This is a genomic window from Nocardia sp. CA-128927, from assembly GCF_050955855.1.
In the GTDB taxonomy this organism is placed as follows: Bacteria; Actinomycetota; Actinomycetes; order Mycobacteriales; family Mycobacteriaceae; genus Nocardia.
The window spans coordinates 9765079-9820797 of record NZ_CP192087.1 but is presented as its reverse complement, the minus strand read 5'-3'; the positions used below and the strand labels follow the sequence as shown (position 1 = coordinate 9820797).

The window sequence follows — 55719 nt, the reverse complement described above, 5'->3', positions numbered from 1 at the left end:
CCGAGCTGGCCGCCGCGCGGCAGTGCCTTGCGGATGCGCCACAGGTAGTGGTGGCGCTTCTCCTCCTCGGACGGCACCCCGAACGCGTGGTGGTCCACGCCCTGCGGGTCGACCGAGCCGATGACGTGCCGGACGATGCCGCCCTTGCCTGCCGTGTCCATGCCCTGCAACACCAGCAGTACGCTGCGCGAATCACCGGACCGGCCATTGGCATAGAGCCGTTCCTGCAATGCCGACAGCACCTCGGTGCGCTCGGCGAGTAGCTCCTGGCCGGCCGCCTTGTCACCCTTGAAGCCGGGCGTGCCGGAGGTGTCCAGATCAGCGATCCGCAATCCATCGGCTTTCAGGGCCTCGGTGGCCGGAACGGACCAGCTCTTCTTCGCCATCTCTCACAACTACCACAGCGGGGAGCCCGCTCAGCGGATGTGCGCGAGACCGATCAGCTGGGCCGCGAAGTCGTCGTCGGAGACCGGGGTGAGGATGAGGTCCTGGGACGTCGTCAACAGGTAGCGCCCGTCGCCGGTGAAATCGAGCCAGGTGCGGTGCCGGGTGGGCGGCGACATCGGGTTGTCGGGTTCCACGGTGACGGTCAGGAAACCGCGGCCGTCGACCGGCTTGCGCAGCGTCTGACGGAACCGGGCGGCGCCGCGATGTCCATTGGTGGCGAACGGCTCGGCATGGTCCGGGCCCAGCACTGCGTCCTGCGGTTCCCGCATGGTGCCGAGCTTGCCCGGCTGGGCCGGGCCGATGATCTGCACCAGGCGCTCGCCGACCTGACGGGCGTGGCACATCAGCACGGTCACCTTGTCCGGCGTGGCGACCAGGATGCCCGCGTGTTTGTGTACCACCGCGGCGAAGGCGAGGATGCGTTCGGTGTCGCCGCCGGTGCCGTTGCGCGGGAGCGTGCCGCGTTCACCGGAGACGGTGATGGTGGTCGCGTCGGAGCGGCCGCAGAGCATCAGCGCGGCGGCCAGGTCGGGGTCGGCCTGGCGGGCGAAGCGTTGCGGCAAACGCAGTGCGGCGTACTCGGATTCGGTGCGCACGGTGGCCGCGGGCACCATGTTGACCGGGTACGGCCTGCGGTCGAGGCTGGTTTCGTTTTCCCAGACGTGCGAGAACTCGTCCGGGGTGAGCACCCATTTCACTGTGCGGCGCCCCCGTCGCCCGCGGGCCGTGGTCCGTCGGGGGGTGGGATGAAGCGGGGTACGTGATTGCCGGAGGCGGGCATGGTCGGGGCGTAGACGTAGGTCATCGTGTCCCGGACGTCGGCCTCGACATCGGCCGCGGCACTGTCGTGCGCCATCCGCCGCTTGCCGCCGTAGACCGCCTCGGCCGCCGGGTCGTCCAGCGGCCGGTACGGTAGCGGCGGCGGGATGGCGCCCCGAATCGTTTGCGCGGCATCGCTGTTCAGTTCCAGCAGGCGTGCGACCGCGCGGCATACCTCGTGCGCTGCGGTACCGGCGAGGATGAACTCCCGGGTGGCCCGCAATGCGGCGTCGGCGGCGCGGCCCGACCAGCGGGCGAACTCCCGGTTGGCGGCGTCGGAGAAGGCTTGGAAGGCTTCGGCGAGCGCGTCCGCGTTGGCCTGCCACGCCGCCGACGCCTGACCTAGCGCGGCCGGGTCGAGCGCCTCGTGGACGAGGTCCCAGATCTCCTGATGGCTGTACGAGCCGAAGCGTTCCCGATCCGGTGCGTAGGCGGGATCGGTTGCGCCGGTACGTAATCCGGCCAGTTCCTGGCGGATGGTCTCGGCGGCCGCACGGGCCGCGGAATCTGCCACGTCGCCCCCTCAGCCGTCTCGTTGCTGTGTCATCGAGCCTCTAGGTGCTCGGCGACCAGGTCGAGGGCTGCCTTGTTCGCAGCCTCGGCATCGGCGAACTTCTTGCCCGCCGCCAGATATGCGGCCTTGAACAGCAGCGCGGTCTCCTGGAAGGCCGCGAGGGTGTCCAGGTATTGCCTGCCCTTGTCGTCGAAGCCGCGGGTAAGGCCTTGTCCGCTGGGCAGATTCGGGAATCCCGTCACATCGGTGACGAGGTGCCCGTTGGCCATCGCGTGGTGTAGGTCGTCGACCAGCTTGTCGCAAGCGGCAGCGAGGTTTTCGGCGACATCCGGTGCCAGCTCGAAGGGCTGACCGGTGCCCGCCCCGATGGCCGCCGCGTACAGTTGTCTTGCCGTCCCCTGCCCGGTGTCCGGTACCGCCATCTGGGAAACCCCCTCTGTTGGTCCACTCCGTAGCGCCGTACTGGATGGGCACTCTACCGGTCGGTAACGCCGAGCGGGACCCGCTTGCCCGCGCGCACCCGCTGTGATGTGGGGCACGATTGTTACACTGACCAGTGGCCCGAGGCGGTGTGCGCAGAGAGGCGACCAGTGCCCGAAATCGACGAAGTGCTGCCGAAATATCTGCGGATATCGGGGTACATCCGCGATCGGATCGAGCGCGGTGAGCTCGTGCCGGGTGACGAGGTCCCTTCCGAGCGTGAGCTCGCCGCCCAGTGGAAAGTAGCGCGGCCGACCGCGGCCAAAGCGCTGAATACGTTGCGGCAGCAGGGAATTGTGGAATCGCGGCGCGGGTCGGGAACCTATGTGTCCGAGCGGCCGGTGCTGCGCGAGCAGGCACCGCAATACGGTTCGGCCTACGCGGAGCATGCCTCGGTGACCGTGCTGGAAGCCACCCTCCTCACCGCACCCGACCATGTCGCCGAGGTGCTCGGCCTGCCGCGGGGCAGTGCGGTACTCATGCGAAAGCGGTTGACCGGCAACGGTTCCCGCGCCACCGAGGTGGTGACCTCCTGGTTCGCCGGTGAGCTCGCCGAGCTCGCGCCGCGGCTGCTGCGCGCCGAGCGGCTGCCCGGCGGCACGCTGCGCTACCTCGAATCGGTGACCGACCGCCGGGTGTCCTATCTGCGCGACCAGCTCGCCGCCCGCCTGGCCACCGCTGACGAGCGCCGCCACCTCGCGTTGGCCAGGCCCGCCGCCGTGCTGGTCTATCAACTCACGCTGCACGCCGCCGGCGGGGCCGTGATCCAGCTCGACGAGGTCGTGCACCCGCCGGAAAAGTGGACGTTCCAACACGAGTATTCCAGAAGCTCATAGCCACTTTTTCGGCATTGACACCTACCCGAGACGGGTGGCATAGTCCGCCTATCGGAAGTGGCATAGACCAAAGGGTGGGAGGTGCGATGTTCGATCAATTGACCATCGGTAGCTGGGTGATCGTCGACGAGCACTGCTCGGTTCGACGCGCTCCCCTCCGGGGTGAGGACTACCTGACCTTCGTCTTCGAAAGCGGCGGAAGCGAATTCGAATTCGCGCTGGCGCCAGGGGTGTTTCGGCGCATGATCGACCTGGCCGCCGCCGCCCCGTCCGGACCGGACGAGGCGGAGATCGAGGTCGATATGCTGGGCAAATGAGCACACTCCCGAGCACGTTGGTGACGGTCGCCGAGGATTTGGACTCGGTGACCACGGTCGGCGGTGAGGACGATCCGGCGGCGGCCGGGCTGGCGGCTCGGGAGGTGGAGGCGCTGTGGGCATCGGTGCGCGACTGGTATCGGATGGGGACGACCCCGGCGATTCAGGTGTGTCTGCGGCGCAACGGGAAGATCGTGTTGAACCGGACCATCGGACACGGATGGGGGAACGCGCCGGGGGACGGGGTGGCGGCGGCGAAAGTGCTCGCGACGCCGGACACCCCGTTCTGCGGGTTCTCCACGGCGAAAGGGGTTTCGGCGGCACTGCTGTTCATGCTGATCGAGCAGGGCGCGTTTCGGCTCGACGACCCGGTGTGCCGCTACATTCCGGAGTTCGCGGCCAATGGCAAGGAGCGGATCACCATCGGTCAGGTGTTGTCGCATTCGGCGGGTGTGCCGTTCGTGACACCGCCCTATAAAGGGTTCGAGTTGGTGACCGACGAGGAATTGGCCGTGCGCGGATTGGCCGATCTGGTTCCCAGCTGGCCGCCGGGCCGATTCCGTATTTACCACGCGCTGACGAGTGGGCTGATTCAACGGCTGCTGGTGCAGCGGGCGACCGGCAAACGAATGCGGGAACACCTCGCCGAACAGGTGCTCGAGCCATTGGGGTTCCGCTGGAACAACTTCGGGGTGCGGCCCGAGGATGTGGACAAGGTCGTGGCCGGGGTGAAGACCGGGCCGGGGCCGTCGCGCATCTCGAAGTTCCTGGCGCGCAAGGCACTCGGCGGCGGCATGGGTGGGGTGGTCTCCGATTCGGCGACCCGGACCTTCCTGACCGCCGAACTCCCGTCGGGCAATCTCGTCACCACGGCCTACGAGCTGTCGCGCTTCTACGAAATCCTCACGCGCGGTGGGGAATTAGACGGCGTACGAATCATGCGAGCCAGCACGCTGCGTGAGGCGATGCAACCGGCGAACCGGATACCGGGCCTGGCCGGACGGGTGAGCCGGGCGGGCTTCGAACTGGGCGGGCGCCGGTCGAAGTTCGGGCGCAACACCCAGGCACACTTCGGCCGCAGCGGGCTGACGACCCAGTACGGCTGGGCCGACCCGGCGCGCGGCCTGTCGGGCGCGATCCTGACCAGCGGCAAGGCGACCACAGATACACAGCGACCGTGGCAGCTGGTCGCGCAGATCTCCGACACCGTCGAGCAATTGGATGCTCGGCCGTCGTGGTTGTGAATTACCGACAGCGGAATTGCAAGCCCCACAAATAGGGGCGCGTCACAAAGAGCGTGTCCGCAAAGTCACTGTCATGTATCGAATTCGAGCATTCGGTCGATATGTCGATCGGGGCGCGGTGCGCGCGCTCCGCTCGAGATGGAGATCGAACATGTTGCAGTGGAACACGAGTAGACGCAAGGTGCGGAAGGTAGTCATGCTATCCGCCGTCGCCGGAGCGTTGGCGCTCGCTCCCGCGGCGCTCATCGTGCCGGCCTTCGCCTTCCCTGGTGACGACTCTGCCGCGCCTACCGCGCCCGTTACCGCCGCGCCGGTGACGACTGCTCCGCCCGCTACTACCGCCGCCCCGCCCGCTACTACCGCGCCGCCGGTGACGACCGCGCCGCCGGTGACCACTACTCCGCCGGTGACGACCACCCCGCCGGTCACCACGACCCCGCCGGTGACCACTGAACCGCCGGTGACTACCGAACCGCCGGTGACGACTCCCTCATTCCCCGATGATTCCGATGACGTCTTCGGTCCCGACGGCTTCGACAAGTGGGGCTACAACCGATGGGGTTATGACCGCTGGGGTTATGACAAGTGGGGCTACGACCATTCCGGCTACAACCGCGCCGGTTATGACAAGTGGGGCTACGACCGACAGGGCTACAACGGGGACGGTTACACCTCGCAGGGTTGCGCCCGTTCCGGCGACGACCGCCCGGACGCCGACCATGCGGCCTGCGCACTGCGTAAGGCGCGCCCCGCAACCGGCAGTGCGGGCAGCTGAACACCTACCTGACTAGCTCAGCATCCTGCTGAACACCTCGCACACCGACTCGCCGCTGAAAACGTTTCGCGGCGAGTCGGTGTGCGTCGTCGGTTCACCGGGCACAGAGGGCGGCATCGGCGACGGCATTCATGTCGCCCTGATGCATGATCGTGGTTATCGGGTCGGGGAGCTGGTTCATGCTGATGGTCACCGCGCGACCCGGGGTGGCGGCATTGATGACGACGAAGCCGTTCATCGCACCGCCGTGGCTCCAGACCTCGATACCGCAGGCGTTGATCCGGTGGAACAGACCGAGCCCGAAATCGTCGCCGCGCAACGGGTCTCCGGAGGGAACGACGCGTTGCATGTCGGCCAATTGGGCAGGCGGCAACAGTTCGCCGGACAACAGCGCCATGAAGAACCGATCCAGGTCCGCGCCGGTCGACACCATCGCGCCGTCGGACAGACCCCACCCCGGATCGATGTCGGTGATATCGACCAGGGCCCCGTCGAAATCGTGATAGCCGCGCGGATGCGGGAGCCGAATGACGTTCTCCAACGGGAACAATGGCCAGTAGGTATCGCGCAGACCGAGCGGGAAAATGATCCTGCGCGTCACCTCCAGGCCCACCGGCTGACCCGTCACTCGCTGGATCAACTCGCCCGCCAGCAGGAAGTCGGTATTCGAATAGCCGGTGCTCGTGCCCGGCGCGAATTCGGACGGCTGGTCGAGCCCGAGCCGAATCAATTCCGTTGCCGGACGGGGTGTCTGCAAATCGGCGACGGATGCCAGGCTCAGATACGACAGGTAGTCGGGTATTCCGCTGCTGTGCTGCAACAGATCTCGCACGGTGATCAGGTTTCCGTCGCCACCCGGCCCGTTGACCACACCGGGAAGGTATTGCTCGACCGGGGCATCCAGGTTCACCCGCTGCTCCGCGACCAGCTGCAATACGACCGTCGCCACGAAAGTCTTGGTGTTGCTGGCGATTCGGACCTGCGCGTTGTCCGGGAATGCGCCGCCGGTGGCCAGATCGCCCACGCCACTGTCGAGCTGGGCGTTCAGCCCATCCCCGGCGACCACGAGCTGCGCGCCGGGAACGCCGATTCGCTGCACCAACTCATCGAGGTTCGCTTGTAGCCGCGCGGTGGGGGAGTCCGGTTCGGCGGCCGATATCGCCGCGCCGGGAATCACCGAAACCGCTGCTGTCACAACAAGGACCGCAGTCATCAAGAATTGCCGCACCGGTTCTCCATTTACGTCGCCTGCTCTCCGCGCAGCCCGGTATTCGGTGGAAAGGGCATGCGAGGGTGACACCACGGCGAATGTTGGTGGCACAAGTACGGTCTGGCTGGACACTAGAGGTATCCCCGGCCAGACAAAGATCGTTTCCGATTCGAGCAATCTCATCGTGCGGCAACAGATGAAAATCGCTGCGATACACCGCAACTACCGCGGCAGTCGAGTGCTACTCGGGACGGGTGGCACTGACGTATTGCAGCAGGCGGTGCACGTCCTGCTCGATATCGACCAGGCCCGCCTCCTCGAAGAGATCGGGAAACGTCCTGGTATCGAAGACGCGCAGTCCACTCCACCCGCCGACCACCCGGCTGACATCCCCGAACGGATTGTCCGCCCGGTAACTGGTGGTGATGGCGATCCGCCCGCCCGGCGCGAGCACCCGGAGCATCTCCCGGGTGGCGGCGAGCGGATCGGGGATCAGGTAGAGCGCGCCGAAGCAGCACGCCGCGTCGAACGTGCCGTCCGCGAACGGCAGCACGCGGGCGTCGCCCCGCAGATAGCCGACGCGCGGGCCCGCATTGTCGGCGACCGCGCGGGCCAGCATCGGTTCCGAGTAGTCGAGGCCGATGGCAAAGCCGTCACCGGTCAGTGCGGTGCTCAGGTGGTGAGTGAAATTGCCGGGCCCGCAAGCGATATCGAGCACCTTCTGTGGTCCGCCGAGGCGCAGCGTGCGGACCGCGTCGCGCCGATCGGACTCCGTGGTGCGCCCGCTGGCCAGGTAGAACAGCGCGGGTCGCCAGGCCCGCTCGTACACCGCGGCCAACGCCGGATGGTTCATGGTGCGCCGGGCCAGGTTCATCGGGGGCTCCTCGTCGTTCGAATTCGCGAGCGGGCGGTTTCCGGTGACGCACACCGAAAACCGCCCGCCGCAAGGTCTTTCAGGCCCGCGCGACCTCGATGGTCATCCCCGCCGCGCGCAGCCGCTCGGTGAGCGCGTCGCCCATCGCCGCTCCGGGGGTGAGGATGCCCGCCAGCTCGGGCTGCTTGTCGGTGTCGAAGGCCAGCGACAGCCCGCTCTCGCCGAGCAGCACCGCGGTCGCCTTGTAGCCGGGGTCGCCCTGGCCCGAGAAGGTCGCCACGTACTTCGCGCCCGACGAGGTGCGGGTGAACGTTTTCATGGCGAACCAGCCACTGTCCCGGGTCTTTTCGCTCGGCCCGGTGCCCGGCTTGGGCAGCACCCGGTCGAGCAGCTTGCGCCCGACCGAGACCCGGGACAACACCGCGCCCGTCGCCATGCCCGCGACGATGCCGCCCGCGATGCCCGCGGCCACCAGCGGGGCGGCGGGCGACTTGCCCGCGCTCATCACCTCGCGGTAGCGGAAGTTCTTGCCGTACACCCAGCCGAGCAGGCCGTTGGTCCGGCGCACGATCTTGGTGTTGTGCTGCGCCATCACGAACGTGCTCACCCAGCCGTCGAGGCTCGGGTCGATGGTGTTGGCCCGCGACAACGCCTGATCCGACTGACGCCCGACGTCGGGGTCCATCGACCGGTCCGGGCTGAGCGAATACGGGTGCGACAGCACCGATCCCTTGCTCGGGTCGGCGGCGATCGCCTCCATCATCGCCCGGCCGGAGTCGATGGTGCCGCCGCTGACGCCACCCTTGAGCGAGGCGACCAGCGTGGTCTCCTCCAGCTCGCCGGAGTTGTCCTCGAGCGAACGCTTGTACAGCTGGTACACGCTCAGATCCGACGGAATCGAGTCGTAGCCTGCGGAATTCACGATCTTGGCGCCGGTCTCGACGGCCTGCTCGTGGTACTGGTCGATCGCGTCCCGGATGAACAGCGGCTCACCGGTGAGGTCGGCGTAGTGGGTGCCCGCCTTCGCACAGGCGGCGACCAGCGGCAAGCCGTAGCGCAGGTACGGGCCGACGGTGGTGACCACGACCTTGGTCCGCGCGGCCAGCGCGGCGAGCGCCGCGTCGTCGGTGGAATCGGCCACCACCAGGCCCCAGTTCGCGGCGGCCGGGCCGAGTTCGGTGCGGACCTTGGTGAGCTTGTCCAGCGAGCGCCCGGCGAGCGCGATGCGCGCGGACTCCGGTGCGGCGGTGAGCAGGTACTCCGCGGTGAGCTTGCCTACGAAACCCGTTGCGCCGAAAAGGATGAGGTCGAACTCGCGATTGTCTGCCATGATCTTCCGTTTCTGCGGTTACGCATCGGGGCTTGGTTTGGGGACTTTCTTGGCCCTGGTGCGCGGCTTCTTCGGCGCGACGGGCGGATGCTCGGCCAGCCACGCGTGGTGTGCCTTACCGAGCTCGGTGACCGGCGGCTCGTTGTAGAGCCATTCGCGGGAGATCTGATGCCAGTTCGCGGTGCAGCCGAGCTGACCGAGCATGCCGAAGGTGAGGAAGTCGGCGCGGCGGGAGAACAGATGCTCCGGCGGCAGATTCTGCTGCTTCATCCCGGCGAACTCGCTGGCCCGCGGGTCCACCGCGAGCAGGAACGCGCCGCTGGCCAGCTCCGGGGTGATCGTCAAATCCTCATCGATCAAACACCATTCGGACGCGGCGAGCACGTATTCCAGACACTCCTCGGCGCCGATCTCCTCCGGCGAGTCGATCACGCCGCGCTGGATCATCAACTCGCGCAGGTCTTCGGCCCGGTCCTCGGCGGCCGCGCGCAGGCAGGTCAGCTCGAACTGCACGTGGTCGGGGTCCATCCGGTTGAACAGGCCGAAGTCGAGGAAGGCGACCTTGCCGTCGTTGGCCAGCAGCACATTTCCCGGATGCGGGTCGCCGCAGAACTCGTTGAAGGTGAACAGCGAACCGACGTAGAAGCGGTAGATGATCTCGCCGATCCGATTGCGTTCGGCGTCGGGCAGCTGCCGGATGTCCTCGAAGCCCTGGCCTGCCACGTATTCGCTGACGAGCACCCGGGTGGTGCTGAGCTCCGGCATCGACCGCGGCACCACGATGAACGGATGCCCGGCGTAGAGCTCGGCGATCTGTAGCTGGGTGTTGGCCTCGGCCTGGTAGTCGAGTTCGCTCTCCATATTGAGCCGCAACTCGTCGAGCACGGCGGGGGTCACCCACGGCATCGCCGATTGCAGCACCCGGCGAAACATGGCCAGGTTCTTCAGGTCTGCGCGCACCGCGGCATCGATGCCCGGGTACTGCACCTTGACCGCGACCTGCCTGCCGTCGTGCAGCGTGCCCCGATAGACCTGCCCGATGGAGGCGGCGGCGATCGGCTCGGCCTCGAACTCGGCGAAGATCGCGCTGATCGGCTGGCCGAAATCGTCCTCGATCACCTGGCGCATCGACTCGAACGACACCGACGGCGCGGCGTTGCGCAGCACGGCGAGTCGCTTCTGGAACCGTTCGCGATGGGCCTCCGGCACCAGGTCCATATCCAGCACGGACATCATCTGCCCGAGCTTCATGGCCACGCCCTTCATGGTGCCGAGCACCATGACCACCTGCTCGGTGGTGCGAATCATGGACTCCTCGGCCATTTTCGCGCGGACGGCCTCGGAGCGGCCCCGCATCGACAGCCGCGCGCGTTGCGTGCGGATAACCGAGCCGGCTGCGACGGCACCGAGCTTGGTGCCACGAGCAAGCCGGGAGGTCGGTACTTGCTTCGCCATCGAGGTACCTCCATTGGTGCCAGTGCGCGGGGCGGTGACGCAGCCCACTGGGCGCACCGCTCGGGTTCAGAGTAGCCAACCTCGCGGCAAAGTCGAGCTCCTCGTCACACTTTTGCTAGCACCCCAGCTAGCACCTCGGGAGTCGGGCGATTGATCAGTTCGCCGAGTTCGCGCCGGGTGACGGCAGCACATGCGGCTGCGCGTTGAAGACCTCGGCGGAACCGTTAGCACGCGCCATTCCGTCGATCGCGCTCCACGCCATCATGGTCAGGTAGTCGATGACTTGTTCGCGGGACATGGTCTTGTTGGTGGTCCACCAGTGCGTGGCGAGTTGGATGCCACCGACCAGGACGTAGGACCAGAGCATCGCGCCCTCGGTCTGGATGCCCTTTTCCGTCGCGCGATCGATGATGACGGCGGCCACCACCTCGGCGAAGAGCTTCTCGAATTCGGCGAGCGAGGACTGATCGGCCGAGCCGTTACCCATGATGAAGCGGTAGACCTCGGGGTCCTCGTCGACCGTGCCCACGTACTCAGCCAGTGCCGAACGGACCAGCTGATACTCGTCCGCGTCGAGGCTGATCGCGCCGTAGACCCGGGGCATCAGGGTGGTCTCGATGAACCGCTGCATGGTCGCGTGGACCAGGTCGTTCTTATCGGAGAAGTACCGGTAGAGGACGGTTTTGGAGACGCCGATCTCGGCGGCGATTTCGTCCATCCCGGCATTGGAGCCGCGTGCTCGGACAGCGGCAAGAGTGCCGTCGACGAGTTCCTCGCGGCGGTCTATCTTGTGCTGGCGCCAACGGCGTTTGCGGCCATCCTGTCGGCCGGTGCGCACCGCCGCCGGTCGGTCGGCGAGTTCGCCGACGTCGACAAGGTCATCGGTGGACAGCGTGGGCTCCCTTGCTAGTCGGTATCTCCTCGGGCCTCCAGCTTATGTCCCGGTCGCTGGCGATATGCGCGTTTGGGTCGGGATGCGACAGGTTCCACATCTTCCGTTGAAGCGCTTGCGAGCGCGAAGGCGCGAGGCCGCCCTGCGGCGGGCCGAGGCCTCGGCACAGCAGAATGGAGACATGGAGAAAGCTCCCGGCAACATCGCGGTCCTGGAAACGTCCCCGGCGCCCGCGGCGGCCGCGCCCTTCGGCTTCGCCGCCGTGCTCGACGAGGAAAGCAAACGCCGCGACCTCTGGCGGATGAAGGCGCTGGCCACGGGGCTGCTCGCGGTGGCGACGGCGATCTACCTGTTCTGTCGCTGGCTGGAATCGCGAGGCAGCGGTGGTGGCTGGGTGGATTACGTGCGCGCGGCGTCCGAGGCGGGCATGGTCGGCGCACTGGCCGACTGGTTCGCCGTCACCGCGCTGTTCCGGCATCCGCTCGGCCTGCCCATCCCGCACACCGCGATCATCCGCAAGAAGAAGGATCAGCTCGGCGAGAGTCTCGGCACCTTCGTCGGCACCAACTTCCTTGCCCCCGAGGTGGTTTCGGCGAAGGTGACGTCGGCGCAGATCTCCTGGCGGGTCGGCCGGTGGATGGCCGATCCGGGGCATGCCGCCCGGGTGGCCGAGGAGAGTTCGACGCTGCTGCGCGCGGTGGTCGGCGTGCTGCGCGACGAGGACGTCGAGCAGATCATCGACCAGACGATCGTGAAACGGATCGCCGAACCGCTCTGGGGTCCGCCGATCGGCCGGGTGCTCGCCGAATTGCTCGCGGACAACCGGCAGCTGGTGCTGTTGGACCTGCTCGCCGAGCGGGCGCATCAATGGGCGCTCGGTTCGCAGGAGACGATCGATCGAATCGTCTTGCGTGATGCACCGCAATGGGCCCCGAAGTTCGTCAACATTTTGCTTTCCGAACGGATCTACCGAGAACTCGTCGAGTTCACCTGGAAGGTGCGTTCCAATCCCGAGCACGAGGTCCGGCTCGCGGCGAATCGCTTTCTCGAGGAATTCGCCGAGGATCTGCAGCACGACGACGCGATGATCAAGAAGGCCGAGCGGATCAAGGCGCAGATCATGGGTCGCGACGAAATCACCGGGATGGCCGAGGCGACCTGGCGGGCGGCCAAGCGATTGATCTTGGAATCGGCCGACGATCCGAACAGCACGTTGCGGCGTAAGGTCGGCGAGAACGTGCAGCAACTCGGTGAGCGGTTGCGCGACGACGCCGATATGCGCGCGAAGGTGGACGGCTGGATCGACCGGGGGGCAAGGTATCTCGTGGGGAACTACGCCGGGGAGATCAGCACCCTGGTCACCGATACGGTTGCCAGGTGGGATGCGGACGAGGCAAGCAAGAAGATCGAATTGCAGGTCGGGCGTGATCTGCAATTCATCCGCATCAACGGAACGGTCGTCGGTTCGCTTGCGGGCCTGGTGATTTACACAATTTCGCAGCTGATGTTCGGTGGCTGAGACATAGCGCGCCGGATGTTTGCCGAGAGAGTGCTAGCAGACTGCTTGCAATAGTTAGCACCCTGTCCTAGAATTGAACTCGTACAACCGCCAGAAGGTGAGTGATGGCAGACCAGCCCGAGGTTTCCGCCGAGTACACCGATAGTTCGGCCGAGCAATCGACCGGCGTCGGAGAAAAAGCGGCCCGCGTGGTAAACGCGGCGCACGACATCGGAGGCTTCATCAGGGCACAGCGAGAGGCCGCGCAAGTCTCGCTGCGTCAGCTCGCCACCCTTGCGGGAGTGAGCAATCCGTACCTCAGCCAGATCGAGCGCGGATTGCGCAATCCATCCGCCGAGGTACTCGCGCAGATCGCCAAGGCACTGCGGGTGTCGTCGGAGGTGTTGTACGTCCGGGCCGGTTATCTCGAACAGCGGCCACACAGCCCGGTCCGGGATGCCCTGCTTGCCGATACGTCAGTCAGTGAACGGCAGAAGCAGGTGCTGCTCGAAATCTATGAATCGTTTCGCCGGGAAAACGGAGGGAACGAGCCCGGGGGGGATGGGGACAGCGTCGTTCCGCGCACACCAACTGAAACTCCGCCACGCCAGGAGAACGAAATACCATGACCGAGAAGACCAACCCGACCGTGACCAAGCCGATCCTCGCGACCGTCGGTGCGGGCGACGCCATCTACGCCGCCGTCACCGATGTCGTCACCCAGGTGCGTGAGCGCGCCGCCGCGACCGACGTCTCCGCCCGAGTCGAAGAGGCCCGCGAGCGCTTCGCCAACGTGCCCGCCGACGTGCAGGCCCAGTTCGAGACGCTGCGCGAGCGGCTGGCCGGACTGCCCTCGGAACTGCCGGAGGACCTCGCCGAGCTGCGCGAGAAGTTCACCCCCGAGGAACTGCGCACGCTGGCCGACAAGTACTACCACCAGGTGCTCGACATCTACGCCGATCTCGCCGTGCGCGGCGAGGAGACCGTGGAGCGGCTGCGCGCCAACCACCTGGTCGAGGAGCAGATCGAGCGCGTCGAGACGCTGTACAAGGACGCCGCCACCCGCGCCGAGGACGTGCTGGGTCGGGTCAACGGCCTGCTCGGCCGCCCGGCCAAGGTCGAGGACGAGGCCGCCGCGCCGGTCGTCGATGCCGAGGTCGTCACGGTGACCACCGAGACCACCCCCGCCCCTGAGGCGAACGGCGCGCCCGTCGAGGCTGCCGAGCCGGTCGCCAAGAAGGCTCCGGCCAAGAAGGCGCCCGCCAAGAAGGCTGCTCCTAAGAAGGCATGAGCGAGCGCAGAGAGCGAATCATGTGCCAGCGCGCCTAGCGAATGCCGGAGCCGAGCGGCAGCGAGGCGTAGGCATGAGCTGACCGATTTGCCGCCGGTCCTGAGCGCTGATTCATAAGGGCCGCACGGCTATTGGAGTTCTACCAGGCAACGCCCCCGCGCACTCTGGTGTGCGGGGGCGTTGCTCGTATGATGGGACAGGTGAATATGGTGCACGGATTGACCGGGATGATCCTGCTCGTGCTGTGGCTGGCGGCACTCGGCGCGACGATCTTTGCGCTGATTCATGCCGTGCGGCAGCGTTCGGACGCGTTCACCGCGGTGGACAAGCTGACCAAGCAGATCTGGCTGGCGATCCTCGGGGTCGCGGTGGTGCTGCTGTTGCTCTCGCCCGCGGGTCTTGGGCTGCTCTCCTTCATCGCGATCATCGCGACCGGTATCTATCTGGCCGATGTGCGGCCGAAGGTGGACGAGATTCAGCGCGGTCCGCGCTGGTAGGGATGCTGCGGCCGGGTGCGGTCGCGGTCCGGTTGTAGGGATCGGACGACGAATACTCGATAACTTTTCGAGTGCTAGCACTAGCTAGCGGCGCGTATCGGAGTTACTGTATCGAGCAGTAACACAAAGGAGTGTCCGATGCGTGCCATGCTGCCGACTGCGTTGGTGAACTTCCCGAGTCAGGTTCGGGGGTCGCTCGACGCACACCGCGCGAACCTGCGGTCCCGCACCTATGCGACCGCCGCGTTCAACCCGCCCGCCAGCGCGCCCGAGGTGATCCCGGTGACCACCAAGGACGGCGCCCGGCTCCGCGTGCACGCCTACGGACCCGCCGACCGGCCGGTGATCGTGCTGGTGCACGGCTGGAGCTGCTGCATCGAATACTGGAACGCCCAGATCAACGCCTTCGCCGGCGAGTACCGCGTGGTCGCCTACGACCAGCGCGGCCACGGCGAGAGCGAGCCGGGCGACAGCCCGCTGACCATGGATCTGCTCGCCGACGACCTGGCCGCCGTGCTCGACGCGGCGCTGCGGCCGCGCCAGCGGGCCGTGCTCGTCGGGCACAGCCTCGGCGGCATGACCTTGCAGGCCTGGGCCGGGCGCTACCCCGACCGGGTCGCGCAGCAGGCCCTCGCGGTGCTGCTGACCAATACCGCGCCCGATCGACTGGTCTTCGAGACCACCGTGGTGCCGCTGATGAATCGGCCGATGCGGCTGTTGAAGCTGAAGGTGCCGTTGCCGTTCCTGTTCGGCCGCCTCGGGCTCGGTGCGCCGCTCGTCTTCCCGCCCATCGCGCCGATGCGTTGGCTGTTCGCGCGGTCGATCATGACCACCAAGGCCAAGGGCGACCTGCTCGACTTCAGCATGGCCATCGTGCGGTCCTGTCCGGCGATGGTGCGGGCTCGGTTCGGTCGCCTGCTCGCCGACATGAATGTCGGCGAGTCCGCGCGCAACCTGGTGGTGCCCACCACCGTGATAGCCGGATCGTACGACGACATGACCCCCGTGGTGCACTCCGAGCGCATCGCCGAGATGCTCAGGGAAACAGGCAGTCTGGCACGCTTCACGAAGCTGCCGACCGGCCACCTCGGCAACACCGAGGCCTACGAGCAGTTCAACGAGGAACTAGGCCACGTCCTCGAATCGGTACGCCTACGCGCCGAAATCGCAGGCTGATTCGCCGACGGGTCAGGTGAACACGACCGTGCGGCGGCCGTGTACGAGTACTCGGCCTTCCAGGTGCCAGCGCAGGCCGCGGGCCAGGACGACGCGTTCGATGTCGCGGCCCTGACGGACCATGTCGCGGACGTCGTCGGCGTGATCGATGCGGCTCACGTCCTGTTCGATGATCGGGCCCGCATCCAGTTCCGCCGTCACGTAGTGGCAGGTGGCGCCGATCAGTTTCACGCCGCGGGCGAAGGCCTGGTGGTACGGGCGGGCGCCGACGAAGGACGGCAGGAAGCTGTGGTGGATGTTGATCGCCCGGCCGGCCCAGTGCGCGCACAGCTCCGGCGGCAGTACCTGCATGAAGCGGGCGAACACCACCGCATCGGGGTTGTGCGAGTCCACCAGCGAGCGGACCTCCGCGAAGGCGGGGCCGCGCTCGGCCGGGTCCCTCGGGAACTGCACGTGATGGAACTTCACCCCGTGCGCCTCGGTCATCTCGGCCAGATCGGGGTGATTGCCGATCACCGCCTCGATGGTCGCGGGCAGCTCGCCGCTGGCCGCGCGGCCGAGTAGATCGTGCAGGCAGTGCCCGTCCTTGCTGACCAGCAGCACCGCGCGGCGGCGGGCGCCGGAATCGAGCAGCTGCCATTCCGTCTCCGGGCCCAATTCGGCGGCGACTCCGGCGAATCGGTCGCGTAGTTCCGCGAGCCCGAACGGGACCGTCGCGGCCTTGATCGCCTGGCGGGTGAAGAACCAGCCGTTGTCCGCGTCGGAGTGGTAACCCGCCTCCACGATCGATCCGCCGAAGTCGGCGATGAACGAGGTGATCCGGGCGATGATGCCCGGACGGTCGGGACAGCCGAGCGTCAGTACGAAGCGTCGGTCGTCCGGGGCGGGTAGAGCGGAACTCATGTGCGTCATCTTTCCAGGTCGACCTGCATGACGGATCAACAGGTTTCCCGGAGCCCACAGGCAGGCGGCGTGGCGGAGTTACGTGTGGGCGCCGAGGTCGCAGGATGAAGTGGTGGATGGTCTGAAGTTTGTTCGGCAGGTAGATGGACTCACGTATGAGTTCGTCCCGGACGGATCGGCGCACGGTTACCCGTCTTTCAAACGCGTCGATCGCGACCTGTGGTGTCGGCGGTTGCCGGACTTCGGCTGGTGCGTGGTCACCGAGTCCGGAGCTGTATCGAGTCGGCCGTTCGATGACGCGGGTCATGGTGACCGGCCGCCGGAGGGGACGTGGGTGAGCCGTAAGGCCGACCAGTCGTACGTCTACGACCTGGTACGTGCTCAGAGTTCGTAAAACGGCTCTGGATAACGGAATTCGCCGGTGATCCGGGAGTCGTAGGCGCTGAGCTGGCGGACTTGGAAATGCGATACCCAGGACGGGTCGTCGGGGACGATGCCGAGGCGGGCGGCGGGGACGAAGCCGAACTGCGGGTAGTAGTCCAGGTGTCCGAGCAGGCAGACGAGGGGTTCGTCGAGTGCGTCGGCGGCGCCGAGGGCCGCGTGCATGAGCGCCGAACCGACGCCGGTGCGCTGGTGTTCGGCGAGCACACCGATCGGGCCGAGCGCGAGCACCGGGAACGGGCCGATGGCCGCTCTGGTGAGGCACACGTGGCCGATCACCGTTTGATACTCCACCGCCACCATCGAGAGGGTGGGAATCCAGCCGGGGTCGCTGCGCAGGCGGGTGACCAGATCGGCCTCGGGCGGATCGGCGCCGTCGTCCTCGGGTGGTTCGCCGGTGAGCTCGGTGAGATCGCTGTCCGGCTGGTGCGGACCGAACGCACTCCGATGCACGGCCGCGATCGCGGCGATGTCGTCGGCGCGTTCGCGACGGATCAGCACGGTGTCCTCTCCTCCCGAACCAAGTAGGGCCTCATCCGCACACGTTAATCAGTCGCCCGCTGCGTCACTACCGGCGATCTGCCACCAGGTACGAGTGTGCGGGAAGTGTTGCCAGGCGCGCAACGGAATTCGCCACAGGTATGCCAGACTCTCAGCTCATGGCAAGTTCCGCGTCACCGACCAGGGCCGAAGTGGCCGCCATGATCGATCACACACTGCTGGCGCCGGGGGCGACCCCCGACGACGTCGCCGCGTTGATCTACGAAGCCCGCGAACTGGGGGTGCTGGCGATCTGCGTCTCGCCGTCGATGCTGCCCGTGCGCGCGCAGGGACTCGTGGTGGCGACGGTCGCCGGATTCCCGTCCGGCAAACACCATTCGCTCGTCAAGGGCGCCGAAGCGCGGCTCGCGGTCGATCAGGGCGCGGCCGAGGTGGACATGGTGATCGACGTCGGCGCGGCGCTGGCCGGCGACTACAACGCGGTGCTCGCCGATATCGTGACGGTGCGCGAGGCGATGGGCGATCGGGCGGTGCTCAAGGTGATCATCGAGGCGGCCGCGCTGCCGGACGAGGCGATCGTCGAGGTCTGCCGGGTCGCCGAACGCGCGGGGGCCAATTTCGTGAAGACCTCCACCGGATTTCACCCCGCGGGCGGTGCCAGCGTGCACGCGGTCGAGCTGATGGCCGCGACCGTCGGCGGACGGCTCGGCGTCAAGGCGAGCGGTGGTATCCGCACCGCCGAGGCCGCGGCGGAGCTGATCGCGGCGGGCGCGACTCGGCTCGGGCTGTCGAAGTCACGTGAAGTGCTCGACGGGTTTCCTGCCTGACCGGTTGGGCCGCAAGGACTCTCGGATCGTTGCCGAACCACCCTGGCCGCCTGGCGAATTCGCCGCGCGGCCGAGGGCGGGTCAGGAGCAGGTGGCGCTGGCGTTGCTGTCGGCGGCGGGCAGCTCGGAGCGGGTGCCCGCGAGCTTGACGGCAATGCCGTCGTCGGTGACCTTCACCTCGGTCGGCTGCATGTTGTACGGGTAGCCCTGCAGGCTCTTGGTGAACACCTCGACGATGCCCTGCACCAGATCGGTGGGCAGGCCCATGCCGAGCAGTTGTGCCGACATCGTCTCCACCTCGATGACGCCGCCCTTGATCACCGGCTTCACCTGCAGCTGGGCCAGGCCGCCGAGCACGTCCAGGGTCAGCATGTTCGAGCCAGCGGACGATTTCACGCCGCTGACCAGGCCGCCGAGCGTCTGCCGGATGCCGTCGTTGTTCCAGGTGACGTCGGCCGACGAGCTGCCGATCACCCCGCCGCCGCGGCCGTTGTCGGTGACCTCGACGTCGTGGAACTCGGCGTGCACCACCATGCCGACCGCGGGGCCGAACTTGGTGTCGTCGCTGTCCACCTTCACCGTCGGCACCTTGCCGTCGATCCAGGTGATCAGCATCGGTTTGGCGCCGAAGCTCACATCGATCTTCGAACCCATTTCCTTCTCGAATTGCGTACTGATGCAGCGGGACACGGTGTGCCTGGCGTACGCCTCGCCGCCGACCAGAGCCGTGGCGAGCAATATCGCTACCACGATCAGGGCGATCAGCAGGGCCCGCCGGTTGATCGTCATGGTGGACGGTGGCTTCGTACTCATGCGGCTGATTCTTCCCGATGTTTCTGTGCCGTCTCTGAGGGGGCATTGAGGGGTTCGAATGTGACATGTGACACAAGAATCGAGCGTAGCCTGATGCACATGGCTGGCGATGCGGCGGGCCGCGCACTCGGCTCCGCGGACCACGGATGGCGGGTGCTGCGCCGATTGGCCGGTCGCCACGCGGGTTTCTTCACCACCCGTCAGGTATTGCGCACCCGATGTGAGGCCCGGGTCCGCATCGGGCTCGGCGACGGCTCGGTGACCAGGGCCGGGGTCGGACTGTTGCGATTGACCGAGTGGCCCGCCGGTCCGCTCGACGAATACGCCATGTGGGCCGCCTGGTTCGACGGTGCCGCGGCGGTCTCCCATCACAGTGCGGCGGAACTACACGGAATCGGGCGACTACGTCCCCGATTCCTGCACCTATCGGTGGGTTCGGGTCGACCGCCGGTGACCCCGCGACTAGTGGTCCTACGCCGCTCACTGATCGGCACCGAGATCGAGTCGGCGGGTCCGTTCCTCGTGACGACTCCGCTACGCACCGTCCTCGATCTAGCCGAGGCGGACATCGGCCAGTCCGCCTTGGATGAGGTAGTCGCCGACGCGATCGCCATCAACCGCTGTACGAGTGACGAAATCCGTTCCGCCGCTGCCAGTCTGACGCCGCGCGCGGCATCCAGGGCTTATCGCGCACTGACCGGAGCATAGCGAGCGAATGTAGCAGCGCCGCACTGAAAATCATCGGCGGTAGTTCAATTCACCTGGGGTGTATCGAGATTCGGGGCGACGGTGCCCCATGGAACCGACAGCACGCAGTCGCGCATACGACGACGGTAGGTGCGGAGCGGGAAACCTTCTTGCCGTAGGGATTCGGCTGCGGCACGCCAACGGATGCGGGGACCGAAGGGAGCCAGGGGAGCGGCGCGGGCCCACGCGCGATCGGCGGCGGTGAGCAAGGCATGGATCGGCTCACCCGGAATGTTGCGGTGGATCAAGGCTTTCGGTAGTCGCTCGGCGATATCGGAGGGCTGGTCGACGGTGAACGGGTCCCAGGCGAGGGTGAGCGATTGCGGGCCGGAGCGGTCGAGCAGGACCCAGGCGCAGCGGCGGCCGAGTTCGTCGCAGGTGCCGTCGATCAGCACACCGTCCGGCGCGAGACCGGACAGGATGGTGGACCAGGCTTCCGGCACCGCCGATTCCGGGTACTGGCGCAGGACGTTGAAGGCCCGCACCAAAACCGGTCGCAGACCGGCCAATTCGAACCCGCCGCGGGCGAAGGTGACCCCGTCGCGGCCGGGCACGACCCGTTCCGGATCGATCTCCAGGCCGACGACGCGTACGTCCGGGCGCACGGTGCGCAGCCGTGCCGCCAATTCCAGCGTCGTCCACGGGCTCGCGCCGTAACCGAGGTCCACCATCAGCGGATCGGCCGCCGCCCGCAGCCGCGCGGTCACCAGGTCGTCGTGCATCAGCCAGCGGTCACTGCGCCGTAGCCGATTGACGCCGGTGGTACCGCGGGTGATGGTGCCGACCGGTTTGGTCAGCTGGTTGGGTGGTGTTCGTCCAGCCACTGCACCGTGAATTCCGCTTCGGCACGGAACAGATCGATCAGGTTCACCAGGATCAGCTGCTCCAGCCGGGGACCGACCATCGGGATGAACACCTTCGCCTCCGAGGAGAAGCGCATGGTGCACCCGGTCTCGGTGGGGAACAGGCGGATGGTGCCGCCGAGGCTGCCCGGCCCGGCCGGGATCGCGGCCGAGTACTTGCCGGTGACTTCCTCGGCGCCGAACGGCCCGTAGCTCTCCTTGCGGGTGATGATCATGTCCTTGCGCATCACGGCCTGCGCGATCTCGGGGAGCATGTCGCGCGGCAGCACGTGGTGCAGCTCGACGTCGATGCCGCCGTCGCCGGCTTCTAAGTTCGCTACTTCGTTCCCCGGCGAGTACTTCCGCATCTCGGCCATCCGCGCGTCCCAGTAGTCGCGGTTGGACAGCGCCGCGTACAGCTCTTTGGTGGTATGCAGCGGGTAGCGCGCGGAGTAATCAAGTCGACGGGCCATGGATCGAGAGATTACTGGGTCGGATTGCCGCGGCCGCGCTTGGCGGTGCGGTCCACCACGCGAACAGGCCGGAAGTGTGCTGCCGCAACAACTTCCCGCCCGGCGGGAAATGCTTTGCGGGTCAGTGCGTGTCGAGCCAGGTGTTGGTGAACTCTTCCTCGTTCTTCAGCACCTCGGTCAGGTGCTCGGCGATCGCGGACTCGATCTTGCCGCCGAACAGCGGGATCTTCACCTCGATGGTGCCGTTGGCGGCGGCGGACGAACCCGCGCCGTCGTCGTTCAGCGTGATGGTGCCGCGCACCTCGGCGGGCGCGCCGTCGACGGTCGCCTGGAAGGTGGCCGAATCGCCGTTCCAGGTCTCGACGCGGGGGATGATCAGGTCGCCGGGGCGCACCGCGGTGATCGCGGCGGGCAGCAGCTCGGCGGCGATGGCCTGCACCAGCTGAACCCGGATCTGGTCGCCGTCGACGCTCACCGAGTCGAGCCGGGCGTTCGGCCCGCCGACCTCGGCAACGCGGTCTTTCCAGTACTGGTCGTTCGCGAACGCCGCGCGCACGGCGGCAGCGGGATGCGAGTAGCGGGCCGTGTACGCCAGCGGTGTAGCCATGGTCGGACACGCTACCGTCTGCCTGTGCGAACTTCACGTGTGGTGCCGTCGGATGTGCTGGCCGCCACCGGTGCCCGGATCCTTGAATCGGTGCCGCTGGCCGAGCTGACCACGTTGCGGGTCGGCGGTCCCGCCACGGTCGCCGAATGCGACACCACCGAAACGCTGGTCGCGACCGTGCGCGCGCTGGACGCGGCGGGTATCCGGGTGCTGCTCATCGCGGGCGGTTCCAACCTGCTGATCAGCGACGACGGTTTCGACGGCGTGGTGGTTCGGGTGGCGACCGAGGGCGTCGAGCTGAGCGCGGACGGTGTGCTGGCCGAGGCGGGCGCGAACTGGGACGCGGTCGTCGCGGCGACGGTCGCGGCGGGGCTGGGTGGGCTCGAATGCCTGTCCGGAATCCCGGGATCGGCCGGGGCGACGCCGGTGCAGAACGTCGGCGCGTACGGCGCGGAGGTGGCGAACCTGTTGCGTCGGGTGCAGTTGCTCGATCGTCGCAGCGGCGCGATCCGCTGGGTCGAGCCCGGCGAGCTCGGTTTCGGTTATCGCACCAGCGTGCTCAAGCATCGCGACGACGCACTTGTGCTCGCCGTCGACTTCGCGCTCGACCCGAGTGGTGCGAGCGCGCCGCTGCGTTTCGGCGAACTCGCGACCATGCTCGGTGCCGACAACGGCGAGTCCCGCCCGGCCGCCGAGGTCCGCGACGCCGTGCTGCGCCTGCGCGCGGGCAAGGGCATGGTCCTCGATCCCGCCGACCACGACACCTGGAGCGCAGGGTCCTTCTTCACCAACCCGGTGGTGCCCGAAGACCGGGTTTCCGCGGTCCGCGCCGCGATCTCGGCTCATGTGGGTGATGTCACGGTACCGACATATCCGGCGCCGGACGGGGTCAAGTTCTCCGCGGGCTGGCTCATCGAGCGGGCCGGGTTCGCCAAGGGTTTCCCGGGTCCGGACGCACCGGCCCGGCTGTCCACGAAACACACGCTTGCGCTCACGAATCGCGGCGGCGCGACCGCCGCCGACTTGGTGGATCTGGCCAGGACGGTGCGCGATGGTGTGGCCGAGCGATTCGGCATCGAGCTGGAGCCGGAACCCGTCACGGTTGATGTCACGCTGTAGCCGGTGAAACGGACACCACACCGTTCGCTAGCCGACCGAACGAGTTTGCCCGCGTAAATTCGATGAAGTGAGCAACCGTCCAGGGATCCGCAGACCGGTCGCCGCCGTGTCGGCCGTGCTGCTCGTCGTGGTCGCCTTGGTGGCCGGATGCAGCACCGGCAGCGGCGGCAACAACAACCCACCCCGCGACCCGGGCCCCGTCGCCAAGGTCAGCTTGGCCCCGGAGAACGATGCGAAGAAGGTCAACCCGACCGCGGCCGCCTCGGTCACCGTCGCCGACGGCACCATCGATCAGGTCGCGCTGACCAACGCCAACGGCAAGCAGGTGGCGGGCGAATTCGCCCCGGACAAGCGCAGTTACAAGATCACCGAGCCGCTCGGTTACGACGCCACCTACACCTGGTCGGGCACCGCGATCGGCACCGATCGCAAGCCCGTCCCGATCGACGGCAAGTTCAGCACGCTCGCGCCCAAGAACACCGTCCCGGCGACCATCAACATCGCCGACAACCAGGAGGTCGGCATCGCCGCACCGATCATCCTGCAGTTCAAGGCTTCTGTGCAGAACAAGGCCGAGGTGGAGAAGGCGCTGACCATCACGACCGACCCGCCCACCGAGGGCGCGTGGGCGTGGTTCCCCGACGACAACGGCTCCCGATTGCATTGGCGCCCCAAGGATTACTGGGTGCCCGGCACCACCGTGCACGTCTCGGCCAAGCTCTATGGGCTCGATCTCGGCGGCGGCAACTACGGATATTCCGATCTGACAACGGATTTCCGCATCGGCCGCAGCCAGATCGTGAAGGCCAACGCGCCGAGCCACCGCATGCAGGTCGTCCGGGATGGTAAGACCGTCTTCGATTTCGCCGTCAGTTACGGCGAGGGCAACGAGCCGCGCAACGTGACCCGCTCCGGGCTGCACGTGGTCACCGAGAAGTACGAAGACTTCATGATGACGAATCCGCCGTTCTACACCAACGTTCGCGAGCGCTGGGCCGTACGCATCTCCAACAACGGCGAATTCATCCACGCCAACCCGGAATCGCTGTCCGCCCAAGGGTCTTCGAACGTCACCAACGGCTGCATCAACCTGTCGCCAGGCGACGCCCAGGCGTACTTCCCGACCGCCCTCTACGGCGACCCGGTAGAAGTCACCGGCACCTCGATCCAGATGTCCGCCGCCGACGGCGACCTCTACGACTGGACCATCGACTGGTCCACCTGGAAGACGATGTCCGCCGAGGACGGATCCACCTCGGTCATCTCCGCCACCCCGGTCGCCCCCGGCCCGCCCCGCTGATCTCGTAAGCACCGAGACGCCCACCACAGACCAAGCGACAGATAGGTCGACTTCGCACACCTGGTTCGTCCTTCACATACCCCTCACCACGCCACGAGATATGTGAAGGACGAAGCAAGTATGCGAAGCGGCCTCGACAACGCCCTACCAGCTGACAACGCCGGAGCGTGTGCCACGAACAACGAGGAGGTCAGTGTAGGTAGCTGAGCTTGGAGTTGATGCTGTGCCAGAGATGAAGGTTTGGCCCTTCGGAGTCGCCGCTCGGGCGGAGGCTTCAAACCGCCACATGCTGCGTTGGCTGAAGACCGTCGTGGTGAGCGATGTGGAAAAGGCGTCGTGAGAGGCGTCAGGTGGGGACCAGGAAGATGAGTGAACCCGAACCGCTGTTGACGTGTCGTTACGTTCGAAGTGACGTCGAAACCGTGGCCATGTTCCGGGCTGCGGGAGCTGGGCCTGACAGGTTGTCCCGATTGATGGTCAGGTGGCGTCCGGCATTGAGGCGGCATGAGCCTGGTCTGCGGCTTTGGCATGGAACGTGGGAAGGCGTGCCCTGAAACCGTTTTCGTCGAGTAGATCGGCGGCGAGAGGGAAACCCCCGTCGCGGGGTGCGCCGGCGGACCGGCTCGTAGTAGTGGTGAAGCTTCTGTAATGGGTGTGGAGCGAAGGGGCCGGGTCGTCTGTGGCTGTTGTTTGTCCTGTCAACCGGGCCGTGTGGTCCGGGAGGAGCTGTGGTGAGCGAGCTGAAGTCGTCAGCGAAGTCGTTCGAGATTTTCAAGTGGGAAGTTCAGGAGGCATACGAGAAGGTCAAAGCGAACAAGGGTGCGCCGGGAGTGGACGCGGTGAGCTTGGCGGAGTTCGAAACCGATCTGAAGAACAATCTGTATCGGATCTGGAATCGGATGTCGTCGGGCAGCTACTTTCCGCCTCCGGTCAAAGCGGTGGAGATACCGAAATCGCATGGCGCGGGCACGAGGATGCTCGGGGTGCCCACGATTGCGGACAGGATCGCTCAAACGGTGGTGGCCGCGAGGCTGGAGAAGAGGGTCGAGCCGATCTTTCATCCGGATTCTTATGGTTACCGGCCGGGGCGGTCGCAGTTGGACGCGGTCGGGGTGGCTCGGCAGCGGTGTTGGAGATACGACTGGGTCATCGACTTGGACGTGGAGAAGTTCTTCGACAGTGTCCCTTGGGATCTCGTGCTCAAAGCGGTCCAGGCGCACACCGATCAGCGTTGGGTGGTGCTGTATGTGAAGCGGTGGCTCGAAGCGCCGCTTCAACTGCCCGATGGCACTGTGGCGCAACGAGATCGAGGTACCCCGCAGGGGTCCGCGGTCTCGCCTGTACTCGCGAACCTGTTCCTGCATTACGCGTTCGACATGTGGATGGTCCGGGAGTTCCCCGATGTCGTGTTCGAACGTTATGCCGACGATGCGATCGTGCACTGCGTCAGCGAACGCCAGGCTCGCCTGGTGCTGGCCGCGATCGAGAACAGGATGAGCGAGGTCGGGTTGCGGTTGCATCCGGACAAGACCCGGATCGTGTACTGCAAGGGCGGCAAACGGCGGGGCTCGGCTGAGCATACGTCGTTCACGTTCCTCGGTTACACATTCCGCGCTCGCAGTGCTCGCGACAAGCAGGGCAGGGTGTTCACCTCGTTTCTGCCCGCGATCAGTAAGGACGCTTTGACCAGGCTCGGTCGTACGGTACGGGGGTGGCGGTTACATCGCCGCACCGATCTCGGTTGGGCTGAACTCGCCGCGATGATCAATCCGGTCGTCCGGGGTTGGATGAACTATTACGGGGCGTTCTACCCTTCGGCGATACATAACCTTCTGGCCCGCATCAACACCTACCTGGTGCGGTGGATCCGCAAGAAGTTCAAACGGTTACGGCCGCGCCGCAAGGCCAGGGAGTACTGGGAACGCACCACCACCGAGTACCCGCGTGCCTTCGCCCACTGGCGTTGGGTGGCCTATCCGCTGATGATCAAGACGACAGGAGCCCGGTGAAGGGAGACCTTCACGCCGGGATCTGCGGGAGCCCGAGGGTGCAATCCCCTCGGGCCACCCGACCGCACACCCTTTGCATGAGCCGCACACCCCGTATACGGGGTGTGCGGCTCATGCAAAGGGTGTGCGGCCCCCAACTCGCCACGCCGCCAGCACAATCCGCACCCTCACTCGGGATCCGCACCGGCTCTATGGCCCTATTCCGAGTGCGGATCCCGAGAGAGAGTGCGGATCTCGGGCAGTACAAGCGAGGGGGTCGCTTCCGAGTTTGGTCGACAACCCAACCGCCGCTCGACCACCCACCTCTTGTCCACAGCGTTTGTGACGCAACCACAGCCAGATGACCACCTCGGGAGCTGAACATCGCGCACCTGACGTGCACCTAAAGCCGGGTACGGCACACGACGCGCCCACACTACTCACGGGAAAACCTGGGTAGGTCTTCAGTTCACTGGGCTGGTCACGTTGGGTCGTCCTTAGTTGTACTCACCCAGTAGGTACACCAACCCGGGGAATGATCGAGTAGTGCTGGGCACGTCGCCTGCCGTCCCCGGCTTTCTCTTCCGCGGCTTGGGATGGGCAGCGCTGGGGTTCCAGCGTGAGGACTGGCTGTGGTCCTGTTGCGGGAGCTCCGCGAATTGAGGCGAGTCGAATGGTTGCTGGGCGATCGAGGCGAGTCGAATGGTTGCTGTTGAAGATCGTTTAGCGACATATGACTCGCTTCGAATTGACCGTGTTCGCTGCGGGGTGCGGACGTGGGGGCTAGCGCCGCAGCGAGGAGTCCAGCTCCGGGTCGTTCTCGACGGCGTGGTCCGCGGCCCGCTCGGCGCGCACGGCGTCGTGCCGCTCGGCGAGCAGGTCGCGGATCTCGATGAGCAGTTCGGTCTCGGTCGGCTCGGCCGCCTTGGTGGTGCCGAAGCGGTTCTTGATCGTCTTCATCGGCAGCATCAGCACGAAATACAGCACGGCGGCGACCACGAAGAAGTTGATGAACGCGGTGATGATCGGGCCGACCTGGATGAAGGTCGCCGGTTTGCCCGAGATCAGCTGGATGCCGAGGCCGAGCTCGTTCTGATTGCCGAACACCGCGAGCAAAGGATTCACCACGCCCTTGGTCACCGAGGTGACCACCGCGGTGAACGCGGTGCCCATCACGACGGCAACCGCTAGGTCGATGACGTTCCCGCGCATCAGGAACTCTTTGAAACCTTTGAACATGAGCTAGCCCGCCTCTCCGCGTCTTTTGCCGGTCGCTAGGAGGTTGGCGAGTTTCTTCCCGGACCGGCGGTCTAGTGACTGGTGCTTTTGGACGTTCCCGGCGAGTTACCCATGTACTCGCGAGATAAGTTGTCGCGTCCGTGGGACAACTGGACGACAGACTAGTTCAGCTGCGTCGCGCGAAGCGTCCGGCGTCGGCCTGATCACGCGGCTTGACGATGATCTGGTCCAGGTTCACGTGCGACGGCCGGGACGCGACGAAGCCGATGATCTCCGCGATGTCCTGCGCGACCAGCGGGTCGATGCCCTCGTAGACCTTGGCGGCGCGCTCCTCGTCGCCGTCGAAGCGGACCAGCGAGAACTCGGTTTCCACTGCGCCGGGCGCGATTTCGGTGAGGCGCACGGGCTTGCCGAGCAGCTCACCGCGCAGCGTGCGGTGCAGCACGGCCTGCGCGTGCTTGGCCGAGGTGTAGCCCGCGCCGTTGTCGTAGGCGACGAAGGCGGCGACCGAGGTGATGGTGACGATCAGGCCGTCGCCGGACGCGATCAGCTTGGGCAGCAACGCTTTTGTGAGGCGCAGCGTGCCGAGCACGTTGGTCTCCCACATCCAGCGCCAGTCGTCCAGGTCGGCGTCGGCGACCGAGGCCATGCCCTTGGCGCCGCCCGCGTTGTTGACCAGGATGTCGGCGCGCTCGATCGCGTCGGCGAAGGCCTGCACCGAGTCATCCGAGGTCACATCGAGTTCCAGTGCGGTGCCACCGATTTCGTCGGCGACGCGCTGCAGGCGATCGAGCCTGCGGGCGCCGACGTAGACGTGGTAGCCCTGTTTGGCCAGTTCCCGGGCGGTGGCCTCGCCGATGCCAGAGCTGGCTCCGGTGACGACAGCGGTGCGAATGCTCATGAACCTGATCCTAAGTGCAGCCCGTTTACGGGCAGGAGCGCTGTTGTGGGGATCACCGTTAGCCTGGTCGGTATGGCTATTCGGGACGCGATGAGCGCGGATGGAACGAACATCGTCTACCGAGTGAGCGGCCCCGCCGACGCGCGTCCGCTGGTGCTGTTGCACGGGTGGTCGGCGAACCTGCGCTGCTGGGGGAGGGCGGCCGACGACCTCGCCGCGCGCTTCCGGGTACTCGCCGTCGACCTGCGCGGCCACGGCTATTCCGACGCTCCCGCCGCGGGCTACGACGACCCGAAGAACTGGGCCGCCGACGTCGCGGCCGTACTGGCGGCGGAGGGCATCGAGACCGGCGCGATTCTGCTCGGCTGGTCCTACGGCGGCATCGTGCTCAGCGACTACCTGACCGCGTACGGCACCGGCGCGCTCGCGGGCGTCGTCTTCACCAGCTCACAGGCCAATATCGGCCGCGGTGTGCCCGGCGCGGACACCGGTTCCGCCATGCTGGCCGCGATGCCCGGCGTCTTCGAGGAGAGCGCGGGCCGCGCGGTGCGTGCGTTCGGCGCCTTCGGCAACGCCAACACCGGACCCGGCGCGGACAAGGGCGCCGATGCCCAGCGCCTGTTCGGCACCAGCCTCGCCACCCTGCCCACGGTCCGCAAGGCGCTGTTCTACCGCACCACCGACAACACGGAAACCCTTCGCACACTGGACATTCCGGTGCTCGTCCTACACGGAACCGACGACCCGGTGGTGCCGATCGAGAACGGCCGCTACGTCTACGAGGCCGCCCCGGACGCCCGCGCGTCGTTCTGGGAGGGCGCGCAGCACGGCCTGTTCATCGAGGATCGAGCCCGCTTCATCGGCGAGGTCAGCATGTTCGCAGACAGCCTGTAGTCACGCTCGTAAGTCGCCGATTCTCCCGAGGTTTCCGGAGAATACCGTGGTAGCCGCCATAACAGGGCTCTGAACGGCCTGTGAGGGACTTCACCGAACCTCTGTGATAGCTCTCACTCGAGAGCGTGACGGTATGGAAGCCGGGAATCCAACGTGCACTATGGATAGTGTGAGTCAACGCCCGGACCTACGGCCGAACCGTGTCGCCGTGCTATCGGTGCATACCTCACCACTGGCTCAACCGGGCACCGGCGACGCGGGCGGCATGAACGTCTATGTCCTGCAGACCGCGCTACAGCTGGCCCGACGCGGCACCGAGGTGGAGATCTTCACCCGGGCCACCGCCTCCAATCTGCCGCCCGTGCAAGAAGCGGGCCCCGGCGTGCTGGTGCGCAACGTGGTGGCCGGCCCGTTCGAGGGACTCGACAAACACGATCTGCCCACCCAGCTCTGCCCGTTCACCGCGGAAGTGCTGCGCCAAGAGGCGCGCCATCTGCCCGGCTACTACGACCTCGTGCACTCGCACTACTGGCTGTCCGGCCAGGTCGGCTGGCTGGCCAGGGACCGCTGGCGGGTGCCGCTGGTGCACACCGCGCACACGCTGGCCGCAGTGAAGAACGCCGCGCTCGCGGAGGGTGACTGTCCGGAGCCACTGACCCGCGAGATCGGCGAGAAGCAGGTGATCGGCGAGGCCGATCGGCTGGTCGCCAACACCGCAGATGAGGCACGCCAGCTCGTCGAGCTGTACAGCGCAGATCCTGAGCGCATCGATGTGGTGCCGCCCGGCGCGGACCTGATTCGCTACCAGCCCGGCGACAAGGCGGCGGCCCGCGCGGCGCTCGGCCTGTCGGCCGACGAGCAGGTTGTCGCGTTCGTCGGCCGGATCCAGCCGTTGAAGGCGCCGGACGTGCTCGTCCGTGCCGCCGCCGAGGTGCTGCGCAACGATCCCACCCACAAACTGCGCGTGCTGATCGTCGGCGGCCCGTCCGGCTCCGGCCTGGAACGCCCGGACGCGCTGATCGAGCTCGCCGCCGCCCTCGGCATCGCCGACCGGGTCACCTTCCTGCCGCCGCAGCCGCCGGACCGACTGGTCCTCGTCTACCGCGCCGCTGATCTGGTCGCGGTCCCGAGCTACAACGAATCCTTCGGCCTGGTCGCGATCGAGGCCCAGGCCAGCGGCACCCCGGTGCTCGCCGCCGACGTCGGCGGGCTCGGCACCGCGGTCCGGCACGGCGAAACCGGCCTGCTGGTCCCCGGCCACCGCACCGCCGATTGGGCGGGCGCCCTCGGCTATCTGCTCGACGACGCCGACCGCCTGCGCCGGATGAGCGGGCGCGCGGTCGAGCACGCCGCCAACTTCTCCTGGGAGCACACCGCCGACGGATTGCTCGCCAGCTACTTCGCCGCACTGGCCGATTTCCGCGCCGAGCGCGCCGGCGTGGGCGTGGGCCGGGTGGCCGCGAGCGGCACCACGCTGCGTGACGACGTGCATGATCGGGTACCCGGTGAACGCACTAGCCTGGAATCCAGTCAGGCCAGGTCGCGGGCGCTCTGGCGGCGCCGGATGGGAGCACGTCGATGAACGAAGTGCAGGCTACCGCTCAGCTGATCGATGAGACCCTGCGTGACCGGGAGATCGAGTACGAACGTTCCGGCGCGGAGATCTTCGTCGTCATCCTGCCCGGTGAGCGCAAGTTGAAGACCACCGTGATGCTGACTGTCGGCAAGCACGGGGTGCGCATCGAGTCGTTCGTCTGCCGCAAGCCGGACGAGAACTTCGAGGGCGTCTACAAGTTCCTGCTGCGGCGCAACCGCAGGCTCTACGGCGTCGCCTACACCCTGGACCGGGTCGGCGACATCTACCTGGTCGGGCAGACCGCCACGCACGCCGTCACCGCCGACGAACTCGACCGGCTGTTCGGTCAGATTCTCGAGGCCGTCGACGCCGATTTCAACGTGCTGCTCGAGCTCGGCTTCGCCGAATCCATTCGCAAGGAATGGAAGTGGCGCGTCTCGCGCGGTGAATCGCTGAAGAATCTGCGTGCCTTCGAACACCTGGTAGACGCGGCCGACAAGCCGTAAGTTCACTGCGATGACGGTTCTTGCGTTGGATATCGGCGCGACGAAGTTCGCGGCCGGTGTGGTGCACAACGGCATCGAGGTGCCGGACGTGCACCGGGTCGATGTGCCGCCGGAGAAGGTCTGGGACGCCTGCCGCGGCCTGCTGCTCGAGGTGGCCGGGGATCAGCCGATCACCGCCATCGGCATCGGTTCGGCCGGACCGGTCGACGTGCGTACCGGCATCACCGCCCCGCTGAACATCCCCGAATGGAAGTCGGGCTTCGCGATCGTCGCCGCGGTGCAGGAGCTGTTCCCCACGGCGGCGATCCGATTCGCCATCGACGGTGCCTGCCTGGCCCTGGCCGAGCATCACGTCGGCGCGCTGCGCGGGATACCGAACGGGTTGGCGATGACGGTCTCGTCGGGGATCGGCGGCGGGATCATCGCGGACGGCCGGGTCGTCATGGGCCGCACCGGCAATGCCGGTCACATCGGTCATATCGTGGTGCCCGGCTGGGACGTGCCCTGCCTGTGCGGCGGCGTCGGCTGTGTCGAGGCGGTCGCCAGCGGCATGTCCTCGGTGCGCTGGGCGGTCCAGCAGGGCTGGCAAGGCAAGACCGGCAAAGAGCTGGCCGAGGCCGCGCACGCCGGCGACGAGATCGCCCTCGCCGCGCTGCACCGGGCGGGCACCGCGCTGGGTCAGGCGATCGCCTCGGCCGCGGCGCTGCTCGATGTCGACATCGCCGTCATCGGCGGTGGTTTCGCGCAATCCGGTGCGCCACTGTGGGATCCGATGCGCGCGGCGCTGGCCAAGCACGCCGCCCTCGACTTCACCCGCGAACTGCGCGTCGTGCTGTCGCAGATCACCAACGGTGCGACCCTCGTCGGCGCGGGCGTGCTCGCCGCGGGCCACGCCGCCGCTGCGGGCCTCGGCTGAGGCCTCGAGCTCCCGGGTAACGCTGTCACCCCGATTTCGGCACATGGAAGGATGGCCCGCATGACCTACACCCTCGTGCTGCTGCGCCACGGCGAGAGCGAATGGAATGCCCTGAATCTGTTCACCGGCTGGGTGGACGTGCATCTGACGGACAAGGGCATCGCCGAGGGCAAGCGCGCGGGGGAGTTGCTGGCCGAGCACGGCATCCTGCCCGACGTGGTCTACACCTCGCTGCTGCGCCGCGCGATCAGCACCGCCAACCTCGCGCTGGACGCCGCCGACCGGCACTGGATCCCGGTGATCCGGGACTGGCGGCTCAACGAGCGCCACTACGGCGCGCTGCAGGGCAAGAACAAGGCGCAGGTCCGCGACCAGTACGGCGACGAGCAGTTCATGCTGTGGCGCCGCAGCTACGACACCCCGCCGCCGCCGATCGACCCGGCCGACGAGTACAGCCAGGAGGGCGACCCGCGCTACGCGAGCATCGACGTCCCGAAGACCGAATGCCTGCTCGACGTGGTGAAGCGGATGGTCCCGTACTGGGAAGACACCATCTCCAAGGACCTGCTCACCGGCAAGACCGTGCTGGTCGCCGCGCACGGTAACTCGTTGCGCGCCTTGGTCAAGCACCTCGATCAGATCTCCGACGAGGACATCGCCGGTCTGAACATCCCGACCGGCATTCCGCTGCGCTACGAGCTGGACGAGAACCTGCGCCCGGTCCGCCCCGGCGAATACCTGGACCCGGAAGCGGCCGCCGCGGGCGCCGCCGCCGTCGCCAATCAGGGCGGCAAGTAACCCTTTCCGACGACCACCAACGCGCCGCGCCCTGAATCGGGCGCGGCGCGTTGCTGCGCAGCGGGCTCGGCCGGTCGCGCTGCGTGATAGCTGGAGCCTCGGGCCCAGGTTAAATCCGTGCTGGTCAGGGGTGTTATCCGACACAACACCGAGCTGAGTGCCAGTGGTCGGTGGCGAGTTCATGCGAGTGCACAGTGAGCGTTGGTTCTCACCGGCGCATCCTGCTGAAACGCTTTCTACCAGCGGTTTGGGCGTGGCATGCTCGCTCGAGTTGCTGTATGTGAACCTCTATTCGAAATAAGTACGTGTTACTCCTTGTCATTACCGACAAGTAGGTATGTACACTTTGGTCGTTCGACCAGCCCGAGAGGTAGATCACGTCTGATGAAGCATGTGTTGCGCGCAACGGTCGCGGCAGTTGCCGCCGCGATGCTCGTCCCCTTCCTCACCAGCGGCGCCTCCGCCGCGCCCGCACCGACCGGCCCCGACGGCGGTGCCGCCGGAGCGGCCTGGCAGGCGACCCAGGATGGTCCGCAGCAGTATCCGAACATCAACATCCAATGGGATGTCCCGATCACGATGAGTGACGGAACTGTCTTGAAGGGCAACGTCTATCGCCCCGCGGACGTGTTCGGTCGCCCGATCGATACGCCGACGCCGACGGTCGTCAACCTCACGCCGTACACCAAGCTGGTGTCCAACCTCGCGGATCACGCGCAGGCCATCCCCGGCCTGTCCGACGCGCTGTTCGGCCTGCTCCGCCAGATCGATATGAGCGGCACCCCGCTGTCCGGCGTCACCGACCTGACCAAGGGCTTCGCCGGCGGCGAGCTGCGCAACTTCACCGTCGATCGCCAGCTCATCAAGAGCGGCTACTCGCAGGTGGTCGTCGATGTCCGCGGCACCGGTTTCTCCCAGGGCGTCTGGGACATGTTGCGCCAGCGCGAGCAGCAGGACACCGTCGAGGTGATCGACTGGACCGCCCGCCAGCCGTGGTCCAACGGCCGCATCGGCATGAACGGCATCTCCTACTCCGGCATCAACCAGGTGCAGGCCGCCGAGAAGCATCCGGCCGCGCTGCAGGCGATCTTCCCCGTGGTGCCGGGCAGCGACCTGATGAACGACGTGCTCGCCCCCGGCGGCGGCTTCGGTTTCAACTTCATCCCGCTCTGGCTCACCGCGATCAACGGGCTCAAGCTGGTGCCCGACCTGGCGTCGGTGCTCAACGGGCAGTTCGACACCCAGTGGCTGGCCGACCGCGTCCGAGATCCGTTGACGTTCATGGACGTGCTGCTCAACGTCTACACCACCGCCCGCATCGATGACCTCGACCCACGCGCCAAGGAACTGCTCACTGGCAGCTCGACTCCGCGCGCGGGCTGGCTGGGCGACCCCTCGAACATCGATGTGCCGACCTTCGTCACCGGCGGCTGGCACGACCTGTTCACCTACTCGGAATCGAAGATCTACAACGAGATTCCGCTGCCCGCAGGCAAGAAGCAGCTGCTGATGGGCAACACCTACCACGTCAACTCCGGCAACGAGTACGCCAAGCCCGGCCTGCCGCCGCGGCTGGACGTGCTGCAGCGCGCGTGGTTCGACAAGTGGCTCAAAGACATCGACAACGGCATCGATTCCTACGGCCCGATCACGTTGCGGCAGCAGGGCGGTGGCTGGATCACCACCGACTCGTTCGCCGAGCCGACCGAGAACTCCGGTGCCGCGCAGGAGCCGACGCATCGACGGATGTACCTGTCCGCCAACCGGAGTGGCACCGCGAACAGCGTCTACGACGGATCGTTGACCGCGGACGCCAACGGCGACACCGCGCGGTTGACCATCGCGCCCGGCCTGACCAGTCTGTGCTCCAACGACGCGGCACAGGGCAGCGCGGGCATCCTGTCGATCATCGACGGCTGCGCGAAGGACTCGCGGATCGAGGAGTCGAACGGGTTGACCTTCACCAGTAACCCGGTCGCCGAGCCGACCACCGTCTCCGGGCGGATCGCGGTGCGACTCAACACCGTTCAGGACGCCTCGGACGGCTACTGGGTGGCCACGGTCAACGACGTCGCGCCGGACGGGCAGTCCACTGTGTTGTCCTCCGGGCAGCTGATGGCGTCGCTGCGCGAGGTCGACGAGGCCAACAGCAGCAAGTCCGCCAACGGCGACTACACCGATCCGCGGGCGTTCACCTCGCTGGATCACCGGCAGCCGACGGTGCCCGGTGAGGCGACGACCCTGGATATCGCCCTGCCCGCCACCGAGGCGATTCTGCAGCCGGGCCACCGCCTGCGCGTCGATGTCTACGCGGGCAACTTCCCGAAGGGTCTGCCGATCCTGCCGATGCTGCTCGATACCGGCCTGAAACCGCAGCACGTGCAGCTGGATCCGAGCCGGCCGAGCTTCGTGAATGTGCCGGTACGCGGTAATCCCGGTTGGTGATTGCGGTCTGAATACCCGAAAGGGCGCCTTCGTTTCGAGAGATTCGAGCGAAGGCGCCCTTTTGTTTAGTACGAGATGTCAGTACTGCGGCCGGATCATTGTGAACCTGCACGACTTTGCGCTGTTCTCCAGCGAATCGCGGACAGCTTCTGCTTCCCTTCCTACGGTTAGAGAGCATCTGTTCCCGAAGAGAGTGGATCCAATGAGGTATGCGCTCCGGACCGCGGCATTGCTCGTCGCGGCGGTGGCCTTGTCCCCCTTCCTTTCACCCTCGGCCGCCGCGACCCCGGTCGGCCCGGACGGCGGCCCGACCGGTGCGGCGTGGGCCGCGACCGAGGACGGCCCGCAGCAGTATCCGAACGTCTTCATCGAATGGGACGTGCCGATCACCATGAGCGACGGCACCGTGCTCAAGGGGAACGTCTATCACCCGGCCGATGCGGCGGGACAGCCGATTTCGGCGCCGACGCCGACCATCGTCAACATGACGCCCTACACCAAGCTGGGCTCGATGATCGCCGACAGCATGATCTCGGTGCCGTGGTTGTCGGACGCGGTGCTGCAGGTGGCGCGCGACATCGACCTGTCGGGTACGCCGTTTTCCGGCATCACCGATCTGACCAGGGCGCTCGGCGGTGGTCTGCTGCGCAACTTCACCGTGGACCGGCAGCTGATCAAGAGCGGGTACACCCAGGTCGTCGTCGATGTCCGGGGAACCGGCTTCTCGCAAGGCGATTGGGACCTGCTGCGTTATCGGGAACAGCAGGACACGGTCGAGGTGATCGACTGGACCGCGCGGCAGCCGTGGTCCACCGGGAACATCGGGATGAACGGCGTCTCGTACTCGGGACTGAATCAACTGCAAGTCGCCGCCAAGAACCCGCCCGCGCTGAAGGCGATCTTCCCGGTGGTGCCGAGCCGGAATCCGTTCCGCGACTTGGTCGCACCGGGTGGGGCAATCGGCGTGACCTTCATGCCCGCCTGGTTGCTCGCGGTCAACGGCGCCAAGCTGATGCCCGATCTCGCGTCGCTGGCCCGTGGGCAGTTCGACATGAAGTGGCTGACGGATCGGCTCGCCGACCCGTTCACCTTCGTCGACGCCCTGCTGAACGTCCTGATCACCCCGGAGATCGATCAGCTCGATCCCAAGGTGCAGGCGCTGCTGCAGGCGGACAGTCCGTTCCGGCAGTCGTGGGAGACCGACCCGAGCCGAATCACCGTGCCCACCTTCGTGACCGGCGGCTGGCACGACGTGTTCGTCAACTCGCAGGCCGACGTGTATCGGCAGATTCCGTTGCCGCCCGGGCAGAAACAGCTCTTCGTCGGCGACGGCTACCACATCAGCAATGGCAACGAGTCCGGCCGCCCCGGCCTGCCGCCGCGGATGGACGTGCTGCAGCGGGCCTGGTTCGACAAGTGGCTCAAGGGAATCGACAACGGCATCGACGAGTACGGCCCGGTGACGGTGCGCCAGCAGGGCGGCGGCTGGATCACCTCGCTGTCCTTCCCGCAGCCCGGCGTCGACTATCGGCGGATGTACCTGTCCGCCGCGCCGAGCGGGACCGCGACCAGCGTGCACGACGGTTCGCTGTTCGGCGGGCCGAGCCCGACCGTCGACCGACTCACCGTCGGGCCCGGGCTGACCGGGGTGTGTTCGCGGGACATGGCCCAGGAATCGGCGGGCGCGACGTCGATCATCGACGGTTGCAGCAAGGATTCGCGGATCCAGGAACTCGGCGGGCTGACGTTCACCAGCGCGCCGGTCGCCGAGCCGACCAGCATCTCGGGTCCGATCGCGGTCCGGCTCAACACAGTTCACGACGCGACCGACGGCTACTGGACCGTCACGGTGAATGACGTTGCCCCCGACGGGCAGTCGTCGGTGCTGTCCTCGGGCCAGTTGGTCTCCTCGTTGCGCGCCATCGACGAGGGCCGGAGCACCCGCCTGCCGAACGGCGACTACACCGAGCCGGTGCCCGACCTCTCGCTGGACACCAGGCTGCCCACCGTGCCGGGAGAGCCGACAGCGCTGGACATTTCGGTGCCGGGGATCGAAGCGGTGCTGCAACCGGGCCACCGGCTGCGGGTCGACGTCTACGCCGGTAACTTCCCGCGCGGTCTGCCGCCGATGCCCCTGCTCGTCGACAGCGGCCTGCGTCCGCAGCACCTGTTGCTCGACCAGAACCAGCCAAGTTTCGTGAATATCCCGCTACGCGGGAACCCGGGCTGGTAAACCGTAACCCGGTCTGAGCGTGCACTTATCGCGCATCAAAGCTCGAATTCGCGGGGTATGAGCGAATAGTGCATGCTCAGGCCGGGTTCTCTCATCGATCGACGACAGCGAACGCGGCCGCCACCGGCGGGAAGGCCGCTCGCGCGTCCTGCCCGGCGCTCCAGCGGCCGTCGTCTACCTGCTGCGCGAGGGACCGATGCGCCCCGGCGATCTACGCGCGGCCATCGGCGGGATCAGCCAGAAGATGCTGACGCAGACCCTGCGCCGGATGGAACGGATGACGCTGATCGAACGGCGCCGCTACGCCGAAGCACCGCCGCGCGTCGAATACGAGCTGACCGAGGCGGGCCGAGATCTGCTCCTTCCTATCTATGCGTTCGGCGACTGGGTCGACAAGCACGGCCGCGCGGTGGGCGAGGGGTTGGCGGGCCCGGACGCCGAAGACGACGGAAATCTTGCCTCGACCAGCACACACAACGATGTGGCTTAGACATACCGAACGGCACGTAAACGTAGGGCTAACAGCGTCAGAAGTGGCCATGACCTGCACGAAACATCGTGTACCCGGAGTTGGATACGTCCTACGCGACCGTACGATTCAAGTGTGAGTGTTCCGCAAGCCGTCCTACTGGCAGTCCTTGCGGCTGTCGTAGGGCTGGCAGTCGGCGGGCTACTTATCCCCTATATGAACGCCAGGCAGCAGGCCCGCAGGCAGGCGGATTCCGGCCTGACGATGTCGCAGGTGCTCGACCTGATCGTGCTCGCCTCCGAGAGCGGCATCGCGGTGGTCGACGAATACCGCGACGTGGTGCTGGTCAACCCGCGCGCCGAGGAACTCGGCCTGGTCCGCAACCGGCTGCTCGACGAGCGCGCCTGGGCCGCGGTGGAGAAGGTCTTGGCCACCGGCGAGTCCGCCGAGTTCGACCTGACCGCGAAGAACCCGGTGCCCGGCCGCGGCCGCATCGCCGTGCGCGGCGTTGCCCGCCAGCTATCCCGCGAGGACACCAACTTCACCGTGCTCTTCGCCGACGACGACTCCGAGCAGGCGCGGATGGAGGCCACCCGGCGCGACTTCGTCGCCAACGTCAGCCACGAGCTCAAAACGCCGGTCGGCGCGATGAGCCTGCTGGCCGAGGCGATGCTCGAATCCGCCGAAGATCCCGAGGCAGTGCGACATTTCGGACAGCGGGTACTCGGCGAATCCCGGCGCCTCGGCAAAATGGTGACGGAACTCATTGCGCTGTCCCGGCTGCAGGGCGCGGAGAAGCTGCCCGAGCTCGAGGTAGTCGACGTAGATACCGTCGTGATGCAGGCGGTGGACCGCTCGCGCACCGCCGCCGAGGCCGCCGGAATCACCGTCAGTACCGACCGACCAAGCGGGCTCGAAGTGCTCGGCGACGAAACGTTGCTGGTCACAGCCCTATCAAATCTGGTGGAGAACGCGATAGCGTACTCACCGGCCGGCTCCCATGTGTCGGTCAGCCGGTCATTACGTGGCGACCATGTCGCGATGGCCGTGACCGATCGAGGCATCGGCATCGCGAAGGAAGACCAAGAGCGGGTGTTCGAACGCTTCTTCCGATCGGATAAGGCCCGCTCGCGCGCCACCGGCGGTACCGGCCTCGGCCTGGCTATCGTCAAGCACGTGGCAGCCAACCACAACGGTGAGATCACCCTGTGGAGCAAGTTGGGCACCGGTTCGACGTTCACCCTGCGAATACCTGCCCACCACGAGGCCGACGGAGAAGAGGATTCCGCAGGCCCGACGGTGAGCATGAGAGAAACAAGCCCGCGCCCCTCGGGGCCGGGCCGACCCAATGGTGTGGAGGCACGCAGATGACGAGTGTGTTGATCGTCGAGGATGAGGAGTCGCTGGCCGATCCGCTCGCGTTCCTGCTGCGCAAGGAGGGTTTCGAAGTCACCGTTGTCGGTGACGGGCCATCCGCGCTCGCCGAGTTCGATCGGTCCGGTGCGGACATCGTGCTGCTAGATCTCATGCTGCCAGGCATGAGCGGCACGGACGTGTGCAAGCAGTTGCGCACCCGCAGCGGCGTGCCGGTGATCATGGTGACGGCAAGGGACAGCGAGATCGACAAGGTGGTCGGGCTGGAGCTCGGCGCCGACGACTACGTGACGAAGCCATACTCGGCGCGCGAGCTGATCGCGCGCATTCGGGCCGTGCTGCGCCGCGGCGCGGGCGACGAGTTGGACGGCACCAACGAGAGCGGCGTGCTGGAAGCGGGCCCCGTCCGGATGGACGTGGACCGCCACACCGTCCTGGTGAACGGCACGGCGGTTACGTTGCCGCTCAAGGAATTCGACCTGCTCGAATACCTGCTGCGCAACTCCGGCCGGGTGCTCACCCGCGGGCAGCTGATCGATCGCGTCTGGGGCGCCGACTACGTCGGTGACACCAAAACCCTTGACGTGCACGTGAAGCGGCTGCGCTCGAAGATCGAGGCGGATCCGGCCAAGCCGGAACATCTGGTCACGGTCCGCGGGCTGGGCTACAAACTAGAGGCGTGAGCTAAAAGCCTTCAGCGCGTTCACGACTGCCGACCTGGTCGGCAGTCGAGTGCTGCTTGCGTTCACGAATTCCGTTGTCGGGTAACGGCACGGCCCTATGACAAGACTACGGCCGAGGACGCTGCGATGTCCTCGGCCGTAGTTTGCTGTCTGCGTATTTAGGGCAGGTAGGTCCACGTCGGGCCCACACCGGGAACGTCCATCTTGCGCAACGAGATCCAGCCCAGGTCGTCTTCCTGCATGCAGTCGTACACGTCGGCCGCACTGGTGCCGCGGCACGCGATGGTGCGCGAGGTGCCGTACGGGCTCATGATCAGGTTCTTGCCCGCCGCCGAGGCGTTCACGGCGTCGGGGGTGTTGGCGGGCATGAAGTCCGCGGTGAAATCGGCGTACTTGGCCGGGTCACCGTTCGGTTCGGCGTTGGCGACAGCGGGAAGACAGAGTGCGGCGCCGAGTGCGACGGCGGCCAGGGTCAAAACTTTCTTGGACATGACCGCACATCAAACCGCAAACGGGTGAAGATCGCATGCCTTCCAGGTGAACGGGGTGCAAGCTCGCATTCCGAGGGCCTCACGCGGTCGCGCTGTCGGCGCTGTCGCGCATCCGGTCCGCGTGCACCGTCGCCGGGTGAATCGCGATGAGCCCGAGCCCTTGCCGACGCTTGCAGTGCCTGGCGAGTTCGTCGTAGGCGGGCGCGCCGAGCAGTTCCTTCAGTTCCGGGCCGTAGGACTGCCACACCGGACGCGTGCCGACGTGGGCGTCCGGCGAGCCGGAGCAGTACCAGTCCAGGTCCTCGCCGCCGGGACCCCAGCCGCGCCGGTCGTACTCGGTGACCGTGGTGCGCAGGATCTGTACGCCGTCGGGCCGGTCCACCCACTCCTGGGTGCGCCGGATCGGCAACTGCCAGCACACGTCCGGCTTCACCTCCAGCGGCTCGATGCCGCGGCGCAGCGCCATGCTGTGCAGCGAACAGCCCACGCCGCCCGCGAAGCCGGGCCGGTTGAGGAAGATGCAGGCACCGTCGAAGCGGCGGGTGCGCAGTGCGGGCTCGTCCTCCAGCTCGTCGAGCTCGAGGTAACCCTTCTTGACGACCTTGCCGGTCGCGTCCTGCGCCTCACCCATGAGCTGCCAGTCCTCGGGTGTGAGCATTTTCACAGCACTCTGTAGCCGCTTGCGATCGTCCTTGTCGGAGAGGAACGCGCCGTGCGAGCAGCAGCCGTCATCGGGCCGTTCGGCGATGATGCCCTGGCATGCCGGAGTGCCGAAGACGCACGTCCAGCTGGACAGTAGCCAGGTCAGATCGGCGACGATTAGATGCTCGTCGTTTGCTGGATCGACGAACTCGATCCACTCGCGGGGGAAATCCATATCGACCTCGGGACTCGGATCGATCTTCCCCGCTGGTCGGGGCCGGGTCTGGCCGCTGTTTGATGCGCCTACCGTCACACCTCGGAACGCTAACAGTTCAGTCGCTTAACCTATAGGACCGGATCACCCAGTACCGTGTTCATGTGCGGCTTGGGGTACTCGATGTCGGAAGCAATACCGTCCACCTGCTGGTGGTGGACGCGCATCGGGGTGGTCACCCCATGCCGATGAGCTCGACCAAGGCCACTTTACGGCTGTCGGAAAACATCGATGACGAGGGCCGGATCACCGAGGCGGGTGCGCAGCGGCTGATCGCCACCGTCGCCGAATTCGCCAGCATCGCCGAGACTTCCAAGTGCGTCGAGCTGATGCCGTTCGCCACCTCCGCGCTGCGCGAGGCGACCAATTCCGAGGATGTGCTCGCGCGTGTTCGCGCGCAGACCGGCGTCGCGCTGCAGGTGCTCTCCGGGGTCGACGAGGCGCGGCTGACCTTCCTCGCGGTGCGCCGCTGGTTCGGCTGGAGCGCGGGCCGCATCCTCAATCTGGACATCGGCGGCGGCTCGCTGGAGATGACAAGCGGTGGTGACGAGGAACCCGATCTCGCGCTGTCGCTGCAACTCGGTGCCGGACGGTTGACCAGAGAGTGGCTGAAGGAGGATCCGCCGGGCAAGCGCCGCGTCAACGTGCTGCGCGACTGGCTCGACGCGGAGCTCGCGCTGCCGTCGAAACAGCTGCTCGATATGGGTAAACCCGATCTGGCCGTCGGCACCTCGAAGACCTTCCGCTCGCTGGCCAGGCTGACCGGAGCGGCACCCTCGGCGGCGGGCCCGCGGGTGCGTCGTACACTCACCAGCTCAGGTCTGCGCCAACTGATTGCGTTCATCTCGCGGATGACGGCGGCCGACCGGGCAGAATTGGAAGGCGTAAGTTCCGATCGGTCACAGCAATTGGTGGCTGGCGCATTGGTCGCGGAGGCGAGTATGCGGGCACTATCGCTGGAATCCCTGGAGATTTGTCCCTGGGCGCTGCGAGAAGGACTGATCCTGCGCAAACTGGATACCGACATGAACGGCGGACCTCGAGCGACACCACTGCCGGGCCCGGCGGCCAATAGCGGCCGCCAGCTGCCCGGCGACGCTGCCGCGCTACCGAGGCCGATAGGAACGGTGTCGTCATGAGTGAGCGAAGCGAACGAATCGTGTCACAGCGTGCTTCGCGCGTGACGGAGCCGAGCGCTAGCGAGGCGGAGTCATGAGTGAGCGAAACGAGTCGTCGCGTATTTTGCGCGTGACCCGAGAAAGCGCCGGTGAGGTGCGGTTATGAGCGACGACTCCAAACAGCTGTCGGTCGCCGAGCTACTGGCCCGAAACGGCCAGCAGGGCGGGTCGTCCGCGGGCGCTGGCCGACGCCGCCGCGGTGGCCGCGGCATCTCGGTGGCCGAACTGACCGGTGACATGCCCGCCATCGGCAGCGGTCAGTCGTCACACGCCGCACCCGACGACGCGCCGGACGAGCCGGCCTACGAACCACCGGCCTACGAACCGCCCGCACCGGAACCTGTCTCATACGCGCCACCCGCGCCGGACCCCGCGGCGTATTCGCCGATGTCCGGCCCGATCTCGATGTACGACCCGCTAGCCCAGTACGCCCAGCCCGAGCCGCAGGCCGATCCGTTGCCCGGCCGATCGAACCGGGTGATGCCGGGCCGGGAGATGCCGGACTCGCGCTACAGCCCGCCCGCCGATCCGCTCTCGGCGCGGACGCCGATGGCTGACCTGTACGCCCCGTCGCCCAACCCGTACGCGCCGTCGCCGAATCCCTACGCTCCCTCGCCCAATCCGTACGCGAGCGATCCGGTGCCCGACGAGGCCCCGCTGCCACGTTCCGGACGACGCCGCAGGCACGACGAGCACGACGACGACACCACCGAGGTACGCCCGCTCCGTGATGTCGGTCGCGGGGGAGCGAGCGCCGCGCCGCCGGATCGCAATGGATCGGGCCGCAACGGAATCACCGGCGGCCGAGCCGCCCGGCGCCGCGCGGCCGAGGCCGAAGCGGAAGAGAACGCACCGTCGACCGCGGCGTGGTCGCCATCCGCCACGGACTACGACGCCGAACCCGCTCCGCTACCGGAATCCAGAGCCGCGGCGCCATGGTCGCCGACGCCCGAACCGCCGCCGAGATCCCCGCAGCGCAACGGCGCCGCCGAGGGCGCCCTGCCCGCCTGGTCGGCACGAAGACGCAAACCTGATGCGCCGCAACGCAATGCCGCGCCACCCGAAGCCGAGGGCATCTCCACCGCCGCGTGGTCGCTGGCCAGCCAGGACCAGCAGCTCGTCTCCGGCCAGACAGTGGCGGGCGATCTGCTCCGGGACGGTGTCGAGCGGGCCGAACGCGCCGATGCCGAACGTGCGGCGGACCGCGCGGGCGGCCGGGGCAAGCGCGGACGCGCGAAACGCGACCCGGTCGACGAGCTCGAGATGTACGACGGCAAGACCGATTTCTTCGAGCCCGTCGACCTGGACGACGAGCATGACGAACTCGATGACTTCGACGAGGACGAGGAGTCCGACCGCGCGGTATCGCCGCGCCGCTCGGCCCGGGCGGCCAAGAAGGCCGAATACGACGCCAACCGCCGCCAGTGGATGATCCTCGGCGGGCAGAGCACCGGCGCGGCCGTCGTCGGCATGTTGCTGTTCAAGGGTTTCGAGCGGATGTGGGAGATGCTCCCCTGGGTGGCGCTGGCCCTGGCGATGATCGTGATCCTCGGACTGGTGGCTCTGGTGCGGATTCTGCGCCGGACCGACGACGTGCTCAGCACTGTGATCGCGGTCGTCGTAGGCGTCTTCGTCACGCTGGGACCGCTAGCCTTTCTTCTCAGTACGAACTGAGGCAGGGAGCGGCTGTGGGGAAAACCGGACAGGCGGACGAGACCAGGGTGCGTCATGCCCCCGACGCGGAGGTACGGCCCGCCGCCGGCTCACCCGACGAGTCCGACGGTGCGCCGGATCGGCGGCAGATCCTGGTCGGGCTCTCCACGGCGTCGGTGTATCCGCAGAACACCGAGGCGGCGTTCCGGTACGCGGCCGAACTCGGTTACGACGGCATCGAATTGATGGTCTGGGCCGAACCGGCCAGTCAGAGCATCGCCACCGTGCAGGGTTACGCCCGCAAGTACGACGTGCCGGTGATCGCCATCCACGCGCCGTGCCTGCTCATCTCGCAGCGCGTGTGGGGCTCGGATCCGGTCGCCAAGCTCGAGCGCAGCGTGCGCACCGCCGAGGCACTCGGCGCCCGCACCGTCGTCGTGCATCCGCCGTTCCGCTGGCAGCGCCGCTATGCCGAGAACTTCGCCGACCAGGTGGCCGAGCTGGAGGAACACAGCCACGTTGTCGTCGCGGTGGAAAACATGTTCCCGATGCGGGCCGACACCCTGTTCGGGCGCGGTGAACGCGCGGTGAAGCGGCTCGAGCGCCGCGGCGGACCCGGCATCGGGCTCACCGCGTTCAGCCCGTCCTATGACCCGACCGACACCGGCTTCGAGCACTACACCCTCGACCTGTCGCACACCGCGACCGCGGGCGCGGACCCGTTGGCGCTGGCCGCCCGGATGGGTCAGGGCCTGGCCCACCTGCATCTGGCCGATGGCCGCGGCGCCGCGCACGACGAGCATCTCGTGCCTGGTGAAGGCACCCAGCCGTGCGTCGAAGTGTGTGACACCTTGGTCCGCAATGGTTTTGCCGGTCAGGCGGTCGCCGAGATCAATACCCAGAACGCGCGGACGACTCAGGATCGCGCGGCCATGCTGCACCGCACTCTCGCGTTCGCCCGGCTGCACCTCAACGGCCAAACCGCACCGGCGCCGACCTCGGCTCATCACGCCTGACGCGAAAGTTTCTGTGTCACAAGCATATTGATAGCCCGGCACCTCGCTGAACGCGAAAAGCTATCGACCGCAATTAGTTTGCGGACACGCACGATCTGTCGCCGAGTCGCAGCGGCGCCAATGCGGCCCGCGGCCGTGGTGAACCGGTGTGATGCATATCGCGTACTCCCGACCGATGGGAATGCGCCCTTCGCGCCGCTTCGTTCTACGCTGTACGAACGCCGCGTACCAGCCACCCTGATCGCCGACGCGCGGCCGGTGGACGACAGGAGTGACGATGACGACGGAGCTGGACCTAGCACAGGTCACCGAGACTGATGCCCCGTTCAGCCGGGTGCTCGCGCTGACCGAGCTGCCCGCGACCACCCCCGACACCGGTCGCTACCTGGGCCACATCGGCAAGACCTGGACGATCGGCAAGAAGGTGCACGGCGGCACCATGGTCGCGACCAGCGCGGCGGCCGGCCTGAAGTGGCTGCGCGCCGCCGACCCGGCCCTGGCCGGCTTCGCGCCGATCGCCGCCAGCTCCGACTTCCTCGGCGCGCCCGATCCCGGCGACGTCGAATACGAGGTGCACATCCGCAAGATTGGCCGCCAGATCTGCCTGGCCGACGCGAACCTGATCCAGAACGGCCGCACGCTGGTGCGCACCGCGCTGACCTTCGGCCACCTCGACGACGCCGAGCCGCGGTTCGCCCGCGAGTACGACGACATGCCCGTCGAACCACCCGCCGACGCGGTCGGCTACGAGCCGGGCTCGCCGATGGGCCGGGTCGTGCACGTCGGCCAGTCCGCCGAGCTCTACCTGGATCGCGAGTGGGGCCGCTTCCTCGACGGCGAAACGGCCGAGCCGCGCCTGCGCCTGTGGATGCGCCCGCGCGCCGCCGACCAGCAGGACCCGGAGGTCGCGATGTTCTTCGCGATGATGGGTGCGGACATGAGCCCGCCGGTCCCGTTCAACCTCGGCCACTTCGGCTGGGCCCCCACCGTCCAGATGGCCACCTACCTGCGCCGCAAGCCAGCCCCCGGCTGGCTGCGCATCATCGCGACCACCCATGAGGTCGGCGCCCGCATGTTCGACGAGGACCAGCTCGTACTGGACTCGACCGGTGCGGTCGTCGCCCAGAGCCGTCAGCTGGCATTGATCCCTCAGGGTTGATGACTGACCTTCCCTCGCTCGTAAACGCGATAACTGATTTCGTGAGCACATGGGTAACTCGCCGGGTACGCAAAAACATGCGTGGCACTCGACGCAGGACCGGCACGAAGCTCACGTGGCACTCGACTAGTACGGCCGAAGTCCTCGGAGAGGCGGGACAGCCTAGGCTTTTCCTCCATGACGAGAATTGCGGTTATCGGTGGCGGACGCATTGGGGAGGCGTTGATTGCGGGCCTGCTCGAGTCGGGGCGGCTGGCGAAGGACCTGGTTGTCGTCGAGACCTTTCCGGAGCGCGGCGCGCAGATCGCCGAGCGGTTCGGCGTGCGCGTGACCGATTCGGTGGCCGATGCCGCGGTCGGCGCGGATCTCTTGGTCGTCGCGGTCAAGCCCGCTGACGTGGACGCGGTGATGACCGCGCTGGGCAAGGCCGCGCTCAGCGACAACGCGAGCGTCGGCAACGATCGCGACCAGATCCTGGTTTCGCTGGCCGCCGGTGTGCCGACTGCGCGACTGGAGGCGAAGTTGCCCGCCGGTTTCCCGGTGGTGCGGGTGATGCCGAATACCCCGATGCTGGTCGGTCAGGGCATGAGCGTCATCGCACCGGGCAGGCACGCGCGGCCGCCGCAGCTCGAGCTGGTGACCGAGGTGCTCGGCGCGGTCGGCAAGGTGGTGACCGTCGCGGAGGGGCAGATGGACGCGGTCACCGCGGTCTCCGGCTCCGGGCCCGCCTACTTCTTCCTGATCGTCGAGGCCATGGTGGACGCGGGCGTCGGCCTCGGGCTGACCCGCGAGGTGGCCACCGAGCTGGTGGTGCAGACGATGGTCGGCTCCGCGGCCTTGCTCGTCGAGTCCGATCAGAGCGCGGCGGAGCTGCGCGCCGCGGTCACCTCACCGGCGGGCACCACGGCCGCGGCGGTGCGCGAGCTCGAGCGTGGCGGGGTCCGTTCGGCCTTCCTGGAGGCCCTGCACGCCGCGAAGAAGCGCTCCGCCGAACAAGGTGGCACGAGCGAGGGCGCCGGAGTCGGCAGCGCGACGTGACCGCTCGGCCCGGGCGGCCGACACCGGTATCCGTCGATCGGGGGCGGCGATGCGCCTCCTGGACACCCCTCGTTCGGAAGCACGCAACCGGTCGGTTCCCAATGGGAAAAGCCGATTTCTCACTCCCGTCGCAGTAACACCACTGGTCCCGCTAAGCTTCAAGCAGCACGTGCGTGTCTGTTCCGCCGGTGGGGAAGCCGGCGGCGCGGGCGTGCCGGAGGTCAATGGTGCAATGATGTCTAACAAGATGTCTGCAAGTAGCTCAGGAAGTTCGAGTGGCTCAGGTCCCTCAGGCGCCCGGGCTGGTTCCCGGACGCAAGGTGGTTCCGGGTCGCAGGGTCAACCCATGCTCGGCGGCACTCAGTTCCTCACGGTCGCCGAGGTGGCGAGCCTGATGCGAGTGTCCAAGATGACGGTGTACCGGCTAGTGCATTCCGGTGAGTTGCCCGCGGTGCGGGTGGGTCGTTCGTTCCGGGTGCACGCCAAGGCGGTGCACGACTATCTGGAGACGTCCTACTTCGACGCCGGATGAACGCCTGATCCATCCGCGCTCCACCGAGCGCGGGACGCCGACGGATCTGGTCCGGCGGCGTTGGATCAGGCGGTTTCGAAGCTAGCCGGGCGTGCCGGTACGATGGACCCTCGGTTCGTGTTCGCCCGCCGGTGGCATCACTTGTGGTGTCCGGTGGTACCCGGCGGCGCGGACACTGGACGTGAGGCTTGCCGAACGACCGGTCAGTTGGCGTACGTGTGTAGCGTGCGCGCCGAGTAGAGAGAACGCGAGGAACAACCCTATGGGTTCTGTGATCAAGAAGCGCCGCAAGCGCATGTCGAAGAAGAAGCACCGCAAGCTGCTTCGCCGCACACGTGTGCAGCGGCGCAAACTCGGCAAGTAAGCGCTGCGCGTTAGCTCGGAGGCCCGTCATCGTGAGATGGCGGGCCTTTTTGTTTGAAATACCGAATTTTAAAACCACGGCGTGTTTCAGGTGACTGAAGTCATCGTTAGAACCTGGTAAATACCAACGGAACCCGTGAACGCAGCGGCTACCCTAGGAACCGGGGAATAAATCAATTGGGGGCTTGCCAAGGTGGGATGCGGTGCCGGTGGGTTCTGACGCTCGAGACGGACGCACGCCGAAAGTCGTGTTGGTGACCGGGGCAAGTCGCTTCTTCGGCGGCAACGTGGTCGCGCGTCTCGCCCAGGACCCCGACATCGACCGCATCATCGCCGTCGACACGATGACCCCGAGCCGAGAGTTGCAGCGGCGCATGGGCCGTGCCGAATTCGTGCGCGCCGACATTCGAAATCCGTTGATCCGTAAGGTGATCGATGGTGGCGCGGTGGATACCGTGGTGCACGCCGCGGTGCTGGCCAGGCCGCCGGCCGGGGCCGGGCGCGCGGTGATGAAGGACCTCAACGTGCTCGGCGCGATGCAGTTGTTCGCGGTCTGCCAGAAGGCGCCGACGGTACGCAGCGTCGTCGTGCGATCGTCGTCGGCGGTGTACGGATGCAGCGCGAAGGACCCCGCGAAATTCACCGAGGAAATGAGTGCGCGCACCCCGCCACGTGGTGAGTTCGCGCGCGACATGATCGACATCGAAGGTTTCCTGCGCGGACTCGCGCGGCGGCGCCCGGATATCGCCACGGCCATTTTGCGTTTCGCACCGATCGTCGGACCGCGGTTGGCCAGCCGTGGCGTGCAATACCTTCGCTCGCCGATCACGCCGACGGTGTTCGGCCGCGACGCGCGGCTGCAGCTACTACACGAGGAGGACGCGGTCGCGGCGCTGGCGCACGCCGCGCTGACCGCCCGCGCGGGCACCTACAACATCGCCGGTGACGGCGCGCTCGCCCTGTCGCAGGCGGTGCGGCGAGCGGGCCGCCTCGAACTGCCGGTGCCGTTCGCGTTGTTCCGGACGGCGGGCCGGGTGCTGATGGGCCCGGTCATGCGCGAATTCTCCGGCGAACAGCTCGACTACTTCCATTTCGGTTGTGGCCTGGACACCACCCGGATGCGGGCCGAACTCGGGTTCGTACCGCGCTGGACGACGATGCAGGCCTTCGACGACTTCATCGGGGGCGCAGCGTTGCGGCCCGTAATCGATCCCGCGTGGATCGATGCCGCAGAAAACAAACTGCTCGGCCTGCTCGGGGCCGGTACGGGAGCACAGCAATGAGCGACGTAGCGAAAGTCATCCAACTCCACGACATGCAAGACGAGGCGCGCCCGCGGCCGACCGGCCGGCGCTGGCCGGAGCATGCGCAGGGCGAAGCGCCCAGTCAGGTGACCTCGCTGACCGAGCGATTGGCCGCCACCGAACCCGCTGCGTCGCAGTCACTGTCGGACCTGGTGCGCGGCGCGCTCGGCAAGCAGATCGGCAAGACCGCCGACTTCGCCCGTCGCCGGATCACCGGCGACTACCAGGTGGACGAGTTCGGTTTCGACGAGCACCTGCTCGAGTCGGTCATCCTGCCCGCGCTGCGGCCGATGTCGGAGCTGTGGTTCCGGGTGCAGGTCAGCGGAATAGAGAACATTCCCGAGGTGGGTGGCGCGCTGATCGTGGCCAACCACGCGGGCACCATTCCGCTGGACGGGCTGATGTTGCAGCTGGCCGTGCACGACGAGCACCCGAAACAGCGGGCGCTTCGGCTGCTGGCCGCCGACCTGATCTTCGAAACCCCGCTGCTCGGTGCGCTGGCTCGCAAGGCGGGCCACACCCTGGCCTGCCGCGAGGACGCCGAACGATTGCTGCGCTCCGGCGAACTCACCGGCGTCTTCCCGGAGGGCTTCAAGGGGGTCGGCAAGCAGTTCGCCGACCGCTACAAGCTGCAGCGGTTCGGCCGCGGCGGTTTCGTGGCCGCGGCGGTGCGCACCGGCGTGCCGATCATCCCGTGCTCCATCGTCGGTTCCGAGGAGATCTACCCGAAGCTGGCCGACCTGCAACCCCTGGCCCGGCTGCTCGGCCTGCCGTACTTCCCGGTGACGCCGCTGTTCCCGCTGCTCGGCCCGCTCGGCGCGCTGCCGCTGCCGTCGAAGTGGTACATCGAATTCGGTACCCCGATCCCGACCACCGGCTACGAGCCGGAGGCGGCCGACGACCCGATGACCATGTTCGAGGTCACCGACCAGGTTCGCGAGACCATCCAGTCGACGCTCTACAAGCTGCTCACCAAGCGCCGCAACCCTTTTACGGGCTGACCCGTCCGTAGGACTTCAGCGAACGGAGTACCCCGACACCTGCCGCAGCCAACCCGTCGTCCCGGCGAGCGCCGGGCACCAGTCGGTAAACCCCTCGGCCGCACTGGTTTCCGGCGTTCGCCGGATCGACGGGTGCCGCGGGCTCAGTGATCCCGGCGACGGGTCACCGCAGCGGCCACCGCGCCGCCCGCGGCGCCGAGCGCCAACGCCGTCGGCACGCCGATCTTCGCGGCCTTGCGCCCGGTGCGGAAGTCCCGGATCTCCCAGCCCCGGTTCTTCGCCACCTCGCGCAGGTCCGAATCCGGGTTGATCGCGACCGCGGTGCCGACCAGCGACAGCATCGGCACGTCGTTGTGACTGTCCGAATACGCGGTACAGCGCTTGAGGTTCAACCCTTCTCGGATCGCCAGCGTGCGCACCGCGTGCGCCTTGCCGAGCCCGTGCAGGATGTCGCCGACCAGCCGTCCGGTGAACTTGCCGTCCACGCTCTCGGCCACCGTGCCGAGCGCGCCGGTGAGCCCGAGCCGCTTGGCGATCACCTGGGCCAGCTCGACCGGCGTCGCGGTGACCAGCCAGACCTGCTGGCCCGCGTCCAGGTGCATCTGCGCGAGAGCCCTTGTGCCCGGCCAGATCTTGTCGGCGATGATCTCGTCGTAGATCTCCTCGCCTAGTTCGGCCAGCTCGGCGGTGGGGCGCCCGGCGATGAACGCCAGCGCCTTCTCCTTGCCGCTGACCATGTCGGAGCTGTTCTCCCGCCCGGTAACCCGGAACTTGACCTGCTTCCAGGCCACGTCGACCAGGTCGGAGGTCTTGAAGTACTTGCGCGCGGCCAGACCTCGGGCGAAGTGCACGATCGACGCGCCCTGCACCATGGTGTTGTCCACGTCGAAGAACGCCGCCGCGGTCAGATCGCGCGGCACCTCGGGCCCGGTCGTATCCGGCTCCGCGAGCGCCAATTCCGCGTCGTGCAACGACAATGCGGCGTCCGCGCTGGCCTCGCCCGCGAGATTGGCCCGCAGCTCTTCCTCGCTGGGGCCGAAGGGGCTGCGCGGGATGCGGGCCAGTTGATCCTGCAGGCCCTCACCGATCGCGCCCAGATTCCACCGTGCCGGAAACTCGCCGAATCGTCCCGCGATGAATCCGGCCCTTGCCACCTTCGATCGTTCCGGCACCGATACCTCCGCCCGTCGCGCGAACCACGTCCACAGTAACCGGGCCGACCGACAGTCATCGCAGTACCTGGCAGACCGATTCGGGCGTGGCGAGGGGATTTAATATCCGCCATGACCAATCCCACACATTCGGTGACCCTGTTGACCAGATCCGGCTGCGGCATGTGCGCAACCGCGCTGGACCAGCTGCGAGTGATCTGCGCCGACTTCGGCCTCGAGCCCGCGACACTGGATGTCGACGAGGCCGCCGCCACCGATCCCGGCCTGCGGGCGGAGTTCGGTGACCGTTTGCCGGTAGTGCTGCTCAATGGTCGTGAGCACAGCTATTTCGACGTAGACGAGGCCCGATTGCGGGCCGACCTGAGCCGCTGAGCGGTAGCGATGACTGTCCGTTTCCGCCGCAGCGCTGGTCGCGGCGGAAAATGAGGCCAATTTCACCGACTTTGTGAAGGGCTGCACAAGCAGTTACGGTGGTGGCACGCGGACCCGCTTGCCGAGGCTGCGGGCCCACCGCGTAAAGACACCCAGCATTCCGACACTTCGACCATGGCACCGGACCGTCCCGGGCCAGAGGTCCAGCGACGAACCGGAACCCGATCGGGCCGGAACGAGGAGCCGACGACGTGACAGAGCAGCATGAGGCGCCGGGCGGCGTCTCCGGCAGGGCTCTGCAGAAGGACATCCCGCAGGCCACCGTCGCGCGTCTGGCGACCTATCTCCGGGTCCTCGCCACGTTGGCCGACGAGGGTGTTGCCATCGTATCGAGTGAGGAACTCGCTGTCGCGGCGGGTGTCAATTCGGCGAAGTTGCGCAAGGACCTTTCCTTCCTCGGACCCAATGGCGTACGGGGTGTCGGCTATGACGTAGCCAGGCTGAGGACAAGGATCGAGGATGTGCTCGGCCTGTCGCAGGGACACCGCGTGGTGCTCGTCGGCGCCGGGAATCTCGGCCGGGCCCTGGTCGGCTACGGCGGGTTCCAGCGGCGTGGCTTCACCGTGGTCGGCATCTTCGACAACCATCCCGAGGTGATCGGCCTTTCGGTCGCCGGGTTGGTGGTGTGCGATGTCGCCGGGCTGGCCGAGGCGGTCGCCGCGCTCGAGCCGACCATCGCGGTTATCACCGTGCCCGACGACGCGGCCCAGGACGCCTGCGACCGGTTGGTCGCGGCCGGGCTGCAATCCATTCTGAGCTTCGCGCCCTGCGAACTGATCGCGCCGACCACGGTCGAGCTGCGCCGGGTCGATCTCGCGGTCGAGCTGCAAATGCTCTCGTTCGAGCGAGTGCGCAACGCGGACAACGCATCCGAGCCGGTGGCCAAGGCCGCTCCCGAGGTGGCGCGGTCCAGCCGGATCAGCCATCGCGCGCCCACCGCACATACCTCGGCCGTACATCAGGCCCTCAAGCATTCGGCAGCCGCGCATACGGCGTCCTCGCACACGGCAACGGAGCCAAGCAGTAAGGGATCGGTGGTTTCACCATGAGTGAGCGCAGCGAGCGAATCATGTCACAGCGTGCAACGCGCGTGCCGGAGCCGAGCGTCAGCGAGGCGCAGGCATGAGTGTTCTTTTGGTCGGGATTTCGCACCGGAGTGCGCCCGTCTCGGTATTGGAGAAGGTGGCCATCGCCGACGCCGACCGTCCCAAGCTGATCGACCGGATGCTCACCTCGAGCCACGTGTCCGAGGCGATGATCGTCTCCACCTGCAATCGCGTCGAGGTCTACGCCGTAGTCGATGCCTTCCACGGCGGCCTCGCCGAGGTCGGCGACCTGCTCACCAAGCACTCCGGGCTGCCGCTGCCCGACCTGACCAAGCACGCCTACGTCCGCTACAGCGAGGCCGCCGCCGAGCACCTGTTCGCGGTGGCCAGCGGGCTGGACTCGATGGTGATCGGCGAGCAGCAGGTGCTCAGCCAGATCCGCGGCGCCTACGCCTCCGCCGACGCGCAGCAGGCAGTCGGGCGGACCCTGCACGAGCTGGCCCAGCACGCGCTGCGGGTCGGCAAGCGGGTGCACTCGGAAACCGGAATCGACCGTGCCGGAGCGTCGGTTGTGTCGGTCGCGCTGGATCGGGCGCAGCACGTGGTCGGTTCACTCGGCGGACGCACCGCCGTGGTGGTCGGTGCCGGTGCGATGGGCAGCCTTGCCGTGGCGCATCTTTCGCGCGCGGGCATCGGCCGGATCATCGTGGTGAACCGCACCATCGCGCGGGCCGCGCGGCTCGCCGAGACCGCGGGCACCTACGGGGTGGCCGCCGAGGCGATGGAACTTTCCCGGCTCACCGAGGCGATGGCCGTCGCCGACGTGGTGATCACGTGTACCGGCGCGGTCGGCAACGTGGTGACGCTGGCCGACACCCACCGGGCGCTGACCGAGCGCGAGCGCGGCACCGAATTCGCCACCACCGAACGGCCGTTGGTGTTCTGCGACCTCGGCCTGCCCCGCGACGTCGAGCACGCCGTCGCCGGACTGCCCGGCGTGACGGTCATCGACATCGAGACGTTGCAGCGCGATCCCGCAGCAGGCGCGGCCGCCGACGACACCGCCGCCGCCCGCGCGATCGTCGCCGACGAGCTCGCCAAATACCTGACCGGCCAGCGGATGGCCGAGGTCACCCCGACCGTGGCCGCGCTGCGCCAGCGCGCCGCCGAGGTGGTCGAAGCCGAACTGCTGCGGCTGGATTCGCGGCTGCCCAGCCTGGCCGATCCGGAGCGCGACGAGGTGGCCCGCACGGTGCGCCGGGTGGTCGACAAGCTGCTGCACGCGCCGACGGTGCGGGTCAAGCAGCTAGCCTCCACCCCGGGCGGCGACAGCTACGCCGAGGCGCTGCGCGAGCTGTTCGAGCTGAAACCGGGTGCGGCGCAGGCGGTTGCCACCCCGATGGAGATCTCCGCGATCGGCGACCACGCGGGCCTGGTGCTCACCGACGCCGACATCGCCCTTGCCGACGACTTCACCGCGAGTCATCGCGGCGACGAACAGGGGCAACCGGCATGACACTCGTGCAGGAAGAGGACAACGTGACGGCAGGCAGCATCGGCGCGCCGTGGCGGATCGGCACCCGCGGCAGCTTGCTCGCGCTCACCCAGTCGGGCACCATCCGCGACGCGCTGGTCGCCGCGGGACACGAGGCCGAGCTGGTCGTCGTCAAGACCGCCGGTGATCTCTCGTCCGAGCCGGTGCAGCAGATCGGGGTCGGCGTGTTCACCTCCGCGCTGCGCGACGAGCTGGCCGCCGGAAACATCGACATCGCGGTGCACTCCTACAAGGACCTGCCGACCGCGCAGGACCCGCGCTTCACCATCGCCGCCATCCCGCCCCGCGAGGATCCGCGCGACGCACTCGTGGCCCGCGACGGCCTCGTCCTCGGCGAACTGCCCGCGGGTTCCCGGGTCGGCACCTCCGCGCCGCGCCGGGCCTCGCAGCTGCGAGCGCTCGGCCTCGGCCTGGACATCGTGCCGCTGCGCGGCAACCTGGACACCCGGCTGCGCAAGGTCAGTGAGGGTGATCTCGACGCGGTCGTGGTCGCCAGAGCTGGCCTGGCCAGAATCGACCGGCTCGACGCGGTGACCGAGGCCTTGGAGCCGGTGCAGATGCTTCCGGCGCCCGGCCAAGGTGCATTGGCTGTCGAATGCCGCAGTGGCGACAC

Annotated in this window: 58 protein-coding genes (2 of these 58 cut by a window edge); 38 read left to right on the top strand and 20 right to left on the bottom strand. The window is 67.3% G+C overall.

What is annotated here, in order from left to right:
- The 4 genes in view from ACQPW1_RS45555 to ACQPW1_RS45540 are tightly spaced (at most 30 nt apart) and all read right to left on the bottom strand, a layout consistent with a single transcriptional unit that may run on beyond the window.
- On the bottom strand, positions 1-386 hold the start of the coding sequence (locus tag ACQPW1_RS45555) for a polyphosphate kinase 2 family protein (protein ID WP_433659917.1). The gene continues 463 nt to the left of window position 1, outside the view; only the first 386 of its 849 coding nucleotides appear in the window; its start codon is at positions 384-386; its stop codon lies beyond the left edge, outside the window.
- Positions 387-416: 30 nt separating this feature from the next.
- Positions 417-1136, bottom strand: a complete 720-nt coding sequence (locus ACQPW1_RS45550; protein WP_433659915.1) for an ESX secretion-associated protein EspG — start codon at positions 1134-1136, stop codon at positions 417-419.
- Between the two features lie 5 nt (positions 1137-1141).
- Positions 1142-1780, bottom strand: a complete 639-nt coding sequence (locus ACQPW1_RS45545) for a hypothetical protein (protein ID WP_433659914.1) — start codon at positions 1778-1780, stop codon at positions 1142-1144.
- Positions 1781-1809: 29 nt separating this feature from the next.
- Positions 1810-2202: a hypothetical protein gene (locus ACQPW1_RS45540; protein ID WP_433659912.1), complete on the bottom strand. Its 393-nt coding sequence runs from the start codon at positions 2200-2202 to the stop codon at positions 1810-1812.
- Between the two features lie 168 nt (positions 2203-2370).
- On the opposite strand from ACQPW1_RS45540, the gene ACQPW1_RS45535 reads away from it, so the two are divergent.
- The 4 genes from ACQPW1_RS45535 (at position 2371) to ACQPW1_RS45520 (ending at position 5432) form a co-directional block, all read left to right on the top strand.
- On the top strand, positions 2371-3096 hold the full coding sequence (locus ACQPW1_RS45535; protein ID WP_433659910.1) for a GntR family transcriptional regulator: 726 nt from the start codon (positions 2371-2373) through the stop codon (positions 3094-3096).
- An 86-nt stretch (positions 3097-3182) separates the two neighbouring features.
- Positions 3183-3413: a hypothetical protein gene (locus tag ACQPW1_RS45530; protein ID WP_433659909.1), complete on the top strand. Its 231-nt coding sequence runs from the start codon at positions 3183-3185 to the stop codon at positions 3411-3413.
- Positions 3410-4657 (top strand): serine hydrolase, encoded by a 1248-nt coding sequence (locus ACQPW1_RS45525; RefSeq protein WP_433659907.1) that lies wholly within the window; start codon positions 3410-3412, stop codon positions 4655-4657. Before ACQPW1_RS45530 ends, ACQPW1_RS45525 begins: the two co-directional genes overlap by 4 nt.
- A gap of 151 nt (positions 4658-4808) precedes the next feature.
- Positions 4809-5432 (top strand): hypothetical protein, encoded by a 624-nt coding sequence (locus ACQPW1_RS45520; RefSeq protein WP_433659905.1) that lies wholly within the window; start codon positions 4809-4811, stop codon positions 5430-5432.
- A 94-nt stretch (positions 5433-5526) separates the two neighbouring features.
- Here ACQPW1_RS45520 and ACQPW1_RS45515 read toward each other — a convergent pair whose 3' ends face one another.
- The 5 genes from ACQPW1_RS45515 to ACQPW1_RS45495 all read right to left on the bottom strand — a co-directional run bounded on the left by ACQPW1_RS45515 (position 5527) and on the right by ACQPW1_RS45495 (position 11139).
- Positions 5527-6627 carry a serine hydrolase domain-containing protein gene (locus tag ACQPW1_RS45515; RefSeq protein WP_433659903.1) on the bottom strand — a complete coding sequence of 367 codons (1101 nt, stop codon included), beginning with the start codon at positions 6625-6627 and terminating at the stop codon, positions 5527-5529.
- Between the two features lie 256 nt (positions 6628-6883).
- On the bottom strand, positions 6884-7516 hold the full coding sequence (locus ACQPW1_RS45510; RefSeq protein WP_433659901.1) for a class I SAM-dependent methyltransferase: 633 nt from the start codon (positions 7514-7516) through the stop codon (positions 6884-6886).
- Positions 7517-7595: 79 nt separating this feature from the next.
- Positions 7596-8849 (bottom strand): saccharopine dehydrogenase family protein, encoded by a 1254-nt coding sequence (locus ACQPW1_RS45505; RefSeq protein WP_433665531.1) that lies wholly within the window; start codon positions 8847-8849, stop codon positions 7596-7598.
- A gap of 15 nt (positions 8850-8864) precedes the next feature.
- Positions 8865-10301 (bottom strand): ABC1 kinase family protein, encoded by a 1437-nt coding sequence (locus ACQPW1_RS45500; protein WP_433659899.1) that lies wholly within the window; start codon positions 10299-10301, stop codon positions 8865-8867.
- Positions 10302-10455: 154 nt separating this feature from the next.
- A complete protein-coding gene (locus tag ACQPW1_RS45495) occupies positions 10456-11139 on the bottom strand; it encodes a TetR/AcrR family transcriptional regulator (protein WP_433659898.1) in 684 nt (227 codons plus the stop codon).
- Between the two features lie 235 nt (positions 11140-11374).
- Between ACQPW1_RS45495 and ACQPW1_RS45490 the strand changes: the two genes are divergently transcribed.
- From ACQPW1_RS45490 to ACQPW1_RS45470, 5 genes are all read left to right on the top strand, one after another.
- Positions 11375-12712, top strand: coding sequence for a DUF445 domain-containing protein (locus tag ACQPW1_RS45490; protein WP_433659897.1), 1338 nt, complete (start codon positions 11375-11377; stop codon positions 12710-12712).
- Between the two features lie 104 nt (positions 12713-12816).
- The gene (locus ACQPW1_RS45485; protein ID WP_433659895.1) at positions 12817-13320 is read left to right on the top strand and encodes a helix-turn-helix domain-containing protein; all 504 of its coding nucleotides are present in this window, start codon (positions 12817-12819) and stop codon (positions 13318-13320) included.
- On the top strand, positions 13317-13982 hold the full coding sequence (locus ACQPW1_RS45480; RefSeq protein WP_433659893.1) for a heparin-binding hemagglutinin: 666 nt from the start codon (positions 13317-13319) through the stop codon (positions 13980-13982). Before ACQPW1_RS45485 ends, ACQPW1_RS45480 begins: the two co-directional genes overlap by 4 nt.
- Positions 13983-14188: 206 nt before the next feature.
- The gene (locus ACQPW1_RS45475) at positions 14189-14479 is read left to right on the top strand and encodes a DUF2516 family protein (RefSeq protein ID WP_433665530.1); all 291 of its coding nucleotides are present in this window, start codon (positions 14189-14191) and stop codon (positions 14477-14479) included.
- Positions 14480-14617: 138 nt separating this feature from the next.
- A complete protein-coding gene (locus tag ACQPW1_RS45470; RefSeq protein ID WP_433659892.1) occupies positions 14618-15655 on the top strand; it encodes an alpha/beta fold hydrolase in 1038 nt (345 codons plus the stop codon).
- Positions 15656-15667: 12 nt separating this feature from the next.
- Here the strand turns inward: ACQPW1_RS45470 and purU are convergent, their stop codons facing one another.
- Positions 15668-16558, bottom strand: a complete 891-nt coding sequence (gene purU / locus ACQPW1_RS45465; protein WP_433659891.1) for a formyltetrahydrofolate deformylase — start codon at positions 16556-16558, stop codon at positions 15668-15670.
- A gap of 112 nt (positions 16559-16670) precedes the next feature.
- On the opposite strand from purU, the gene ACQPW1_RS45460 reads away from it, so the two are divergent.
- A complete protein-coding gene (locus ACQPW1_RS45460; RefSeq protein ID WP_433659889.1) occupies positions 16671-16952 on the top strand; it encodes a hypothetical protein in 282 nt (93 codons plus the stop codon).
- Here ACQPW1_RS45460 and ACQPW1_RS45455 read toward each other — a convergent pair.
- The gene (locus ACQPW1_RS45455; protein ID WP_433659888.1) at positions 16940-17500 is read right to left on the bottom strand and encodes a GNAT family N-acetyltransferase; all 561 of its coding nucleotides are present in this window, start codon (positions 17498-17500) and stop codon (positions 16940-16942) included. The two genes, ACQPW1_RS45460 and ACQPW1_RS45455, sit on opposite strands and share 13 nt — an antisense overlap.
- A gap of 158 nt (positions 17501-17658) precedes the next feature.
- Here ACQPW1_RS45455 and deoC point away from each other — a divergent pair, with 158 nt between their 5' ends.
- On the top strand, positions 17659-18327 hold the full coding sequence (deoC, locus tag ACQPW1_RS45450; RefSeq protein ID WP_433659886.1) for a deoxyribose-phosphate aldolase: 669 nt from the start codon (positions 17659-17661) through the stop codon (positions 18325-18327).
- 81 nt (positions 18328-18408) lie between these two features.
- On the opposite strand, the gene ACQPW1_RS45445 is transcribed toward deoC, so the two are convergent.
- On the bottom strand, positions 18409-19140 hold the full coding sequence (locus ACQPW1_RS45445; protein WP_433659885.1) for an LmeA family phospholipid-binding protein: 732 nt from the start codon (positions 19138-19140) through the stop codon (positions 18409-18411).
- A gap of 99 nt (positions 19141-19239) precedes the next feature.
- Here ACQPW1_RS45445 and ACQPW1_RS45440 point away from each other — a divergent pair, with 99 nt between their 5' ends.
- A complete protein-coding gene (locus ACQPW1_RS45440) occupies positions 19240-19848 on the top strand; it encodes a hypothetical protein (protein ID WP_433659883.1) in 609 nt (202 codons plus the stop codon).
- 44 nt (positions 19849-19892) lie between these two features.
- Here ACQPW1_RS45440 and ACQPW1_RS45435 read toward each other — a convergent pair whose 3' ends face one another.
- The 3 genes from ACQPW1_RS45435 to ACQPW1_RS45425 all read right to left on the bottom strand — a co-directional run bounded on the left by ACQPW1_RS45435 (position 19893) and on the right by ACQPW1_RS45425 (position 21809).
- Positions 19893-20711 carry a class I SAM-dependent methyltransferase gene (locus ACQPW1_RS45435; RefSeq protein ID WP_433659881.1) on the bottom strand — a complete coding sequence of 273 codons (819 nt, stop codon included), beginning with the start codon at positions 20709-20711 and terminating at the stop codon, positions 19893-19895.
- Positions 20681-21202, bottom strand: coding sequence for a DUF2505 domain-containing protein (locus ACQPW1_RS45430; protein WP_433659879.1), 522 nt, complete (start codon positions 21200-21202; stop codon positions 20681-20683). The genes ACQPW1_RS45435 and ACQPW1_RS45430 overlap by 31 nt, the downstream gene beginning before the upstream one ends.
- Before the next feature lie 121 nt (positions 21203-21323).
- Positions 21324-21809 carry a DUF2505 domain-containing protein gene (locus tag ACQPW1_RS45425; RefSeq protein ID WP_433659877.1) on the bottom strand — a complete coding sequence of 162 codons (486 nt, stop codon included), beginning with the start codon at positions 21807-21809 and terminating at the stop codon, positions 21324-21326.
- Positions 21810-21833: 24 nt separating this feature from the next.
- Here ACQPW1_RS45425 and ACQPW1_RS45420 point away from each other — a divergent pair, with 24 nt between their 5' ends.
- The 3 genes from ACQPW1_RS45420 to ltrA all read left to right on the top strand — a co-directional run bounded on the left by ACQPW1_RS45420 (position 21834) and on the right by ltrA (position 26237).
- Positions 21834-22928, top strand: a complete 1095-nt coding sequence (locus tag ACQPW1_RS45420) for a UDP-N-acetylmuramate dehydrogenase (RefSeq protein ID WP_433659875.1) — start codon at positions 21834-21836, stop codon at positions 22926-22928.
- A 67-nt stretch (positions 22929-22995) separates the two neighbouring features.
- Positions 22996-24228, top strand: a complete 1233-nt coding sequence (locus ACQPW1_RS45415; RefSeq protein ID WP_433659873.1) for a L,D-transpeptidase — start codon at positions 22996-22998, stop codon at positions 24226-24228.
- Positions 24229-24959: 731 nt separating this feature from the next.
- On the top strand, positions 24960-26237 hold the full coding sequence (ltrA, locus tag ACQPW1_RS45410; RefSeq protein ID WP_433655162.1) for a group II intron reverse transcriptase/maturase: 1278 nt from the start codon (positions 24960-24962) through the stop codon (positions 26235-26237).
- A 762-nt stretch (positions 26238-26999) separates the two neighbouring features.
- Here ltrA and mscL read toward each other — a convergent pair.
- The gene (gene mscL / locus ACQPW1_RS45405) at positions 27000-27455 is read right to left on the bottom strand and encodes a large conductance mechanosensitive channel protein MscL (protein ID WP_433659871.1); all 456 of its coding nucleotides are present in this window, start codon (positions 27453-27455) and stop codon (positions 27000-27002) included.
- A gap of 166 nt (positions 27456-27621) precedes the next feature.
- Positions 27622-28356 carry an SDR family NAD(P)-dependent oxidoreductase gene (locus ACQPW1_RS45400; protein ID WP_433659869.1) on the bottom strand — a complete coding sequence of 245 codons (735 nt, stop codon included), beginning with the start codon at positions 28354-28356 and terminating at the stop codon, positions 27622-27624.
- 72 nt (positions 28357-28428) lie between these two features.
- Here ACQPW1_RS45400 and ACQPW1_RS45395 point away from each other — a divergent pair, with 72 nt between their 5' ends.
- From ACQPW1_RS45395 to ACQPW1_RS45350, 10 genes are all read left to right on the top strand, one after another.
- Positions 28429-29250, top strand: a complete 822-nt coding sequence (locus ACQPW1_RS45395; RefSeq protein WP_433665529.1) for an alpha/beta fold hydrolase — start codon at positions 28429-28431, stop codon at positions 29248-29250.
- A gap of 160 nt (positions 29251-29410) precedes the next feature.
- Positions 29411-30832 (top strand): D-inositol-3-phosphate glycosyltransferase, encoded by a 1422-nt coding sequence (gene mshA / locus ACQPW1_RS45390; RefSeq protein ID WP_433659867.1) that lies wholly within the window; start codon positions 29411-29413, stop codon positions 30830-30832.
- On the top strand, positions 30829-31332 hold the full coding sequence (locus ACQPW1_RS45385; RefSeq protein WP_433659866.1) for a YbjN domain-containing protein: 504 nt from the start codon (positions 30829-30831) through the stop codon (positions 31330-31332). Before mshA ends, ACQPW1_RS45385 begins: the two co-directional genes overlap by 4 nt.
- Positions 31333-31342: 10 nt before the next feature.
- On the top strand, positions 31343-32248 hold the full coding sequence (locus tag ACQPW1_RS45380) for an ROK family protein (protein ID WP_433659864.1): 906 nt from the start codon (positions 31343-31345) through the stop codon (positions 32246-32248).
- 60 nt (positions 32249-32308) lie between these two features.
- Positions 32309-33046, top strand: a complete 738-nt coding sequence (locus tag ACQPW1_RS45375) for a phosphoglyceromutase (RefSeq protein ID WP_433659862.1) — start codon at positions 32309-32311, stop codon at positions 33044-33046.
- 384 nt (positions 33047-33430) lie between these two features.
- Positions 33431-35491: a CocE/NonD family hydrolase gene (locus tag ACQPW1_RS45370; RefSeq protein ID WP_433659860.1), complete on the top strand. Its 2061-nt coding sequence runs from the start codon at positions 33431-33433 to the stop codon at positions 35489-35491.
- 202 nt (positions 35492-35693) lie between these two features.
- The gene (locus ACQPW1_RS45365; RefSeq protein ID WP_433659859.1) at positions 35694-37724 is read left to right on the top strand and encodes a CocE/NonD family hydrolase; all 2031 of its coding nucleotides are present in this window, start codon (positions 35694-35696) and stop codon (positions 37722-37724) included.
- Between the two features lie 97 nt (positions 37725-37821).
- Positions 37822-38214, top strand: a complete 393-nt coding sequence (locus tag ACQPW1_RS45360) for a winged helix-turn-helix transcriptional regulator (protein ID WP_433665528.1) — start codon at positions 37822-37824, stop codon at positions 38212-38214.
- 114 nt (positions 38215-38328) lie between these two features.
- Positions 38329-39564: a sensor histidine kinase gene (locus ACQPW1_RS45355; RefSeq protein WP_135233643.1), complete on the top strand. Its 1236-nt coding sequence runs from the start codon at positions 38329-38331 to the stop codon at positions 39562-39564.
- Positions 39561-40250 (top strand): response regulator, encoded by a 690-nt coding sequence (locus ACQPW1_RS45350; protein ID WP_433659857.1) that lies wholly within the window; start codon positions 39561-39563, stop codon positions 40248-40250. The genes ACQPW1_RS45355 and ACQPW1_RS45350 overlap by 4 nt, the downstream gene beginning before the upstream one ends.
- Positions 40251-40408: 158 nt before the next feature.
- On the opposite strand, the gene ACQPW1_RS45345 is transcribed toward ACQPW1_RS45350, so the two are convergent.
- The gene (locus ACQPW1_RS45345; protein WP_433659855.1) at positions 40409-40741 is read right to left on the bottom strand and encodes a hypothetical protein; all 333 of its coding nucleotides are present in this window, start codon (positions 40739-40741) and stop codon (positions 40409-40411) included.
- A gap of 79 nt (positions 40742-40820) precedes the next feature.
- On the bottom strand, positions 40821-41618 hold the full coding sequence (locus ACQPW1_RS45340) for a hypothetical protein (RefSeq protein ID WP_433659853.1): 798 nt from the start codon (positions 41616-41618) through the stop codon (positions 40821-40823).
- A 143-nt stretch (positions 41619-41761) separates the two neighbouring features.
- On the opposite strand from ACQPW1_RS45340, the gene ACQPW1_RS45335 reads away from it, so the two are divergent.
- The 9 genes from ACQPW1_RS45335 to ACQPW1_RS45295 all read left to right on the top strand — a co-directional run bounded on the left by ACQPW1_RS45335 (position 41762) and on the right by ACQPW1_RS45295 (position 50901).
- Positions 41762-42796, top strand: coding sequence for a hypothetical protein (locus ACQPW1_RS45335; protein ID WP_433659851.1), 1035 nt, complete (start codon positions 41762-41764; stop codon positions 42794-42796).
- A 141-nt stretch (positions 42797-42937) separates the two neighbouring features.
- A complete protein-coding gene (locus ACQPW1_RS45330) occupies positions 42938-44509 on the top strand; it encodes a hypothetical protein (protein WP_433659849.1) in 1572 nt (523 codons plus the stop codon).
- 128 nt (positions 44510-44637) lie between these two features.
- On the top strand, positions 44638-45504 hold the full coding sequence (locus tag ACQPW1_RS45325) for a sugar phosphate isomerase/epimerase family protein (RefSeq protein ID WP_433665527.1): 867 nt from the start codon (positions 44638-44640) through the stop codon (positions 45502-45504).
- A 277-nt stretch (positions 45505-45781) separates the two neighbouring features.
- Positions 45782-46663, top strand: coding sequence for a thioesterase family protein (locus ACQPW1_RS45320; RefSeq protein ID WP_433659847.1), 882 nt, complete (start codon positions 45782-45784; stop codon positions 46661-46663).
- 177 nt (positions 46664-46840) lie between these two features.
- Positions 46841-47701 carry a pyrroline-5-carboxylate reductase gene (gene proC / locus ACQPW1_RS45315; protein ID WP_433659845.1) on the top strand — a complete coding sequence of 287 codons (861 nt, stop codon included), beginning with the start codon at positions 46841-46843 and terminating at the stop codon, positions 47699-47701.
- Between the two features lie 247 nt (positions 47702-47948).
- Positions 47949-48233, top strand: coding sequence for a helix-turn-helix domain-containing protein (locus ACQPW1_RS45310; RefSeq protein ID WP_370465384.1), 285 nt, complete (start codon positions 47949-47951; stop codon positions 48231-48233).
- 262 nt (positions 48234-48495) lie between these two features.
- Positions 48496-48597 (top strand): 30S ribosomal protein bS22, encoded by a 102-nt coding sequence (locus tag ACQPW1_RS45305; protein WP_003402602.1) that lies wholly within the window; start codon positions 48496-48498, stop codon positions 48595-48597.
- A 247-nt stretch (positions 48598-48844) separates the two neighbouring features.
- Complete coding sequence (locus ACQPW1_RS45300; RefSeq protein WP_433665526.1) at positions 48845-49879, top strand: NAD-dependent epimerase/dehydratase family protein; 1035 nt, start codon at positions 48845-48847, stop codon at positions 49877-49879.
- Positions 49876-50901: a lysophospholipid acyltransferase family protein gene (locus ACQPW1_RS45295; protein WP_433659843.1), complete on the top strand. Its 1026-nt coding sequence runs from the start codon at positions 49876-49878 to the stop codon at positions 50899-50901. Before ACQPW1_RS45300 ends, ACQPW1_RS45295 begins: the two co-directional genes overlap by 4 nt.
- 143 nt (positions 50902-51044) lie before the next feature.
- Here ACQPW1_RS45295 and ACQPW1_RS45290 read toward each other — a convergent pair whose 3' ends face one another.
- Complete coding sequence (locus ACQPW1_RS45290) at positions 51045-51998, bottom strand: HAD family hydrolase (protein ID WP_433665525.1); 954 nt, start codon at positions 51996-51998, stop codon at positions 51045-51047.
- A 186-nt stretch (positions 51999-52184) separates the two neighbouring features.
- Between ACQPW1_RS45290 and ACQPW1_RS45285 the strand changes: the two genes are divergently transcribed.
- From ACQPW1_RS45285 to hemC, 4 genes are all read left to right on the top strand, one after another.
- Positions 52185-52445, top strand: a complete 261-nt coding sequence (locus ACQPW1_RS45285) for a glutaredoxin family protein (protein ID WP_433659841.1) — start codon at positions 52185-52187, stop codon at positions 52443-52445.
- Positions 52446-52696: 251 nt separating this feature from the next.
- Entirely contained in the window at positions 52697-53554 is an 858-nt protein-coding gene (locus ACQPW1_RS45280; RefSeq protein ID WP_433659839.1) for a redox-sensing transcriptional repressor Rex, read from the top strand.
- A gap of 73 nt (positions 53555-53627) precedes the next feature.
- A complete protein-coding gene (locus ACQPW1_RS45275; RefSeq protein ID WP_433659838.1) occupies positions 53628-55067 on the top strand; it encodes a glutamyl-tRNA reductase in 1440 nt (479 codons plus the stop codon).
- On the top strand, positions 55064-55719 hold the 5' portion of the coding sequence (gene hemC, locus ACQPW1_RS45270; protein WP_433659836.1) for a hydroxymethylbilane synthase. It continues 439 nt past the right edge of the window; 656 of the gene's 1095 nt are visible here — the first part of the coding sequence; its start codon is at positions 55064-55066; the stop codon falls past the right edge of the window. The genes ACQPW1_RS45275 and hemC overlap by 4 nt, the downstream gene beginning before the upstream one ends.

Excerpts from the sequence above, each read along its gene's own strand:
- ACQPW1_RS45345 (WP_433659855.1), bottom strand. The coding sequence starts at position 40,741 with ATGTCCAAGAAAGTTTTGACCCTGGCCGCCGTCGCACTCGGCGCCGCA.
- ACQPW1_RS45395 (WP_433665529.1), top strand. The coding sequence starts at position 28,429 with ATGGCTATTCGGGACGCGATGAGCGCGGATGGAACGAACATCGTCTAC.
- ACQPW1_RS45490 (WP_433659897.1), top strand. The coding sequence starts at position 11,375 with ATGGAGAAAGCTCCCGGCAACATCGCGGTCCTGGAAACGTCCCCGGCG.
- ACQPW1_RS45485 (WP_433659895.1), top strand. The coding sequence starts at position 12,817 with ATGGCAGACCAGCCCGAGGTTTCCGCCGAGTACACCGATAGTTCGGCC.
- ACQPW1_RS45375 (WP_433659862.1), top strand. The coding sequence starts at position 32,309 with ATGACCTACACCCTCGTGCTGCTGCGCCACGGCGAGAGCGAATGGAAT.
- ACQPW1_RS45370 (WP_433659860.1), top strand. The coding sequence starts at position 33,431 with ATGAAGCATGTGTTGCGCGCAACGGTCGCGGCAGTTGCCGCCGCGATG.
- ACQPW1_RS45445 (WP_433659885.1), bottom strand. The coding sequence starts at position 19,140 with ATGAGTACGAAGCCACCGTCCACCATGACGATCAACCGGCGGGCCCTG.
- ACQPW1_RS45500 (WP_433659899.1), bottom strand. The coding sequence starts at position 10,301 with ATGGCGAAGCAAGTACCGACCTCCCGGCTTGCTCGTGGCACCAAGCTC.
- purU (WP_433659891.1), bottom strand. The coding sequence starts at position 16,558 with ATGAGTTCCGCTCTACCCGCCCCGGACGACCGACGCTTCGTACTGACG.
- ACQPW1_RS45275 (WP_433659838.1), top strand. The coding sequence starts at position 53,628 with ATGAGTGTTCTTTTGGTCGGGATTTCGCACCGGAGTGCGCCCGTCTCG.
- proC (WP_433659845.1), top strand. The coding sequence starts at position 46,841 with ATGACGAGAATTGCGGTTATCGGTGGCGGACGCATTGGGGAGGCGTTG.
- ACQPW1_RS45425 (WP_433659877.1), bottom strand. The coding sequence starts at position 21,809 with ATGGCTACACCGCTGGCGTACACGGCCCGCTACTCGCATCCCGCTGCC.
- mshA (WP_433659867.1), top strand. The coding sequence starts at position 29,411 with ATGGATAGTGTGAGTCAACGCCCGGACCTACGGCCGAACCGTGTCGCC.
- ACQPW1_RS45380 (WP_433659864.1), top strand. The coding sequence starts at position 31,343 with ATGACGGTTCTTGCGTTGGATATCGGCGCGACGAAGTTCGCGGCCGGT.
- ACQPW1_RS45295 (WP_433659843.1), top strand. The coding sequence starts at position 49,876 with ATGAGCGACGTAGCGAAAGTCATCCAACTCCACGACATGCAAGACGAG.
- ACQPW1_RS45365 (WP_433659859.1), top strand. The coding sequence starts at position 35,694 with ATGAGGTATGCGCTCCGGACCGCGGCATTGCTCGTCGCGGCGGTGGCC.
- ACQPW1_RS45430 (WP_433659879.1), bottom strand. The coding sequence starts at position 21,202 with ATGGCCCGTCGACTTGATTACTCCGCGCGCTACCCGCTGCATACCACC.
- mscL (WP_433659871.1), bottom strand. The coding sequence starts at position 27,455 with ATGTTCAAAGGTTTCAAAGAGTTCCTGATGCGCGGGAACGTCATCGAC.
- ACQPW1_RS45330 (WP_433659849.1), top strand. The coding sequence starts at position 42,938 with ATGAGCGACGACTCCAAACAGCTGTCGGTCGCCGAGCTACTGGCCCGA.
- deoC (WP_433659886.1), top strand. The coding sequence starts at position 17,659 with ATGGCAAGTTCCGCGTCACCGACCAGGGCCGAAGTGGCCGCCATGATC.
- ACQPW1_RS45510 (WP_433659901.1), bottom strand. The coding sequence starts at position 7,516 with ATGAACCTGGCCCGGCGCACCATGAACCATCCGGCGTTGGCCGCGGTG.
- ACQPW1_RS45440 (WP_433659883.1), top strand. The coding sequence starts at position 19,240 with ATGGCTGGCGATGCGGCGGGCCGCGCACTCGGCTCCGCGGACCACGGA.
- ACQPW1_RS45520 (WP_433659905.1), top strand. The coding sequence starts at position 4,809 with ATGTTGCAGTGGAACACGAGTAGACGCAAGGTGCGGAAGGTAGTCATG.
- ACQPW1_RS45480 (WP_433659893.1), top strand. The coding sequence starts at position 13,317 with ATGACCGAGAAGACCAACCCGACCGTGACCAAGCCGATCCTCGCGACC.
- ACQPW1_RS45540 (WP_433659912.1), bottom strand. The coding sequence starts at position 2,202 with ATGGCGGTACCGGACACCGGGCAGGGGACGGCAAGACAACTGTACGCG.
- ACQPW1_RS45285 (WP_433659841.1), top strand. The coding sequence starts at position 52,185 with ATGACCAATCCCACACATTCGGTGACCCTGTTGACCAGATCCGGCTGC.
- ACQPW1_RS45340 (WP_433659853.1), bottom strand. The coding sequence starts at position 41,618 with ATGGATTTCCCCCGCGAGTGGATCGAGTTCGTCGATCCAGCAAACGAC.
- ACQPW1_RS45470 (WP_433659892.1), top strand. The coding sequence starts at position 14,618 with ATGCGTGCCATGCTGCCGACTGCGTTGGTGAACTTCCCGAGTCAGGTT.
- ACQPW1_RS45400 (WP_433659869.1), bottom strand. The coding sequence starts at position 28,356 with ATGAGCATTCGCACCGCTGTCGTCACCGGAGCCAGCTCTGGCATCGGC.
- ACQPW1_RS45385 (WP_433659866.1), top strand. The coding sequence starts at position 30,829 with ATGAACGAAGTGCAGGCTACCGCTCAGCTGATCGATGAGACCCTGCGT.
- ACQPW1_RS45475 (WP_433665530.1), top strand. The coding sequence starts at position 14,189 with ATGGTGCACGGATTGACCGGGATGATCCTGCTCGTGCTGTGGCTGGCG.
- ACQPW1_RS45320 (WP_433659847.1), top strand. The coding sequence starts at position 45,782 with ATGACGACGGAGCTGGACCTAGCACAGGTCACCGAGACTGATGCCCCG.
- ACQPW1_RS45350 (WP_433659857.1), top strand. The coding sequence starts at position 39,561 with ATGACGAGTGTGTTGATCGTCGAGGATGAGGAGTCGCTGGCCGATCCG.
- ACQPW1_RS45525 (WP_433659907.1), top strand. The coding sequence starts at position 3,410 with ATGAGCACACTCCCGAGCACGTTGGTGACGGTCGCCGAGGATTTGGAC.
- ACQPW1_RS45310 (WP_370465384.1), top strand. The coding sequence starts at position 47,949 with ATGTCTGCAAGTAGCTCAGGAAGTTCGAGTGGCTCAGGTCCCTCAGGC.
- ACQPW1_RS45305 (WP_003402602.1), top strand. The coding sequence starts at position 48,496 with ATGGGTTCTGTGATCAAGAAGCGCCGCAAGCGCATGTCGAAGAAGAAG.
- ACQPW1_RS45530 (WP_433659909.1), top strand. The coding sequence starts at position 3,183 with ATGTTCGATCAATTGACCATCGGTAGCTGGGTGATCGTCGACGAGCAC.